Source organism: Litoribacter populi (genome assembly GCF_007483685.1).
GTDB classification, from domain to species: domain Bacteria; phylum Bacteroidota; class Bacteroidia; order Cytophagales; family Cyclobacteriaceae; genus Litoribacter; species Litoribacter populi.
In genome coordinates this window covers 2,911,886-2,968,675 of sequence record NZ_VMKN01000001.1, presented here as the reverse complement: position 1 = coordinate 2,968,675, position 56,790 = coordinate 2,911,886, and the positions used below count along the sequence as shown (strand labels likewise).

At 40.7% G+C, this 56,790-nt stretch carries 58 protein-coding genes and 2 tRNA genes (2 of these 60 only partly in view); 17 read left to right on the top strand and 43 right to left on the bottom strand.

What is annotated here, in order from left to right; genetic code table 11:
• Both FPL27_RS12855 and FPL27_RS12850 read left to right on the top strand, forming a co-directional pair.
• Positions 1-654, top strand: partial view of a PhzF family phenazine biosynthesis protein gene (locus FPL27_RS12855; RefSeq protein WP_143961474.1) — the 3' portion only. It extends 138 nt beyond the left edge of the window; the window shows 654 of its 792 coding nt (coding positions 139-792); its start codon lies off the left edge, out of view; it ends in the stop codon at positions 652-654.
• 68 nt (positions 655-722) lie between these two features.
• Positions 723-1,844: a glycosyltransferase family protein gene (locus FPL27_RS12850; RefSeq protein ID WP_143961473.1), complete on the top strand. Its 1,122-nt coding sequence runs from the start codon at positions 723-725 to the stop codon at positions 1,842-1,844.
• Between the two features lies 1 nt (position 1,845).
• Here the strand turns inward: FPL27_RS12850 and FPL27_RS19825 are convergent, their stop codons facing one another.
• Entirely contained in the window at positions 1,846-2,019 is a 174-nt protein-coding gene (locus FPL27_RS19825) for a hypothetical protein (RefSeq protein WP_185974372.1), read from the bottom strand.
• A 5-nt stretch (positions 2,020-2,024) separates the two neighbouring features.
• The gene (locus FPL27_RS12845; RefSeq protein WP_143961472.1) at positions 2,025-3,077 is read right to left on the bottom strand and encodes a saccharopine dehydrogenase family protein; all 1,053 of its coding nucleotides are present in this window, start codon (positions 3,075-3,077) and stop codon (positions 2,025-2,027) included.
• A gap of 177 nt (positions 3,078-3,254) precedes the next feature.
• Here FPL27_RS12845 and FPL27_RS12840 point away from each other — a divergent pair, with 177 nt between their 5' ends.
• From FPL27_RS12840 to FPL27_RS12830, 3 genes are all read left to right on the top strand, one after another.
• Positions 3,255-3,815 (top strand): LemA family protein, encoded by a 561-nt coding sequence (locus tag FPL27_RS12840; RefSeq protein ID WP_143961471.1) that lies wholly within the window; start codon positions 3,255-3,257, stop codon positions 3,813-3,815.
• A 4-nt stretch (positions 3,816-3,819) separates the two neighbouring features.
• A complete protein-coding gene (locus tag FPL27_RS12835) occupies positions 3,820-4,773 on the top strand; it encodes a M48 family metallopeptidase (protein ID WP_143961470.1) in 954 nt (317 codons plus the stop codon).
• 177 nt (positions 4,774-4,950) lie between these two features.
• Positions 4,951-5,349 carry a hypothetical protein gene (locus FPL27_RS12830; protein WP_143961469.1) on the top strand — a complete coding sequence of 133 codons (399 nt, stop codon included), beginning with the start codon at positions 4,951-4,953 and terminating at the stop codon, positions 5,347-5,349.
• A 175-nt stretch (positions 5,350-5,524) separates the two neighbouring features.
• On the opposite strand, the gene FPL27_RS12825 is transcribed toward FPL27_RS12830, so the two are convergent.
• On the bottom strand, positions 5,525-6,160 hold the full coding sequence (locus FPL27_RS12825) for a peroxiredoxin (RefSeq protein ID WP_143961468.1): 636 nt from the start codon (positions 6,158-6,160) through the stop codon (positions 5,525-5,527).
• A 356-nt stretch (positions 6,161-6,516) separates the two neighbouring features.
• Here FPL27_RS12825 and FPL27_RS12820 point away from each other — a divergent pair, with 356 nt between their 5' ends.
• The gene (locus FPL27_RS12820) at positions 6,517-7,173 is read left to right on the top strand and encodes a DUF6266 family protein (RefSeq protein WP_143961467.1); all 657 of its coding nucleotides are present in this window, start codon (positions 6,517-6,519) and stop codon (positions 7,171-7,173) included.
• Between the two features lie 70 nt (positions 7,174-7,243).
• Here the strand turns inward: FPL27_RS12820 and gap are convergent, their stop codons facing one another.
• Positions 7,244-8,242 (bottom strand): type I glyceraldehyde-3-phosphate dehydrogenase, encoded by a 999-nt coding sequence (gap, locus tag FPL27_RS12815; RefSeq protein ID WP_143961466.1) that lies wholly within the window; start codon positions 8,240-8,242, stop codon positions 7,244-7,246.
• 205 nt (positions 8,243-8,447) lie between these two features.
• Between gap and FPL27_RS12810 the strand changes: the two genes are divergently transcribed.
• Both FPL27_RS12810 and FPL27_RS12805 read left to right on the top strand, forming a co-directional pair.
• Positions 8,448-8,519: transfer RNA gene (locus FPL27_RS12810), tRNA-Glu, on the top strand.
• A gap of 26 nt (positions 8,520-8,545) precedes the next feature.
• Positions 8,546-8,617: transfer RNA gene (locus FPL27_RS12805), tRNA-Glu, on the top strand.
• A 224-nt stretch (positions 8,618-8,841) separates the two neighbouring features.
• On the opposite strand, the gene FPL27_RS12800 is transcribed toward FPL27_RS12805, so the two are convergent.
• From FPL27_RS12800 to pdeM, 11 genes are all read right to left on the bottom strand, one after another.
• A complete protein-coding gene (locus FPL27_RS12800) occupies positions 8,842-9,510 on the bottom strand; it encodes a TIGR02117 family protein (protein WP_143961465.1) in 669 nt (222 codons plus the stop codon).
• Between the two features lie 128 nt (positions 9,511-9,638).
• Entirely contained in the window at positions 9,639-11,096 is a 1,458-nt protein-coding gene (locus FPL27_RS12795; RefSeq protein WP_143961464.1) for a hypothetical protein, read from the bottom strand.
• 8 nt (positions 11,097-11,104) lie between these two features.
• Positions 11,105-13,990 carry a TonB-dependent receptor gene (locus tag FPL27_RS12790; RefSeq protein WP_143961463.1) on the bottom strand — a complete coding sequence of 962 codons (2,886 nt, stop codon included), beginning with the start codon at positions 13,988-13,990 and terminating at the stop codon, positions 11,105-11,107.
• A 223-nt stretch (positions 13,991-14,213) separates the two neighbouring features.
• Positions 14,214-14,555: a gliding motility protein GldC gene (gldC, locus tag FPL27_RS12785; RefSeq protein WP_143961462.1), complete on the bottom strand. Its 342-nt coding sequence runs from the start codon at positions 14,553-14,555 to the stop codon at positions 14,214-14,216.
• 109 nt (positions 14,556-14,664) lie between these two features.
• Complete coding sequence (locus FPL27_RS12780) at positions 14,665-15,327, bottom strand: 3-oxoacid CoA-transferase subunit B (RefSeq protein WP_143961461.1); 663 nt, start codon at positions 15,325-15,327, stop codon at positions 14,665-14,667.
• Between the two features lie 24 nt (positions 15,328-15,351).
• Positions 15,352-16,047: a CoA transferase subunit A gene (locus tag FPL27_RS12775; protein ID WP_143961460.1), complete on the bottom strand. Its 696-nt coding sequence runs from the start codon at positions 16,045-16,047 to the stop codon at positions 15,352-15,354.
• 6 nt (positions 16,048-16,053) lie between these two features.
• Positions 16,054-16,998, bottom strand: coding sequence for a bifunctional riboflavin kinase/FAD synthetase (locus FPL27_RS12770; RefSeq protein ID WP_143961459.1), 945 nt, complete (start codon positions 16,996-16,998; stop codon positions 16,054-16,056).
• On the bottom strand, positions 16,995-17,672 hold the full coding sequence (truB, locus tag FPL27_RS12765) for a tRNA pseudouridine(55) synthase TruB (RefSeq protein WP_143961458.1): 678 nt from the start codon (positions 17,670-17,672) through the stop codon (positions 16,995-16,997). Before truB ends, FPL27_RS12770 begins: the two co-directional genes overlap by 4 nt.
• Before the next feature lie 44 nt (positions 17,673-17,716).
• Positions 17,717-17,926, bottom strand: a complete 210-nt coding sequence (locus FPL27_RS12760) for a DUF3098 domain-containing protein (protein ID WP_143961457.1) — start codon at positions 17,924-17,926, stop codon at positions 17,717-17,719.
• Positions 17,927-17,929: 3 nt separating this feature from the next.
• Positions 17,930-18,805, bottom strand: coding sequence for a cell division protein FtsX (locus tag FPL27_RS12755; protein ID WP_143961456.1), 876 nt, complete (start codon positions 18,803-18,805; stop codon positions 17,930-17,932).
• A gap of 59 nt (positions 18,806-18,864) precedes the next feature.
• Complete coding sequence (pdeM, locus tag FPL27_RS12750) at positions 18,865-19,542, bottom strand: ligase-associated DNA damage response endonuclease PdeM (RefSeq protein WP_143961455.1); 678 nt, start codon at positions 19,540-19,542, stop codon at positions 18,865-18,867.
• 346 nt (positions 19,543-19,888) lie between these two features.
• Here pdeM and FPL27_RS12745 point away from each other — a divergent pair, with 346 nt between their 5' ends.
• Positions 19,889-20,236, top strand: a complete 348-nt coding sequence (locus tag FPL27_RS12745) for a hypothetical protein (protein WP_143961454.1) — start codon at positions 19,889-19,891, stop codon at positions 20,234-20,236.
• Between the two features lie 13 nt (positions 20,237-20,249).
• On the top strand, positions 20,250-20,564 hold the full coding sequence (locus FPL27_RS12740; protein ID WP_143961453.1) for a hypothetical protein: 315 nt from the start codon (positions 20,250-20,252) through the stop codon (positions 20,562-20,564).
• A 4-nt stretch (positions 20,565-20,568) separates the two neighbouring features.
• Here FPL27_RS12740 and FPL27_RS12735 read toward each other — a convergent pair whose 3' ends face one another.
• On the bottom strand, positions 20,569-21,513 hold the full coding sequence (locus tag FPL27_RS12735; protein ID WP_143961452.1) for an aldo/keto reductase: 945 nt from the start codon (positions 21,511-21,513) through the stop codon (positions 20,569-20,571).
• Positions 21,514-22,169: 656 nt separating this feature from the next.
• Between FPL27_RS12735 and FPL27_RS12730 the strand changes: the two genes are divergently transcribed.
• Complete coding sequence (locus FPL27_RS12730) at positions 22,170-22,589, top strand: LytR/AlgR family response regulator transcription factor (protein ID WP_143961451.1); 420 nt, start codon at positions 22,170-22,172, stop codon at positions 22,587-22,589.
• A gap of 20 nt (positions 22,590-22,609) precedes the next feature.
• Here the strand turns inward: FPL27_RS12730 and FPL27_RS12725 are convergent, their stop codons facing one another.
• Positions 22,610-23,824 (bottom strand): S-adenosylmethionine:tRNA ribosyltransferase-isomerase, encoded by a 1,215-nt coding sequence (locus tag FPL27_RS12725; RefSeq protein WP_143961450.1) that lies wholly within the window; start codon positions 23,822-23,824, stop codon positions 22,610-22,612.
• Positions 23,825-24,027: 203 nt separating this feature from the next.
• Here FPL27_RS12725 and FPL27_RS12720 point away from each other — a divergent pair, with 203 nt between their 5' ends.
• Positions 24,028-25,098: an o-succinylbenzoate synthase gene (locus FPL27_RS12720; protein WP_143961449.1), complete on the top strand. Its 1,071-nt coding sequence runs from the start codon at positions 24,028-24,030 to the stop codon at positions 25,096-25,098.
• A 66-nt stretch (positions 25,099-25,164) separates the two neighbouring features.
• Here FPL27_RS12720 and FPL27_RS12715 read toward each other — a convergent pair whose 3' ends face one another.
• The 10 genes from FPL27_RS12715 to FPL27_RS12670 form a co-directional block, all read right to left on the bottom strand.
• Complete coding sequence (locus FPL27_RS12715) at positions 25,165-25,356, bottom strand: cold-shock protein (protein ID WP_143961448.1); 192 nt, start codon at positions 25,354-25,356, stop codon at positions 25,165-25,167.
• Positions 25,357-25,460: 104 nt separating this feature from the next.
• The gene (gene asnA / locus FPL27_RS12710; protein WP_143961447.1) at positions 25,461-26,495 is read right to left on the bottom strand and encodes an aspartate--ammonia ligase; all 1,035 of its coding nucleotides are present in this window, start codon (positions 26,493-26,495) and stop codon (positions 25,461-25,463) included.
• 183 nt (positions 26,496-26,678) lie between these two features.
• Positions 26,679-27,779 (bottom strand): lactonase family protein, encoded by a 1,101-nt coding sequence (locus FPL27_RS12705; protein ID WP_143961446.1) that lies wholly within the window; start codon positions 27,777-27,779, stop codon positions 26,679-26,681.
• A gap of 66 nt (positions 27,780-27,845) precedes the next feature.
• On the bottom strand, positions 27,846-28,229 hold the full coding sequence (mnhG, locus tag FPL27_RS12700; protein WP_143961445.1) for a monovalent cation/H(+) antiporter subunit G: 384 nt from the start codon (positions 28,227-28,229) through the stop codon (positions 27,846-27,848).
• Positions 28,222-28,497: a cation:proton antiporter gene (locus tag FPL27_RS12695; protein ID WP_143961444.1), complete on the bottom strand. Its 276-nt coding sequence runs from the start codon at positions 28,495-28,497 to the stop codon at positions 28,222-28,224. Before FPL27_RS12695 ends, mnhG begins: the two co-directional genes overlap by 8 nt.
• Positions 28,494-28,973, bottom strand: coding sequence for a Na+/H+ antiporter subunit E (locus tag FPL27_RS12690; protein ID WP_185974371.1), 480 nt, complete (start codon positions 28,971-28,973; stop codon positions 28,494-28,496). Before FPL27_RS12690 ends, FPL27_RS12695 begins: the two co-directional genes overlap by 4 nt.
• On the bottom strand, positions 28,970-30,496 hold the full coding sequence (locus FPL27_RS12685) for a proton-conducting transporter transmembrane domain-containing protein (protein ID WP_143961443.1): 1,527 nt from the start codon (positions 30,494-30,496) through the stop codon (positions 28,970-28,972). Before FPL27_RS12685 ends, FPL27_RS12690 begins: the two co-directional genes overlap by 4 nt.
• Complete coding sequence (locus FPL27_RS12680) at positions 30,493-30,846, bottom strand: Na+/H+ antiporter subunit C (protein WP_143961442.1); 354 nt, start codon at positions 30,844-30,846, stop codon at positions 30,493-30,495. Before FPL27_RS12680 ends, FPL27_RS12685 begins: the two co-directional genes overlap by 4 nt.
• Complete coding sequence (locus FPL27_RS12675) at positions 30,847-31,257, bottom strand: Na+/H+ antiporter subunit B (protein ID WP_143961441.1); 411 nt, start codon at positions 31,255-31,257, stop codon at positions 30,847-30,849.
• A gap of 2 nt (positions 31,258-31,259) precedes the next feature.
• The gene (locus FPL27_RS12670) at positions 31,260-33,566 is read right to left on the bottom strand and encodes a putative monovalent cation/H+ antiporter subunit A (protein ID WP_143961440.1); all 2,307 of its coding nucleotides are present in this window, start codon (positions 33,564-33,566) and stop codon (positions 31,260-31,262) included.
• Positions 33,567-33,886: 320 nt separating this feature from the next.
• On the opposite strand from FPL27_RS12670, the gene FPL27_RS12665 reads away from it, so the two are divergent.
• Positions 33,887-36,397 carry a phosphoenolpyruvate carboxylase gene (locus FPL27_RS12665; RefSeq protein ID WP_143961439.1) on the top strand — a complete coding sequence of 837 codons (2,511 nt, stop codon included), beginning with the start codon at positions 33,887-33,889 and terminating at the stop codon, positions 36,395-36,397.
• A 146-nt stretch (positions 36,398-36,543) separates the two neighbouring features.
• Here FPL27_RS12665 and FPL27_RS12660 read toward each other — a convergent pair whose 3' ends face one another.
• Together FPL27_RS12660 and FPL27_RS12655 are read right to left on the bottom strand one after the other, a co-directional pair.
• Positions 36,544-37,089: a ferritin gene (locus tag FPL27_RS12660; protein ID WP_143961438.1), complete on the bottom strand. Its 546-nt coding sequence runs from the start codon at positions 37,087-37,089 to the stop codon at positions 36,544-36,546.
• A gap of 156 nt (positions 37,090-37,245) precedes the next feature.
• Positions 37,246-39,105, bottom strand: a complete 1,860-nt coding sequence (locus tag FPL27_RS12655) for a CocE/NonD family hydrolase (RefSeq protein WP_143961437.1) — start codon at positions 39,103-39,105, stop codon at positions 37,246-37,248.
• A 102-nt stretch (positions 39,106-39,207) separates the two neighbouring features.
• On the opposite strand from FPL27_RS12655, the gene kdsB reads away from it, so the two are divergent.
• Complete coding sequence (kdsB, locus tag FPL27_RS12650) at positions 39,208-39,942, top strand: 3-deoxy-manno-octulosonate cytidylyltransferase (protein ID WP_143961436.1); 735 nt, start codon at positions 39,208-39,210, stop codon at positions 39,940-39,942.
• On the opposite strand, the gene FPL27_RS12645 is transcribed toward kdsB, so the two are convergent.
• The 3 genes from FPL27_RS12645 to FPL27_RS12635 all read right to left on the bottom strand — a co-directional run bounded on the left by FPL27_RS12645 (position 39,939) and on the right by FPL27_RS12635 (position 41,632).
• Positions 39,939-40,286, bottom strand: coding sequence for a hypothetical protein (locus FPL27_RS12645; RefSeq protein ID WP_143961435.1), 348 nt, complete (start codon positions 40,284-40,286; stop codon positions 39,939-39,941). The genes kdsB and FPL27_RS12645 overlap by 4 nt on opposite strands.
• A gap of 144 nt (positions 40,287-40,430) precedes the next feature.
• Positions 40,431-40,925, bottom strand: coding sequence for a hypothetical protein (locus FPL27_RS12640; RefSeq protein WP_143961434.1), 495 nt, complete (start codon positions 40,923-40,925; stop codon positions 40,431-40,433).
• Positions 40,922-41,632 (bottom strand): RsmE family RNA methyltransferase, encoded by a 711-nt coding sequence (locus tag FPL27_RS12635; protein ID WP_143961433.1) that lies wholly within the window; start codon positions 41,630-41,632, stop codon positions 40,922-40,924. Before FPL27_RS12635 ends, FPL27_RS12640 begins: the two co-directional genes overlap by 4 nt.
• Positions 41,633-41,927: 295 nt before the next feature.
• Between FPL27_RS12635 and FPL27_RS12630 the strand changes: the two genes are divergently transcribed.
• The gene (locus tag FPL27_RS12630) at positions 41,928-43,169 is read left to right on the top strand and encodes a S8 family serine peptidase (RefSeq protein WP_143961432.1); all 1,242 of its coding nucleotides are present in this window, start codon (positions 41,928-41,930) and stop codon (positions 43,167-43,169) included.
• Positions 43,170-43,251: 82 nt separating this feature from the next.
• Here FPL27_RS12630 and FPL27_RS12625 read toward each other — a convergent pair whose 3' ends face one another.
• The 11 genes from FPL27_RS12625 to FPL27_RS12575 all read right to left on the bottom strand — a co-directional run bounded on the left by FPL27_RS12625 (position 43,252) and on the right by FPL27_RS12575 (position 53,879).
• A complete protein-coding gene (locus FPL27_RS12625) occupies positions 43,252-44,964 on the bottom strand; it encodes a DEAD/DEAH box helicase (RefSeq protein ID WP_143962159.1) in 1,713 nt (570 codons plus the stop codon).
• A 231-nt stretch (positions 44,965-45,195) separates the two neighbouring features.
• Positions 45,196-45,456 carry an acyl-CoA-binding protein gene (locus FPL27_RS12620; RefSeq protein WP_143961431.1) on the bottom strand — a complete coding sequence of 87 codons (261 nt, stop codon included), beginning with the start codon at positions 45,454-45,456 and terminating at the stop codon, positions 45,196-45,198.
• Positions 45,457-45,598: 142 nt separating this feature from the next.
• On the bottom strand, positions 45,599-46,885 hold the full coding sequence (locus tag FPL27_RS12615) for a citrate synthase (RefSeq protein WP_143961430.1): 1,287 nt from the start codon (positions 46,883-46,885) through the stop codon (positions 45,599-45,601).
• A 299-nt stretch (positions 46,886-47,184) separates the two neighbouring features.
• Entirely contained in the window at positions 47,185-47,601 is a 417-nt protein-coding gene (locus FPL27_RS12610) for a BrxA/BrxB family bacilliredoxin (protein ID WP_143961429.1), read from the bottom strand.
• A gap of 14 nt (positions 47,602-47,615) precedes the next feature.
• Entirely contained in the window at positions 47,616-47,957 is a 342-nt protein-coding gene (locus tag FPL27_RS12605) for a DUF59 domain-containing protein (RefSeq protein ID WP_143961428.1), read from the bottom strand.
• Complete coding sequence (locus FPL27_RS12600) at positions 47,954-48,388, bottom strand: SufE family protein (protein WP_143961427.1); 435 nt, start codon at positions 48,386-48,388, stop codon at positions 47,954-47,956. The genes FPL27_RS12605 and FPL27_RS12600 overlap by 4 nt, the downstream gene beginning before the upstream one ends.
• Entirely contained in the window at positions 48,385-49,608 is a 1,224-nt protein-coding gene (locus FPL27_RS12595; protein WP_143961426.1) for a SufS family cysteine desulfurase, read from the bottom strand. Before FPL27_RS12595 ends, FPL27_RS12600 begins: the two co-directional genes overlap by 4 nt.
• A gap of 11 nt (positions 49,609-49,619) precedes the next feature.
• Positions 49,620-50,873, bottom strand: a complete 1,254-nt coding sequence (gene sufD, locus FPL27_RS12590) for a Fe-S cluster assembly protein SufD (protein WP_143961425.1) — start codon at positions 50,871-50,873, stop codon at positions 49,620-49,622.
• Positions 50,874-50,902: 29 nt separating this feature from the next.
• Positions 50,903-51,664: a Fe-S cluster assembly ATPase SufC gene (sufC, locus tag FPL27_RS12585; protein WP_143961424.1), complete on the bottom strand. Its 762-nt coding sequence runs from the start codon at positions 51,662-51,664 to the stop codon at positions 50,903-50,905.
• Between the two features lie 23 nt (positions 51,665-51,687).
• Positions 51,688-53,133, bottom strand: coding sequence for a Fe-S cluster assembly protein SufB (gene sufB / locus FPL27_RS12580; RefSeq protein WP_143961423.1), 1,446 nt, complete (start codon positions 53,131-53,133; stop codon positions 51,688-51,690).
• A 266-nt stretch (positions 53,134-53,399) separates the two neighbouring features.
• The gene (locus FPL27_RS12575) at positions 53,400-53,879 is read right to left on the bottom strand and encodes an Lrp/AsnC ligand binding domain-containing protein (protein WP_143961422.1); all 480 of its coding nucleotides are present in this window, start codon (positions 53,877-53,879) and stop codon (positions 53,400-53,402) included.
• Positions 53,880-54,286: 407 nt separating this feature from the next.
• On the opposite strand from FPL27_RS12575, the gene FPL27_RS12570 reads away from it, so the two are divergent.
• Positions 54,287-54,910, top strand: coding sequence for a toxin-antitoxin system YwqK family antitoxin (locus FPL27_RS12570; protein WP_143961421.1), 624 nt, complete (start codon positions 54,287-54,289; stop codon positions 54,908-54,910).
• A 520-nt stretch (positions 54,911-55,430) separates the two neighbouring features.
• A protein-coding gene (locus tag FPL27_RS12565) for a S9 family peptidase (protein ID WP_143961420.1) crosses the window boundary here: on the top strand, positions 55,431-56,790 show its beginning. 1,457 nt of this gene lie beyond the right edge of the window; 1,360 of the gene's 2,817 nt are visible here — the first part of the coding sequence; its start codon is at positions 55,431-55,433; the stop codon falls past the right edge of the window.

The following is a 56,790-nucleotide window of genomic DNA, read 5'->3' as shown; positions in this document are numbered from 1 at the left end:
ACAGCTTTTATGCAACAGACCGGAGAAAATACCTTTAATCTGAGATGGTTTACCCCAACTACAGAGGTGGACTTATGCGGGCACGCAACACTTGCCTCAGCATTTATGCTATATGAGGAAGGGGTCGTGGCATCTAATGCTGAGTTATTATTTGACACTCGAAGTGGTGAGCTCAAAGTAACCAAATCGGTAGATGAGATTGTCATGGATTTTCCATTGATCGATACACAGGCTCAGGGACACCCATTTTTTGAAAAAGAGTTTTGTGGTAAACCGGTAATTGGAGCTGCAAAGATGAAAGGGAACTGGATCATTGAGTTGGATGGTTATGATGAGATTGAAAACCTGACTCCGGATTTTGTCCAAATTGCCGAGCATAGTGAGGAGGGGATTATTGTCACCTCCAAAGGGAATGATACGCATGATATCTATTCCCGCTATTTTGCACCAAACATTGGTGTGATGGAGGATCCGGTTACTGGATTTGCACATTGTGCCCTAATGGACTACTGGCATAAGAAAACAGGAAAGACAGCTCTAAAAGCCTATCAAGCCAGTCAGCGGGAAGGGGAAATGCGACTGGAACTGCATGGAGACCGTGTGAAAATCTTTGGTAAAGCCATTAAGATTTTTGAGGGGTTTATGGAGGTTTAAAAAAAAGGCGGAAGACGGAAGACCGAAGACCGGAGACCGGAGACGGAAGACCGGAGACGGAAGAAAAAATGAAGAAAATACTTGTAGCAACCAACCATCTCAATTCAATTGGTGGTTCGGAGATGTACACATATTACCTCATAAAGGCACTAAAGAAGGATATTTCTCTTGAAGTGGAGTATTTTACTTTCCAAAAAGGAGAGGTGTCAGAAAGGATTGAAACGGAGCTAGGGGTGCATTTCAAAACAGGTTCTCACTATGACCTTATTCTTGCCAGCCATAATACTACGGTAGCTTATCTCTATGGACAGGGCCCAATTGTCCAGGTGTCTCATGGAACAGTTCCTCCTTTAGAGCAGCCGATTCCATTAGCGTCTGCACATATAGCTGTTTCGGATGAGATTGCCCACCATTTAAAAAGTTTAGGTTATGATTCCAAAGTGATTTTAAACGGTGTGGATTTAGAAGTTTTCGATTCAAATCTCCCTGTTAATAATACCGTTGAAACCATACTTTCACTTTGTCAGAGCGATGAAGCTAATAATTTGATAGGAGAGGTATGTAGGGAAAAGGATATAGAATTCCTTCATCATAACAAATATTCAAATCCCAATTTTGATATTTCAGAAGAGATCAATAATGCAGACATGGTCATAGGGGTGGGGAGGTCTGCATATGATGCTATGGCCTGTGGTAGGCCGGTAATTCTTTTTGACAATAGAAGCTACAATGGCAATAAAGGGGATGGTTACCTCAAACCTTCTGATTTTTTAAACTTTGCCAAATACAATTGTTCAGGGAGATACAAAAATAAACCTCTGAACAAGGCACTTTTAGCACAGGAAATAGAAAAGTATGACCCTAAAGATGGTTTGGAGTTAAGAAAAATTGCTGAAAAGCACTTAGCAATCGACATTAACGCTAGTAATATTCTTGAATTCGGATTCCAGATTCAAGAGGGAAATAATTATGCCGGAACCCTGGGAAGAATGGTAAATTACCTGCAGAATAAAAAACATTTCAATAAGCTGAAGAAAGATTTACGGCACCTATATAAGGAAAGACTAATAAAGGGTGAAAAAATGGAGACCCTTGAGTCGGAAATATCATCACAGAAATTTCCCTTTCAAGTAAAGTTAGCCCTGCAATTTTTTATCAGAAAGCAGAATAGGAAAATGAAAAGGGAATAGATTACCTATTCCTTTTTCTATAATATCTAAATATAACCACCATAAATATTGGCAATAAGACTACTGGCCAATAAGTGAGGAAAAGATCAGTGAGATCCTGATCAGCAGTTTGATCTTGAGCAAATGTAAACATTGGCAACATTGCCAAAAGGGGAGACAATAGAGTTTTTTTCATAGCATTTATTTATCTAGCCACTCTACCCCCTCTATTTCAAATATCAGCTCCGGTCCAAAGAGTTGTGCTGGTGTAAAATACCCATAAGTTTCCTTCATTTCCAAAACTTTTTCGGAAATATGTACGGCCAGTTTGGCGGTTAAAAGGTAGGTTTCAGGCGTCTTGAACCTCAGCTCTACGGCATCTTCCATTCTGTGATTGGTGGCTTTGCCATACACTAAGGCGATTCCTTTTTTGTTTTGCTCTGGGGTAGGGCCGCTGTAGTTTTCGTCTACATATTCCTTAATCATGCCTTTTACCCAGGAATTCTGCAAAATTGGATTGATGAGCAGTTGTGCTTTAAGCAAGTTGTATGTGGTTTTGGATACGGCCGTGTAGACCTCAATATTGTCGATGCCCGTAGAAGTATAGGCTGTAGAGATATCTCCCCAAGGAATGGTCATCGCCCAATTTTTCTTCATTCCAAAATGAATTTCCTTTCCTTCGTGGCCAAGGGGTACGTTTTCAATTTTTCCCTCCTTCCGGACAGCTCCGCCTTTGCCTAGACTTTCTACCATTGTGGCCATTGTACCATGCGACATGGCTCCTCCCAAGCCCATAAAAGCCAACTCCAAGTGCGTTGCTTCTGGTAATTTGTCCTTTAGGAAATTGGCCATGCAGTCTGTGGGTACCACATCAAAACCTACTCCTGGCATGACTATGATTTCATTGTCTTTAGCTTGCAGATCAAATTCCTTGGCCATTTCAAATACCTCAATCTCACCGGTGATATCCAAATAATGGGTTTGGGTAAGAAGGCAGGCTTCGATAAGGTGTTTGGCTGTATGAATGAAGGGTCCGGCACAGTTTAGCAATACTTTTACTCCACTGATGGCGTCTACTATTTTTGGGACATTGTCTAGGGAGAATACCTTGTATTCCAAATCGTAGGTGGCAGCAAGTGACTTGACCTTACTTTCCGTGCGTCCCGCAATGATGGGTTTCAGTCCTTTCAATACGGCTTGCTCCACTACTAATTTTCCTGTATATCCCGTTGCTCCGTAAATAAGAATTGACATAGGTTGTTGGTTAGCGTTATTTTAAAAATAAGGATTTTCAGGTAGAATGGAAAGAGAAGTTTGAGATAAAAAGTATTGAGGCTAGAAAACTACAAAACAGATTTGGATGCTTGCTGGGTATGTGACTTGTATAAAATTGGCTATATTGTAGTAGTTTTTACACTTTAACTTTAGAATATGAGCACAACTGTAATTTTGATCATCGTAGCCGTAGTGGTGGTGATCTTTGTAGTTTCACTTTATAACCGCTTGGTGTCTTACCGACACAACAGAGAAAATGCTTTTGCCGACATTGATGTGCAGCTCAAGCAGCGTCACGATCTTATACCTCAATTAGTAAGCAGTGTGAAAGGGTATATGGAACATGAGGCAGGTGTCCTGACTAGGGTGACCGAGGCCCGTGCCAAGGCTATGGGTGCCTCCAGTATTGAGGGGAAAATAGAAGCTGAGCAAGAATTAACTTCTGCCTTGCAAGGATTAAGGGTCCAAGTGGAGGCCTATCCAGACCTTAAAGCCAATACCAATTTCCTTCAGCTTCAAAATGAGATTTCTGATGTTGAAAACAAACTTGCCGCCTCCAGAAGATATTTCAACTCGGCCACAAGAGAATACAACATTGCTGTAGAAAGCTTCCCATCCAATATCATCGCAGGTATGTTTGGCTTCCATAAAGAGCCTATGTTTGACATAGGAGAGGACAGGCAACGAATGGATCAGGCACCGGAGATTAAATTCTGATTATATGGCTGAAAAGTTTGTAGGTATCCAAACCCAGATTTGGAGAAACAACATCAAGTCCACCTTTTTGCTGTTGGGTTTTCCGCTGTTGGTGTTGGCAGCGGTTTACGCATTCTATTATTTCGTCCTTGTGGATGAGTATGGCAATAGGGACATGAGTTTTATTAATGATTCATTTGTAACCACCATTCCCGGAGTTTTGATTGCCGTGGGTATTTGGTTTGGGATTGCCTTCCTGATGCATAATCGCATGATCAGTAAGGCAGCTGGATCCAGGCCCCTTACCCGAAAAGAGAATATGAGGGTATATAATCTGACAGAAAACCTCTGCATTAGTAAAGGGATGAAAATGCCGAAAATCAACATCATTGAAGACCAGGCGTTAAACGCATTTGCGAGTGGGATTAATGAGAATACCTACACGGTAACCCTGACGAGGGGGATTATGGAAAAGTTGAATGACGAGGAGTTGGAAGGCGTAATTGCTCATGAATTGATGCACATAAGAAACCGTGACGTGAGGTTGTTGATTGTGTCAATCATATTTGTAGGAATTTTCTCCTTTGTCGCCCAGATACTATATCGTAATATGATATACGGAAGTATGATGGGTAGGAGAAGGGATAAAAACCAAAACAACGCCATGATTATTGCTATGGTTATAGCTTTTGTGGCATTCCTGTTGTCTATGGTATTCCGCTTTGCGATTTCGAGAAAGAGAGAGTACATGGCAGACAGTGGTGCAGCCGAAATGACCAAAAATCCAAGAGCCCTAGCTTCTGCATTGAGAAAAATATCCGGAAATTACCAAGTGAAAACAGTGAAAAGCGACGATGTCGCTGAGCTTTTCATCGAAAACCGCCCCGACAAATCATCTGGGATAATGGCGGCTATTACTGGCCTATTTGCCACGCACCCCCCGATTGAAAAACGGATTAAGTTTTTGGAGCAGTTTTAAAAGGTGTACTAAGTAAAAAGTATTAAACCTTCCAGGTCTCGTGATATTTTCATAGACCTGGAAGGTTTTTTTATACCCATAAAACTATGCTGATTTTCAAGGTGTTATATATAAAATATCTTGAGGGGGATGAAAGCGTGGGTTATTTATTTACTTTGCATTTTTGTTATTTGTGAAATGACATATGGGCAGCAAACTGATGTCAGGCAAGAGCTGAATTCTAAAAACCTTGTCTATATTGAGCAGATAGCAAATCACAGGATATCAGATTCTGCCCGGGATAATTTTGACCTGATTACAGTGGGAGACGATAATAAAGCAAAACCTGATAGTGTCCCAATTCAGCAATTTGTAATGGCTAATTTAAGAGGTGTAGAGTGGCAAATTGCCCCTGGGGTCTTGCTCCAACGGATTGGAGACATTAATTTTATTAACTTTATCCAAAGGGGTGATTTTACCCCATTCATTTTTAGCCCTTCACGTTCAGGTAATGTTGTGAACGCCTATATTTTTAACTACCCAAGCCCTATACACCTTCCAGGTCGGCGATTTGTTCCGAGACCTGGAAGGTTTTAACAAGTTCATCAACCAATTTAGCGAAGTTGGGTACATTCCATCGAATTTTACCTTGGTTTAGGATTATCTTCCGGTAACTCCACAACTGATCTGCGACTGAAGTGATGAGTTGGGTATGGAACCTAACCCTCTAACCCTCACGCAACTCGAAGCGTCAGGAATTAACCCTCTAAACCTAAAGATTGGGCTGAGGAGTAGTTCTCAAATATGGCTTGATTCTTTTATGCCCTTTTGGGAATTTATCAGGTATATCAGCATCTGCGATTGCCGGTGCGATCACCACATCTTCCCCGTGTTTCCAGTTTGCGGGAGTTGCTACTGAGTAGTTGGCAGTTAACTGGAGAGAATCAATTACCCGAATCAATTCATCAAAATTCCTCCCTGTACTGGCAGGATAGGTGATCATCAACTTGATTTTTTTATCAGGTCCAATAACAAATACAGATCTAACTGTCGCATTTTCATTCGAATTGGGATGGATCATGTCATAAAGTTCGGAAACCTTTCGGTCCTCATCGGCGATTATGGGAAAGTTAACATCCGTGTTCTGGGTTTCGTTGATGTCCTTCACCCATTCCTTATGGCTTTCGAGCCCATCTACACTTAAGGCTATGACTTTTGTGTTTCTCTTCTCAAAATCCTTCTTGAGCTTAGCAGTAGTACCCAGTTCCGTGGTGCAAACTGGTGTGAAATCAGCAGGATGGCTGAATAGCACACCCCAATTATTGCCCAAATATTCATGAAAATTGATCTTTCCTTCTGTGCTATCCGCGGTGAAGTCTGGGGCTTGGTCTCCAAGTTTTAGTGACATAGTAGTAGGTGGTTGAATTGATAGATTTGATGTTTTGTACAGAACCTCAAAAGAATCAAAAGGTTACAAAATTTTTAAAAGTCATTTGGATAATTATCTCTAAAAGTATAGGGAAGCAATCTTTGGGCATAAAGCTGATATCCTTGGCGATAGGCTTCGTAAATAATTAAACCATTCTAAAAATATAAACCAGTCTTTAACCAGTCTAAAACCAGTGTTCAACCAGTGTAGAATTAGTCTGTGACTGATTAAATATTGGTTAATTATATGTTGGTATAAGCTTAAAGTATGGCTTAATATTTGCTATTGATTTAATTATGTATTATTTTCTTTTAATTTTAACCTAACTATAAAACATGGCAAAAGTAGACATTACTTCAGGTGCTCTAAGTGGGCTATTGGGGAATATGGTATTAGTAAAAATTGGAGATAGGTATTATGCGCGAAAACGGCCAAGAAAAAGAACAAAGGCTGAAAAAAAACGCGTCAGTGAACCTAAAAAACAAACTTATAGCCGGATGAAACAATCCCAGGGATTTTTAAAAATCCTGACGCGGCCCATCGCATTCGGGTATCAAGAGCATATAGATGGGGCTAGGAGGCCGTTTCACGCTTGCCTTTCGCATACTCAAAGCAATGCGTTTAGCCACAATGGCTCTGAGTACGTATTGGATCCCTCTTTATTCAAAATTAGTCTTGGATCCCTTTTGCCTCCGCAAGGTGTCACGGTGGAAAGGACTTCAGAAGGGCTGCAGTTTAGTTGGGAGGACAACTCTTGGATTTCTAGTGCTAAGCCATTTGACCAGGCCTTCTTACTACTATACAATCCTGAAGATATGAGGGTGAAATGGGAGGTTGCTGGGGGCTATAGAAAGGATAAGGGGTATCTATGGCCGCAGCAAAATAATATGGACACATGGAGTGGGCATGTCTACCTGGCATTTAGCCAAGTAAGTGCTTGGGACAAGACTTCAACTGTGCTATCAGATTCTTTGTATTTAGGCTGGGTGTAAAAGTCGTAATGGAGTAAAAAAGGCTGTCTCTAATTCGAAACAGCCTTTATATTTATAAGTCTTTGGAAAATTACATTCTAGCCAACTTCTCAATCAGATCAGCTGTTCTGTTTGAATATCCTGCTTCGTTGTCGTACCAGCCTACTATTTTGACCAAGGTACCATTAGCGGAGGTCAGGTCAGCATCAAATATGCAGGAATGTGGATTGCCTACGATATCAATCGAAACGATGGGGTCTTCTGTGTATTCCAAAATACCCTTCATTGGTCCATCTGCGGCTTTTTTCATAGCTGCATTGATTTCCTCTTTTGTGGTTTCTTTTTTGAGGAGAACCGTCAGGTCAGTAAGAGATCCGTCTGGCACAGGTACCCTCATGGCTACACCGTCAAGTTTGCCTTTCAGTTCAGGAAGTACCAATCCCACAGCTTTTGCTGCTCCGGTGGTAGTTGGGATGATGGAGTAAGCTGCAGCTCTGGCCCTTCTCAAATCTTTATGCGGTGCATCCTGTAGGTTTTGGTCAGAGGTGTAGGCATGCACAGTAGAGATGTATCCTTTTTCGATCCCAAATGTATCGTTCAATATTTTAGCCATAGGAGCCAGGCAATTGGTAGTGCAAGAAGCGTTTGAAACAATTTTCTCATCGCCCTTGAGTATTTCCTCGTTTACCCCCAAAACTATGGTAGGGATGTTGCCTTTAGCAGGGGCGGAGATGACCACACGCTTTGCTCCCGCTTGCAAATGCCCTCCAGCTCCCTCTTCGTCTACAAATCTTCCCGTAGATTCTAATACCACGTCAATATCTAGCTTTCCCCAAGGAAGATTTTTTGGCTCTCTTTCAGCATAAATATCTATTTTTTTGCCATTGACGAGGATGCCGCCATCGGTGTTTTCCACAGTGCCGGCAAATCGGCCGTGAACAGAATCGTATTTAAGCAAATGGGCTAAGGTAGCCGGGTCAGTCAAATCATTGATAGCTACTACTTCTACATTTTCTTTGTTGAGCAAAGCCTTAAAAGTGAGTCTCCCAATACGGCCAAAGCCGTTAATTGCAACTTTTACCTTCGTCATTTCTGTTTATTTGTCTTATTGAGTTGATAAAAACTTCTGCGAATTTACTAAAGATGGGGCGTATTCACTAGTATAAAATATTTGGAGCTAGCAATCAGTGAATTAAAGGAAAAGTACAATTATTTTTTAGGCAGGTTTTGGATTATGAAAAGAACCCTCTATATTTGCATCACCATTCGGAAATGACAAGAAAACAATTCAAAATGGTCCGTTCGTCTAGGGGTTAGGACGCATCCCTTTCACGGATGAAACACGGGTTCGATTCCCGTACGGACTACTCAATTTTCTTGTCATTCCAAATATGGTCCGTTCGTCTAGGGGTTAGGACGCATCCCTTTCACGGATGAAACACGGGTTCGATTCCCGTACGGACTACGACAAAATGATGTTCATACATCATCGTTCAGATTGCCAAAAGCATGATGAATTTTTGTTTTATGGTTGTTAGTGGTTAAAGTGAGTGAAAAATCCCAATCTTTTAGGTTGGGATTTTCATATTTTAGACGTTTTGCTAACCTAACGCAAAGCCCTTGCCAAAGGAATAATTCGATATTACTATATTTTTATATTTCCCTATTCATTATTCCTCTATTTCCTTTTCACTCTAAATAATAGAAGACCCCCCAATCCATAGGTGTCCAAAGTGAATTTCTTAACCCGATTTTTTTCAATCCCCGATTTGTCCAATTGTTACAGGTCCATAAAGCGTGGTATTTGCCTTTAGCCCTATAAAATTGGTCGTAATCGTGGTAACCCTTATGGTCAATCAAAATTGCCTTCCCTTCCTTTAGCTCAAAGGTCTCTAGAATATAATCCACCAACTCTAGATACATCTGCTCCGATACTAATATGCTGCTTGCGTTGTCGCCGACCCGAGGTTTTCCATACATATAATCCACATGCATGGCTGAGGTGCTGGGGATAAAAAGTGCCTTAACAAGAGTAGGAGCCGTTAGGTCTGACATGGTAGGCGTGTTGAGATAAAAGTTTTTTTCACCCCAACCTATAGAAAGGTAAGGTGTCTCAAAATCTCCGAAATGTTTTCCATCCAAAACTTCCTTCCAGTCGTGAGCAGAGTGGGTGGTAGGGAGTACAAAGTCTGCATGCAAGCCATTTGTATGGACAAAAATCTCAACTTCCTTCGGAAAGCTTTCTTTTTCTGGCCCCACAGGAATGATCATGCCCAAAAATGCGAACAGAAAGTAAAAGGCTCCCAATCCGATTATGACAAGCGCTGGGATCAATAATATTCGAAGTATACTTTTCATGTTTTGAAAGAAACCGAAGATAGGGGTGGAAGTTATTACAACTCAAATAATAATTTATGAAAGTTTGTTGAATAAAAAAAATCCCGACCTGAGGCCGGGATTTGGTTGTAAGCGTGGTTTGGTGGGTATTACCTTGGGAGGTCATTGCCTACAAAGTTGTTAGGATTGACCCTTCTGATGTTGGCTCCCCACTTGGTGTTGATAGCGTCAATGAAGGTGTTGGCCACAAATGCATGTGCTCTGGCATTGGGGTGAACCCCATCCACTGACAGTCCTCCGTTTGGCGGAATGATGGATGCGTTAAGTCCGACACCACCTGCTGACACTTGTCCTGCCGCTGCACGGTCAAGAAGGTCCTTGATGTCAGCAAGAACTAACCTGTCAGAATTGCCTTCAACAGCAGCATTGATATAACCATTAAAGGTATTGATCTTGGTTGTGATTTCTTCCTGCTCGGATGGGAGTAATACAAATCGGTCTTCAACCGGATGGCTGATACCTCTGATTCCGCCATTGACTGGCTGACCTAAAGCCTGTGCCAGTGGAAGGGTAGCCCTGTCACCTGCGTTGCTTTGGCGGATAGAGGGAAGACCCAATGCACTCAAATCCGTAAGGGTTTCGTCCTCCATTACAAACCCGTTTTGACCTGCAGAAAAAGCAACGGTCCGCAATTCCCTTTCCTCTTCTGTTATCATTCCTGCTGCTTCTATCTGCTGAAGACCGCCATTGTAAAGAAGGTAACCCTCATTTGCCTGAGCAGCCTGTTCTGCAGTCATTGGGAGTGCGTTCCAAGGCACCAGTTGGAAATATGGGAGCACATTCAAGCTAGGAATATTAGCAACTGCACCTTTTGCTTCTGGGTTGGAAGCAAGCATAGCATCCAGGGCTGCAGAGAGTCTGGCTTGGAAGTCATCATTTGAAGTCAGAATAGAAGGGTTTGAAGCCCCTCCTGTAGCATAGCCAAGCACGTCATTATTTCCTAGCCAAAAGGTAAAGAAAGTACCGCCATTTTGCATAGCAGCGGCTGCATCCCCGACTACGGTGGACTGACCCGGAGCTAATGCGAATCGAGCGTACATCGGGTTGTATGCTGGGTTTTCGGTGCTTTCAGGACCTCCTGTAAGTGGAGTTAATGCTGTGCCCAAAGTGATTCCGGGAACACCAAAGTTATTTAAAGCAGTTTTGTCTCCTGTGTATGGAGCGGGGAAATCTCCAGCCCCGATTGGTGCCGGGCCAGTGGCGCCAGTTTCAGGATTCACGGTCAAAATAAGACGTCCCACGGCGGTGCCACCTGGTCCCATGGTATAAAAACCGTTTTCACTATTAATGCTTGGGACGTTAAAGTCACCACCACCTACTTCTCTCAGCTGTTCTGCTAAGATTACTGCGAAGGAATTTTCTTGTCCTCGGTTGTACAGGGCACCATCCATGTAGCCTGCTGTAAGGGAATTGCCTATGCTGACCATTTTAGTGAAATCAGCCGACCCGGCTGTGGGTTCATGCACCTCCGTTTCCGGAAATTCATAATTACAAGCCGAAAGCGCACCAATAGATAGTAGAAATATATATTGCTTAAGATTCTTCATAGGGCAGATTAATTTAAGAGTTCATCAAAGGTGATGGAAACATAGTAGATAGCTCCAATGGTCGGTCCACCAAAGTTTTGGATATATCTGTTGTTGAATATATTGGATCCGCCTAGCTTGACAATTGATTTCAAGTTAGGAACTTTGTAGCTCACTTGAGCGTCAAAGTTGTGGATCTCAGGAACATCGCCCTGGGCAAATGTCGACTCCCAACGGAAGCCGGTCTGGTAGCGGTAGGTTACATTGAAACCAAGATTCTTGTACACTTTTCTGTTCCCAAACGAAATGTTGGTTTTGTGTTCAGGAGTGTTGAAGTCATTCAGGAAACCTGCTCCAAGGTCAGTGATCAGTCGGTTGAAGTTATAATTACCGCTCAAAGTATAGTTGCTCGGTAAGTTATAAGTTAAGCCTAATGCTGCACCGTGAGCCCTTACTTCCCTATCCACAATATTGGTGTAAGTCTGGAAAGTGTTTTCCTGACCAGGAACAGTAATTGGAGTCAATAGGGTAGGAGCGTTCACTGCATTGATTGCGCCTTCATCCGTGTTAGGCAGTGCGCCTGGGAATACCTGTCCCGGTGCTCTTCTTACAGATGTTTGGGTGATGAAGTCATTGTAAATATTGTAGTAGTAAGCAAAATCCACCATTAATCTATTAGAGGCCAAGAGGCTCTTGTATCCCACTTCGAAAGATTGAACCTGCTCAGGTCTTAGGTCAGGAAGAGACTCAATCTGTACTAATTGTCCGGTTGCTTCTGGGGAAATCGGACTTGCCCCAGCACCTACTGCGGCTGCATAGTTATTTACAGACTCAATCGTGTAGGCATTCTCAAATACATTGTACTTGTCTCTGTAAAACGGCAATCCACCGATTAGCCTAGCTGAAACCACGTTCAGATCAATGTGCTGAGCCTGAGTTGTTGGCATTCTGAAGCCAGTCTGGTAGGAAAGTCTGACATTACTGTTGCCCTGTGTCCACACACCTGAGATTCTTGGGCTAAATTGACCATCAAAATTCTCGTTTTTGTCATATCGAATGGATCCGGTCAATTTTAACCTGTCGTCAAGTACTCTCTTGGAAGCCTGAGCAAAAGCACCATACTCTTCAATTGTAATATCATTTCCTTCCGTATCCGCAAAAATGGTCCCGTTTGATCGAAGGTCATAAACTCTAAAAGATGCGCCCACTTGAAGATCCATGAAGTCTATCTCATTTTTAAAATCATACTGGCCTTCCGCCATATACATTCTAGACTGGTCATTAAATAAGGATCCTTGTGGAATCACATTGGTTCGGATATCGGATTTGGCATTTTCAAAATCTGTAGTGCCAGGCATAAATCTTCCTTGGTCTGCTTGCCCTCTTGCAAACTGGTGCGCGGCGGCTTGCTGTTGAGGAGATCCCATCGCACCTGGTGCTACTTGTTGTTGAGCAAGGGCTCCCATATAATTCAAGGTATATTCACCAAACCAATCCGAATTGTTTTTCCATCGATCATTGATGGCAACGCCAGTCAGGTCAGCTATGTACGAATCACCTGAGTTTTCGATGGTAGTATAACCTCTCACAAAGAAGTTGTCTCCTTTCAGTTCCAGTTTGTGTTGGCTGATTTCAAAGTTATTCAGTGAATATCTTTGTGCGCCAGTATAAACTGACGTACCAGCACCATAATTAAAGGTATAGGAAAGTTCGGCTCTGTCGGTCACTCTATAGTGCAAAGCAGCATTCAACTTATAGTTTTCTGCTCCATAGTCCACCAAATGTCTCTCGTCATAACCTGTTCTGGATACCACCTGATCAGGAATACTGCTCAAATAACCACCAAGACCCATTCCTTGGGCCGCTTGTTGCACTCCAGCCACATTTCTTAAAAGTCCGATGTTATTAGAAACCTCGTCTCCAAACACATGGACTGCATTGGCTCCGGGGTTGAAAGGAAGGTCGCCTTGAGCGGCTCTGTTAAGGTCGGTTCTGTCCGTACCATACCAGTCCTCAGCTCTCATAAATGAACCATTTACTTTGAAGGCAAACTTGTTGTTGAATGCATGGGCATATCTAATAGAGCCCTGATACATTGGTTGTGCACTTTGAGGCTCTCCTGGACGGCCATTGATGTGGTTTACACCTTGCTGATAAAACGCACTCAAACCCTGATATTCAAATGGGTTTTTACTGTTTACCAAAAGGATACCGTTAAAGGCGTTTGGTCCATAAAGGGCGGAGGAAGCGCCTGGAATAAATTCCACGCTCTCCACATCCAATTCAGACGGGCCGTTGAGGTTGCCGATAGGGAAGTTCAAAGCCGGAGCTTGGGTGTCCATTCCATCGGTCAATTGAACAAATCTGGTGTTTCCGGTAGAGTTGAAGCCACGGGCGTTGATGATTTGGAAGTTGATGGAAGAAGTGGTCACATCCACACCTTTCAGGTTTGCGATTCCTTTATAATAGTTGTCGGCTGGTGTTTCTCGAATAGCTAGGATATCCATCTTTTCGATAGTCACAGGAGACTGAAGGATGCTTTCCTCAACTCTAGAGGCTGAAACTACCACTTCCTGACCTAACATGGTCTGCTCCATTAAGCTTATTTTTAGGTTACTTACGTTAGACTCGTTGATAGTTAACTCTTGAGAGGCAAACCCCACCATGGAAAAAACCAAGGTCATAGGAGGTTCCTGGTTTACTCTTAAACTGAACCGACCATTGTTGTCGGTGATGGTTCCGATTACTTTGCCTTTCACAACGATATTAACACCGATTAAGGTTTCGCCGGTTTCGGCATCTGTCACTGTACCGGATATATTGGTCTGTTGGGCCAATACAGTGAAAGGAGCCAAGGAAACTATGGCGAACAGTAGGAACACTGAGAGCCACATTTTGCTGGTAAAAATTTTCATACGCATTAGGAGGTTTATTGCTTTTTCTAACCAATTTCGGTTTAATGTTTTTAAACCGTACCTAAATATATATGAAAATATTAAATACTATCAATAGGTATTTAACTTATTTTTTTAATTTTTTGGAAACTATAATCAGTGAAAAAACAACTTTAGGAGGGGGTAGGTACAAAAAAAGAGCAGGTTATCTACAACCTGCTCTTTTTATAGCCTAATTTATGCGTTATTGCTGCTTTTTGTTTTCTTCGTTGACATGTTCTACTAAGCGGTCACAAAGAGCTTTCATTTCCTCTGACATATATTCATCCCCGGTACTGGAAAGAATAGTTTGTGACATACCACCTAGAATATCAATGTAGAACCTCTTCATTTCCACCACGGACAAATCCTGCGTCCATAGATCAATCCTCAGGGTGTTATTGTTCAAATTATCCCAAACATTCAAACTGATGCTTTTGGTAGTTTCCATTCCGTCAACTTCTTTATCAGAAGCATCCCACTCGATTGATTTAGGAAGATTTTTTTCGTCTAATGTAACTTTAAATTTTATCTCTGAAGTTTTCATAGTTTTCCACTTGCGGTTAGTCAAATGCTAAATTACTAAAGAAAAGAAACTTTTCCTTATACAGAGACTTTTCCTTTTAAAAATATAATTCGGGTAAGAGGTCTGAAAATTAGCTACCAAATGACATTTCAGGTATTTCGCCCTCTATAACCAACCTTCCTTCTGTTTTTTTCTTGATTTCCTCCACAGAGACACCAGGAGCACGTTCTAGCAGTTTAAAGCCTCCCTCTGGCAAAACCTCCAACACGGCCAGATCTGAAACAATCTTGTTGACGCATTTAATCCCAGTTATTGGCAAAGAACATTCTTTCAATAGTTTAGATTTTCCATCGCGGCTGCAATGCTGCATGGCTACAATGATGTTTTTGGCGGATGCCACCAAATCCATTGCACCACCCATACCTTTGACCATCTTGCCTGGAATTTTCCAGTTGGCAATGTCACCGTTTTCGGAAACTTCCATTGCACCGAGAATGGTCAGATGCACATGGCCTCCTCTGATCATGCCAAAAGATTCAGCCGAACTAAAAAGGGACGAGCCCTTTACCATTGTAATGGTTTGCTTGCCAGCATTGATAAGGTCGGCGTCCACATTCTCCTCAGTAGGGAAGGGGCCAATACCTAATAGTCCGTTTTCGGACTGAAGCACCACTTCCAGTTCGTCTGGAATGTAATTAGCCACCAAGGTGGGGATACCAATGCCTAAATTTATATACTGCCCGTTTTTCACCTCTTTGGCAATTCGCTGGGCTATTTGATCCTTATTTAACATTTTTGGGTAGGGTTAAAAGTGAATTTATTTGCGGACGGTTTTCTGTTCGATGCGCTTTTCGTAATCTTTTCCTTGGAAAATCCGCTGCACATAAATACCTGGGGTATGGATGGTATTTGGGTCAAGTTCACCCGCTGGTACCAATTCTTCTACCTCGGCAATGGTAATTTTACCGGCAGCAGCCATCATGGGATTGAAGTTCCTGGCAGTGCCTTTGAAAATCAGGTTCCCGGCTGTATCACCTTTCCAGGCTTTGATAATGGAAAAATCGGCCTTCAGGCATCTTTCCATGAGGTAAAGCTTTCCGTCAAATTCTCTGATTTCCTTGCCATCAGCTACTTCGGTACCCACTCCCGCAGGTGTGAAAAATGCAGGAATCCCCGCTCCACCAGCTCTGACTCTTTCTGCCAGTGTCCCCTGAGGAATAAGTTCCACCTCAAGTTCTCCACTCAAAAGCTGCCTTTCAAACTCGGCATTTTCGCCTACATAGCTGGAAATCATTTTTTTGACCATCCTTTTTTTGAGCATGAGTCCAATACCAAAATCATCCACGCCTGCATTGTTGGAGATGCAGGTCAGTTCTGAAATATCCTTTTTCAAAAGAGCCGTGATGCAGTTTTCCGGAATTCCGGAAAGACCAAATCCTCCCAACATCAAAACGGAATTACTTGTAATGTCGCGGATGGCCTCATCAGCATCCTTTACAGTTTTATTGATCATACTGTTTTATTTATTTGGGTTTAAGTGCCTAAAAATGTTCTCGGCAGACATTTTATCTTCGATAAGTTGTGCCTTAAGTGCTTCTAAATTGGGGAATTTTTTCTCAGGTCTCAAATAATGGACGAAGTTTATCGTGATCCGCTCATCATAAAGGTTGTCAGAAAAGTTAAACAAATGGACCTCGACTGTTTTGGATTGTCCATTCACAGTGGGGCGGTTACCGATGTTGAGCATGCCCTCATACTGCTGTTCCCCCACTATTGCATTCACCGCATAGACTCCGTCGCTGGGGATTAGCTTGTAATCATTGGGAATATGGATATTAGCTGTCGGGAAACCGATAGATCTACCTATCTGTTGGCCTTTGATGACAATTCCATTGAGCTCATAGGGGCGGCCTAAATATTCATTAGCAGTTTCGATCCTGCCTTCTTCCAATGCTTTACGGATTTTGGTGCTGGATATGCCTACCTGGTCAATGTCCTCCCGGGAAATTTCCTCCAACTCAAAGCCATATTTAACGATGTTTTCTTTTAGATGCTCAAATCCTCCCTCGCGGTTTTTGCCAAACCTGTGGTCATAGCCGATTACCAGCTTTTTGGTTTTGAGCTTTTCGATTAGAATCTTTTGTATAAACTCCTCAGAGGTTAGTTGCGAGAAAGCTTTGGTAAATGGTATGGTGACCAGGTAGTCAAGACCAAATTCCCTCAGTTGTTTGGACTTCTCTTCAAATGTTGAAAGAAGTCTGAGGTTGTGTTCGTTTGGATAGAGGACCAGTCGAGGGTGAGGCCAAAAAGTGATCAGCACGGTTTCTCCGTCGGCCTGGTTAGCAATTTCCCTTATCCTGGAAAGAATTTTTTGATGGCCTAAATGTACTCCGTCAAAAGTGCCGCTGGTTACTACGGCATTTTTGATCTCAGGAAGATTTTCCAGGCCTTCATATATTTTCATTCTCTCTCTTTTTTTATTTTGTCAACAAGTTCGAGTACGTTCTCGGCCTGTTCGATTCTAAACTCACCGATTCTGGTGCGGATCAGCTTGGACATGTAAGCGCCCACTTGGAGTTTTTCGCCCAAGTCTCTAGCCAGACTTCTTATATAAGTGCCTTTGGAGCAAACAATTCTAAAATCAATTTCGGGTAATTCAAACCGTGTGATTTCAAATTCAGAAACCGTTACGGGGCGAGGATCCATCTGGACAGTTTGACCTTTTCGGGCCGATTCATACACGCGCTTGCCATCTACTTTAATAGCAGAGTGCATAGGCGGAATCTGTAAGATATCACCTGTTAATTCTGCTACAGCCTCATTAACCTGCAGCAAAGTCAAATGGGAGGGGTCTGCGACTTCCACAACCTCCCTTTCCAAATCAAAGGATTCCGTGGTGCCACCAAGGACAAAAGTGCCTGTGTATTCTTTTTCCTGTGCCTGATAAGAGTCGATGCTCTTGGTTTTTTTTCCTGCACATACAATTAGCAGACCAGTCGCCAAGGGGTCCAAAGTGCCTGCATGACCCACTTTTTTGATTTTTAAAGCATTTCTGACTTTCTTGACTACGTCAAAGGAGGTCCATTCATACGGTTTGTCGATGAGGTAAACAGCTTCAAACGGTTTTTCTTCCTGCATTATGTTTTTTTCAAATGGCAATCACAATTTACCCTTATGGGTGATTATTGCTTTTTAGGTTTGTAGAATATGGCGTAAAACTCGAACAGGAAGCCAAAAAGGGCGATAACTGGTCCCAGGGTTAACCCCATGAACCCAAAACCATGAGGCTCGCCATCGAGTCCCATGATCACAAAGCCGATTACGATGATGGCAATGCCTATCAGCATCAATTGATAATTCTTTTTCTCGAAGGGGAAATGGTTTTGACTCATGATTTAATATAATTCGTCCAATGTCATGTTTAAATATTTGTTTACCGCTCTAAGGGTGCTCAAAACGGAAAGCAGCGCCCCTGCTAAGATTAGTGCGCCAAAAAGGATAAGCAGTAGTTCGTAATTCTGAAGGACGCCGAAGCCGTCAACATTTGCTTTAGCGTACTCAATTAGACCTAACAAAAGCGCAGAAGCGAAAATTCCTGCCAAAGCTCCAAAGAAGAAGGCTCTACCAAGGAAAGGTTTTCTTATAAACCCTCTTGTAGCTCCCACCAGCTGCATGCTTCTAATCAGGAATCGCTGGCTGAAAAGGGCCAAGCGGATGGTATTGTTGATCAGCATGATTACGGTGAACACCAATATAAGAATAAAGGCCCCCATCACCATACTTACTTTCATTAGGTTTTGGTTAATGGACTCCACTAGGTCGTTCATGTAGGTGACTTCAAAAACCCCATTTAGACTATGGATATCCTCTACTATTTCCTCGATCTGCTCGGAGGTTTGGTATTCTTCGGCAATAGCCAAAGTATAGCTATCCCTCAAAGGATTGTCATCCAAAAATTTGCTAAAGTCTTCTCCGGTGTCAGCTAAGAAAGATTCCGCAGCCTCATCCCTGGAGGTGAAGTGTATTCTTTTTTGATCGTCTTTGCTTAATATGTAAGGTTGGGATTCCAACCAGGTGCCGATTTTTTTCTTTTCCTCCTCGGAAATGTTTTTATTCAAGAAAACCTGTAACTCTATATTTTCTCGGATAATGGAGGTAAGTGTTTTGGCTTGGATTACGATTACGCCAAAAAGTCCAACTATGAAAAGGGAGAGGGTGATGCTGAACAGCACTCCAAAAAATTTAAAGCTCCCAACTTTTTTTTTCTTCATAGAGGTAAATTAAATGTATGTCTACCCAAAATTAATCAGGTATATGGATTAAACCAACCTTATGGGTTTAAATTGAAAAGAATCACTTTGGTATTGGTAACTAAATAGAGTCGGTCGGATGCTTTTGTCTGTACTATGGCCAAACCTGTAAATTTTCCAAAGGCGGGAAGGATAAGCTGACAAGGGCGGTAAAGGAAGCAAGGAACCTTGATTTTTCGAGCGCCTGTTCCACCTGCGGAGAAACCTGGATGAATGTGTCCACAAAGATTAATCTTACCCTCAACAGTTTCTACCAAGGGCTCATGACTTAAAATCAAGTGTTCTAATTCCAATGGTTGATTGATCACTTTGATGGTTGAGCTTTGGTAGATTTTCATTGGTAGGATGTCATGGTTGCCTTTTATCAGGACAAACTCGATATCCTCAAACCCTTCTAAAAATTCTTCCAAACGGATCCATTGTGCATTTATAGCACTATGAAAAAGGTCACCCAAAAAGTAAAAATGCGTGGGCCTATAAGTGTGGATTAATCGCTCGATGATTTTGTAATCTTCTAAGTGTACTGCTTCAGGTACAGCAATCCCAGCTTTTCGAAAATGTCCCGCTTTTCCGAAATGTGTATCCGCAATAAAAATGCTATTAGTCTCAGGGCAATAGGCTGCTTTTTCCTTGAGAAGAAAAAGTGGGGAGCCTATTGAAGTGGTGATAAAAGGGGATTGTGCTTTCAATTCTTGCATGCAATATTGATAACGGCTTTACAAAATTAAAATTGGGTTACCGTTCCGGAGAAATTGGAAATTATTTTTGAAAAATAGCTGAAAAATACCCCGATCGGGGTATTGTGCTGAGAGGGATAACATTGGTAAATTTGTATTCAACCACTCTTGATTTTTCACACTGAAATAGTTTGACATTTAATGTCTATGCTATAAAACTAATTGGATCATTTTATTTCTTTGTCAAGATTTTTAATTTAAATACTTTATGCCACAACTTCAAACAATAAGTAAATGTGAACATGAAACTCATTGGGCCAATCTGAAGAGGTCCGATGTGGAGATTCTTTTTAAATACATTCCCCTTATGGAAGCGGAATTTCAACGAGGTGAGAAGGAGTTGGGAAAACCATTGTCTACTAGTGCAGCTGCGCAATATTATGATTTCACGGATCTTAAATGGGCATTATACAAAGACATGGCCTTTTTGGGTTTGGTAACGGCAGGTGAGTTTGATCAAGCTAATTTAGGGAAATACGTTTCAGAGTTAGAGCAAGAAAAAAATCCTGATCCTATAGCATGTTTCCGTCTATTAGCTACAACGGTACAGGGTAATAATTATCCCAGTGGGTTTTTTGAATATTTGATCAAACTTAAATATGTGCTACAAATTCTTCAAGGTTTGAAAAGATCTTTTCAGGCAGAATTGAAATAGTAAAAAGATAGATATGTGGATAGCATCAGCAAACGGTTTTGTGTTAATCGAAACTGCGGAAGAAGGGAAAGGCAATATAATGATTAAAGCTTTCTGTAAGGAGGATTTTGTAGGAATGGTGGACCAAAAGCGGATTTCGGCTGGAAAAGATCCTTGTGGTTATTTTTTTGCTAAAATAGCCAAGCAAGAGCTTGCTGATATTCTGGTCAAGCTTGTGAAAAGTGTGGATTACGAAAATTTTGAGGATGCCATCTCAAGTCATCCTATCCAAGTAAGGAAAAAAGATGTCTATGTGCGCTTTTTAAAAGATGTAGGGGCATTATATTAATAATTTAAGGCAAGGACTCTGCTCGTGCTGTAATATATAATTGGTACCAATCCTCTCTGTTCAATTGAACATTGGCGGCTTCTGCACACCTTTTAATTCGTTCAGGCTTGGTAGTGCCAATGACAGGTTTGATCGGGTAGGGTAGTCGCAAGATCCACGCGATTAATATGGCTGCTGGGTTGGTGTCGTATTTTTCAGATAGCTTTTTTAGAAGTCTTTTTACAGCATTCACATCCTCGACTTCGTTTTTATTTAAATATAAGCCATTGTCCAATGCTCCCCATGCTTGGATTTCTATATTGTGGATTTTTGAGAAAGGAAGGAAGTCGCCCACACCGTTTTGGGTATATTTGGTAATATTATAAATCATACCTTCTTCTATTAAGGCAGAATGTTTTAGGCTAAACTGGATTTGATTAGCTGAGATGGGCATATCGCAATAGTATTGAAGTAATTGGATCTGTGAAGCTGACATATTGCTTACCCCAAACCTTTTCACGATTCCTTCTGATTTAAGATAGTCGAAAGTTTCGGCAATTTCTTCCACATCCATGAGTGGGTCCGGCCTGTGGATTAAAAAGGTGTCCAAATAATCTGTCTTGAGGTTTTTGAGACTTTTTTCAATTTGCCTTATGAAGTATTCTTTTGAAGAATTATAGGTGTTAATACCGTCTGATCCCAATGATATTCCCGCTTTAGTCTGAATCTTTATTAACTCCCGCAATCCTGGATTATCTTTCAGTATCTCACCAAAAGCCATCTCTGCTTTCCCGATATTGTAGATGTCCGCATGGTCAAATGAAGTGATTCCACAATCCAGAGCTGCGTGAATGGCTTGCCGTGCTTCTTCTATATTTTCCTTTTGTAATGGTGAATCGTCCCAGTTTCCTCCTAGGCCCATGCACCCGTAAATTATATGATGGGTTTTATTCAAATCAGTCTCTAACATGAAGTTGCTTAATGAGTCATTAAAATAGTGAATTAATACCGACTTACTGATATTAAATGGATGTTTTTTGTAAAAATATGAGGAATAGTGATTATTTGAATATTAATAGGGATTTCTTTTATTTTTCTATTCTAATTGTGTAAAAGCCGAATTAAGTATAAATTTAAGTGGAAAAAATTTATTTAATTAATATATTATCATTATTCTACAATGGTGGCCCAATTTTGCCCCCTATGATTGCTGGAATAAGGGTTTTGGGACTTCTATTTCAAATAAATGCGATATCTTATTGATAATCAGAGGAGATAATTTAATAAATACTTTGCCTTATTTGAATATTTTTGTTTAGCTTCATGTTTAAATAATTAAACAAGTTTAAGCGATAATAATGTTCTCACTGATATTTGATGTTGTTGGATTACAAATTTATTCAGTTTGTGTGCTATAATTTAATAAATGCGTAATTCCTATGGCTACAGTAGATTTTCTTGTTAAATTTGTTCGAAACATGTATTTTGAACAAAGTCTTGATTGTCTTTTGTGGCCCTCTCCGAAAGGAGGGTAGAATGATTAAATATCTGAATTCTAGAACAATTAGCCTTTAAATTGTTTGAATTGATGTTAGAGGAGGGAATTAAGGCAATTAAAGTTAAAATATGAAAGAGCTGGTGAAAGATTACCAAAAAAATGGCAATGGAAATTCTAGCGGAAACGGAGCGTTTAATAGCAACGAGAACCTGTTAATCAAAAACGCTTTATTTGTCAGAGATAAGGGAAGCCTTGCGAAAGTGAAATTTTCAGATATTCTTTGGCTAAAAGGCGATGGGAATTACACTACGTTAGTAACGCGTAGTAAAGTTTTTTCCTTGAGAAACATTCTTAAAGAATTTGAAGCCGTATTACCGGATGAAGATTTTATCAGGATTCACAAATCCTATATTGTCAGGGTGGATGAGATCAATACGATTTCTCCTAAAGAAGTCACGATTGTTGACGAAAAAGTGCCTGTTGGCAGAACATATTATCAAAAATTGATAAATGGAATAAATAAACTTGGCTCAGGAGGCCAAGAATAAGCATAAAAAAAACCGCTTACTCAGCGGTTTTTTTTATGCCATAGTAGACTACTATCCCCATAACTTAAGAATCTGTATTGATTTTTTAATGCAGCGTCATAGATTTCTCTCCACTTTCCTCGAGTGAAGGCTGCCACCAATAATATCAAAGTACTTGCAGGTTGGTGGAAATTGGTTACCAACCCATTGCAAACTTGAAAATTATAACCAGGTAGGATGAAAATCTCAGTACTGCCCACTATTTCCATGAGATTGGAATTTTCCATATGATTCAAAATAGCGTTAAAACTATCCTTTCGGTTTGGTAGCGTGGCATGTTGATATGGGTAAAGCTTAGGGATGAAAAAGTCTGTATGCCCGTTTAAGATTTTTACCCCATACCAGTATAGACTCTCTAAAGTTCTCATGCTTGTGGTGCCTACCGCAATGATATTTTTATACTCACCCAACAAATTAATGATAGTTTCTTTGCTGATGATTAGCTGTTCGCTGTGCATCGGGTGATTGTTTACCTGTTCTTCTTTGATAGGTTGAAATGTTCCGGCACTAACATGCAAAGTCAGGAACTCCTGGGAGATATTTCGCTGCTTTAGCTGTACGAGGATTTCTGGTGTGAAGTGCAGTCCTGCCGTAGGAGCGGCTACCGCACCTTCTTTTTTACTATAAACGGTCTGATATCGCGGTTTGTCCTCATCGGTTGCTTTCCGGTTTAGGTAGGGAGGCAAGGGTACTTCGCCGGTGGCTTCCACAACAGAAACAAAAGGATGGTTGCTGCTCCAGTTGAAAGTTACCTTTCTCTTCTCTCGGTCGCTAAGGCAGGCTTCAATGAGTACATCTTCCTCTCCAATTTTAATATTACCCCGAAGAATCTCGTCATCTTTCCATTTCTTTAGGTTGCCAATCATGGTCTCCCAAACGACTTCTCCCCGGGCTTCCATGACTTGGTTGATCTCTACAGAAGGTAGAATAGGTTTTAATAGGAAAATCTCAATTCTTGCTCCTGTGTCCTTTAAAAAAATCAGTCGGGCAGGAATTACTTTGGTATTGTTAAATACAAGTAAGCTGTTTTGTGGAATCAAACTGGATATTTCGCTGAATTGGCGGTGACTAACCTTGTCATCCTCAAAATGCAGCAATTTTGAGGTGTCGCGTTGAGGCAGGGGAAACTTTGCGATTTTCTCATCGGGAAGTTCATAATGGTAATCGGAAAGCCTTACCTTTTCTAAGTCGGACATGAATAAACTTTAATTTTGTAATTTCAGGGCAAATATAGTTATATATGATTATCTACAAAGATGCTAATTGGCAGTTTTCCTTTGATTTGGGGTAGGATGACCGAAGGTTAGTTGACGATGTATACTGGCAAAAAAGTAGATATACAGATAGTTATAAAATAGTGTTCCTAAAGATTTTCAACAAACAAGGATAAAAGTTGCGCATGAAGGTTAATTTTGAATGCATACCCTATACATTGGATTTCAAATTCGAGGCGGGTACCTCCCGAGGTGTTTTAAAAGCCAAAACCAGCTATCTGATTAAAGTAAGCAGTATGTCCATGCCAGGAAAATTAGGTTGGGGGGAAGCGGGGCCTTTGCCCAAACTCAGCCTTGATTACCTCGATGACCTGCAAGAAGTAATAGTTGGTTATTTTGTGAAATTGGAAAAGTTGGATATTCCTGAAAGGCAAAATGATATCCTAGCATTTTTTCAGGAACATATTAGTGATGCCTATCCCAGTGTTAGATTTGCTTTTGAGGTTGCTCTATTGGATCTAATTAATGGAAGTGATTACCTGTTTGCGAGTGAAAGTCAAAATCCTCTGAAGCCCATCAAAATTAACGGGTTGATATGGATGGGCGATAAAGATTTTATGTTGCAGCAGATTGATCAAAAGCTGAAAGAGGGTTATGATTGCATCAAAATGAAAATTGGCGCTATAGATTTTGAGGAGGAGTGTAACTTGTTATCTCATATCCGCAGCAATTTTGGGGCGAATCAAATTACTCTGAGAGTGGATGCCAATGGAGCCTTTCCGGTCAGGGAGGCTATGAAAAAACTCGATACCCTTGCAAAGTTTGACCTTCACAGTATAGAACAGCCCATTAGGCAGGGTAACTGGAAGGAAATGTCAGTTCTATGTCAAAACTCACCTGTGAAAATTGCGCTTGATGAGGAGTTGATTGGTGTGTCTGGATTTAGAAGGTATGAGCTTCTCGAATCCATTCATCCTCATTTTATCATACTCAAACCCACTTTAGTTGGGGGGATTAAGGATACCCAGGAATGGATTAAGTTGGCAGAAGAGCAGGGGATAGGTTGGTGGATGACCTCAGCGCTTGAATCCAATATTGGGCTCAATGCTATTTTTCAACTTACGCATCAGTATCAGCCCACTTTGCCTCAGGGGTTAGGAACAGGGCAGTTGTATCACAATAATATTGCATCACCGTTAACGATATCTGAGGGATATTTGAGCTATGATGTAAGGGGAAACTGGGGATTTCCCTGAGTAAAAGGCATAAAAAAAGCTGCTTAATTTAATTAAGCAGCTTTTTAGCACTTTCAATGTTATATGTTATGCCAACTTTACATTTACAGCATTAAGTCCTTTTCTTCCTTCTTTCAGGTCGAAAGTTACATCGTCATCTTCTCTAACTTCGTCTACTAATCCAGAGATGTGAACGAAGTATTCTTTAGAAGATTCATCGTCAATGATAAAACCGAATCCTTTAGACTCGTTAAAAAATTTTACTTTTCCTGTGTTCATAATTATGTTATTGTATTTTATAATGCTTCAAAGGTAAGTAATGTTTCTTAATAATCATCAAGTAATGAAAAAAAATATTTTTAATTTCCAATTATGACGAGTTTTTACATGAGAAATATCCCTGATTTCTGACATTTTTCAACCTCCTCGGTTGGCCAAATACCTGTTTGAACTTCTCCTATGTGGGTTTTTCGCAATAAAAACATGCAAAGTCTCGATTGGCCTATACCACCGCCAATACTTTCGGGAAGTTTTCCTTCAAGCAAAGTTTTATGAAACAAGAGCTCTTTTCTGTCTTCACTTCCAGTTATTTGCAATTGATGGTCTAACGCTTTTGCGTCAACTCGGATGCCCATCGAGGAGATTTCGAAGGCTTGCTGCAGGATAGGGTTCCACACGACGATGTCTCCGTTCAACCCTTTTTTTCCAGTTTCGGTCTCTGTTGTCCAGTCATCATAGTCAGGAGCTCTACCATCATGTGGTTCGCCGTTTTTAAGTTTTCCTCCTATTCCTATGAGGAACACAGCGCCAAATTTTTTGGCAACTTCATTTTCCCTTTCTTTTGGAGATAGGTCAGGGTACGTGGTCAATAGCTCTTCACTGTGAATAAAGGTTATGTCTTCGGGAAGAAAAGGAGTTATTTCTTTATACTGATCGAAGACCACAATCTCTGTATGTTTTATAGCTTGGTAAATCTTGCTGACCGTTTCTTTCAGATAGTCAATGGTTCTATCGGTAGGAGCGATATGTTTTTCCCAGTCCCACTGATCCACATATAGAGAGTGGATGGGAGAATAGTCCTCATCAGGTCTCAGTGCTTTCATGTCGGTAATGATACCTTTCCCAGTACCAATTTCTAACGCAGCTAATTGCCACCTTTTCCATTTTGCCAAGGAGTGTACAACCACCGCTTTTTTCTCAGATTGGTTTTTAATAGGGAATCCCACTGGTCTTTCGATGCCATTCAAATCATCATTTATACCTGTTCCATCCACTATCGCCAAAGGGGAGCTAATCTTGACAAGATTAAGATTCCGGCGTAGGGATTTTAAAAAAGTTTCTTTTACCAATTCAATGGCTTCCTCTGTGTCTAGTCTACCTAGTAGACTTTTGTACTGGGTTAATTCTAATGTCTCCATTGTGTTAAATTTAATGAATGGGTTAAAAATATATTTAATATGTAACAAAGATACATGTTTGTTGATTAAATCATAATTAAATGCTAATATTTTTGAAAATAATAACTTGGTATAGGTAAAAAAATAAAGAGACGGCAATTTATGCGGTCTCTTATTGATTATTTTGCAATGGAATTCATAGTCTTAAGGGATTGGGAATAGGTATACAGGCATGGGAATGGAAATGGAAAGCTCGGAGGAAGAAAGCTTTCCCGAGTCTTTATCTCTTTCAAAAATAATAACCTCATTAGTATCCTGATTGGCCACTAGGACTTGATTTTCGTCTGGGTTTAAATTGAAGTTTCGAGGATTTTTACCTTTTACATCCAAGATCTGCAAAACATCTAATTTCCCATCACTCTGTATACTAAAAACTGTTACCTGATTGGCATCACCTCGATTACTTACATAAAGGAATGAATTGTCTTTGGTGATACGGATTTCTGCCCCACCTTGCTCTCCATCAAAGTTTTCATCCGTCAATGGGTAAGTTTCAATATGCTGGTAGGAGTTGGAAGCCTTTTCATAAAGTCCAACCTCACCGGTGAGTTCGTGGACAAGGTACATCCTATCTCCAGATGTGTTGAACACTAAGTGCCGAGGACCGGAGCCAGGGGCAATGTCAATATCAAAAGCTAGTTGAAGTGGCGTTTCGCTATTTTGGTTGAAGTTATAGACTTTGACTTTATCAATACCTAAGTCTCCCACAAAAACCTGTTTTCCATCGGGATGAAAAACTACAGAATGGACATGGGCTGCTTCCTGTCTTTCCTCATTCACGCTGCTCCCAGAATGTTGGATGGTTTGTACAACATCTAGCAATTCACCATTTTCAGCAATAGGGATCACAGCAAGATTTCCTCCCTCGTAATTTCCTACCATTAAAAATTTTTCAGAAGGATCTAGAGAAATATAACAAGGAGAAGCCCCTTTGGAACTTATCGAATTGATTTTTACCAATTCCTGCTTTTCAGTGTCAAGTTTGAAAGAGGTGACCTTACCATCCTCATCTTCCTGAACGGCGAATACATATTTTCCTTCTCTATCTGAAATCACAAATGAAGGATTTTCAATTTCAGAGGCTACAGAAAGGATTTCGGGGGGATTGCTTTTATTAAATTTGACCAGATTTATACCTTGCTGGTCTTTTTCGGTATAGGTACCGACCAATGCCAGAAAGCTATCCTGAGAGATGGCTGAATGTGTCATGAGTATTGCTATGATTAGGGTTAAAAAAGATTTCATGCCCTGATTCAACCAATATTGCAGCCAAAAAAAATAGCAGTGGGTTCACTGCTATTTCAATGCGTATCAAACATTTTTCTTAATTTCCTTAGACTCCTCCTTGGAGGAAAGTATATGTGTTTTGGGGTGATATTTACCCTTCAGGTCATCAAATTCTGAATTTTTCCACATCTTCACTCCAGTAAAATAACTGGCTCTTCCCAGCATATGAGCACCCACTGGAGCCGTCAAAAGCATGAATAAAATAATAGCCAGGACTCTGGAGGTAATGGAAAGGTCATTAAAATAAAAGGCCGCAGCAATCAGTATCAAACCAATCCCCAGCGTGGCTGCCTTTGTGGTAACAGAGATCCTTAAATAAAGATCCGGCATCCTCACAACACCCACGGCGGCAAGGAATATGAAAATGGCTCCTAAGGAGGAGAGGATTACGATTATAACTTCAGTCATTTTTTTCTCTTTTTTCAAGATAATAGGAAAAGGCCACAGTGCCCAAAAAGGCAATCAAGGCCAATATCATCGCAATATCCAAAAAGGTAGGTTGATTGGTGTGGATGCTGTAGATGGCTATGACCCCAATGCCCGAAGTGATGATCAAATCCAAGGCAACCACTCTGTCAGAAAGAGATGGACCCTTGAGGAATCTCACAAAGATGATCAGAATCGAGATCGACAATAGGGGTAATATGATATAATATAGATATTCGTATAGACTCATCGCAAAATTTCTAATAGTTTTCTTTCAAACCCATTCTTTATACTGTGAATAAAAGCTTCCTTATCGCTCACATACATGGCATGAACATACAGCACCTTTTTATCATCCGAAACATCTAAGCTCAACGTACCTGGTGTCAAACTGATCAGATTTGCTAAAAGGGTGATTTCTAGATCCGTCTTTGCATGCAAGGGAATTCTGATTATTCCCGGCTTCATGTAATAACGCGGGGTCATCACATCATATGCTACTTGTAGATTGGCCTTGACCAATTCGTAAATGAAGAAGAAAAAGAAGGCGATAATCTTTGGCCCCCTCGTGAAATATTTATCATCCCTTCGTGAGGTGGAAATCAGCCACAGCAGGACGTAACTCAGCATAAAGCCGAAGACGAATCCCTCTGCCGAAAAGTTGCCAGTCAGTGAAACCCAAATGATGGCCAGTAGAATGTTGCTTAAGAGTTTGGTTTTTATCATGGCTGCAATTCAGTTATTGGTCCCAACACCGCCTCAATATAGGGAGTGGTGTCCATTAGCTGCTTTCCGATAATGGTACTCAATTGAATAATATGGTCAGCACCCAGGCCGATATAAAGTGAAATTAGCGACAAAAATACGATTGGAAACACCATTGCCACTCTCTTTATAGGCTTGAGTTCCCAGAAGTATTTAACGTTAATTTTCTTAGGCAATTTGTCTCCATCTTTCCAAAATACCTCTGACCAGAGTTTGGCCATTACGAAAAGCGTTAGAAAACTGCCCGAAATAATAAAGGCCACCAGCATAAAGTTTCCAATTTCAAAACCGGATTCCACCCAGAAGAGTTTGGCCCAAAAACCTGAAAGTGGTGGTATGCCTACCAAGGAAAATATTGGTATAGCCATAAGTAAGGATAGCTTAGGATACTCTTTATAAAATCCCCCCAAATTTCTCATACTGAAAGTACCCTTGATTTTGAAGATTAGCCCACTGACCATAAACAGGTTGGTCTTGACAATAATGTCATGGATCAAATAGAACACGGTTCCTATCAAAGCTGCTTCTGTAAACATACCCAATCCTGCAATCATATAACCAATATGACCGACAATCAAATAACTGAAGACCTTTCGAATGTTGTTTTGGATTAAAGCTCCAATACAACCGGTCAAAATCGTAAGTCCAGCTACCCAGCTGATTAGGCTAACCATAAATTCATCTGGAACAAATATCAGGGTGAAAACTCGTAATAAGGCGTATACCCCCACCTTGGTAAGGAGTCCACCGAATATAGCGGAAATGGCGGTTGGTGGTGTGTGATAGGAGGCTGGTAACCAAAAATGCAATGGGAAAACTGCCGATTTAATCCCAAAACCAACAAAGAAAAGGATCGCCGTTACATTCACCAATCCACGGTTTTCTAATTTAGCCACCTTGAGTGAAAGGTCAGCCATATTCAAACTGCCCACCAAACCGTAAAGAATAGCAATAGCGGTCAAGAAAATTGCTGAGGCAAGCAAGTTCATCGTCACATATTTGATTGACCCTTCAATTTGAGCCTTTTCACCACCCAATGTGATAAGTACAAATGATGATATGATGATAATTTCAAACCATACATAGAGGTTGAAAATATCCCCAGTCAGAAACGCTCCATTTAGCCCCATGAGAAGGAAATGGAATATTGGGAAATAACCAAAACGTACCCTGGCATTTCGGACGCTGCCAACTGAGAAAATGGAAACTGCAAGTCCAGCAATGGAGGTTAGCAGTACCATTAAGGCACTGAGTGGATCAGCAATGAAGGTAATGCCAAAAGGTGCCTCCCAGCTACCCGCTTGTGTGACATAAATACCGTTTTTTAAAACAATAGTCATAAGCCATACCGAGATACCCAAGGTGACCACGCTCAAGGCTACGCTGATTGCTTTTTGAATGTTTTTCTGTGTCCAAAAAAACATCAAAAGGATTGCTGTAAACAGCTGGAAAATAATAGGTAGTATTATATAAGGGTTGCTCATAAATCTTCGTCAGTTGCATTCATTTCGTCAAGGTCATCTGTTTTGACCACCTTGTAGGCTCGTTTGATCAGGATGATCGCAAAGGCCTGCAAACCAAAGCTGATCACGATGGCTGTAAGGATAAGAGCCTGTGGCACCGGATCAGCATAAATTTCAGATAACACATAGGATGCATCATCAATTATGGGTGGTTTTCCCTTGACTATTCTGCCTAAAAGAAAAATCAATAGATTGGCTCCATTTCCCAAAAGAATGAGGCCTATGATGAGTTTGACCAAGCTACGCCGCAGCATCATATATATGCCCGCTGCATACAGTAGCCCGATGATTATGACCAGTAATAACTCCATTTATATAGTTTCTGAAATTGTAAAAATTATTGTTAAGACTACACCGATGACAACCAGAAACACCCCTATGTCAAAAAACAGCGCAGAACCTACCATGCCTATCACCGGTACGGGGTTTTCAAACCATAGCCCGGTCATCAAGGCTCCACCTGTAAATAGGGGAGTTATGGCAGCAAGTAGGGCTAAAGACAAACCGATCGGCATGAGAAAGCCGGGATGAAACTTGATAATGCCGCGGGTTTTTTCAATGCCGTTGGCAAAAGAGTGGATGACGAAAGCAATGGCCGCAATCAAACCTCCCACAAAACCACCTCCGGGCAAATAGTGGCCTCTGAGCAGAATGAAAATGGCAAACAAAAGTAGCAATGGCAGTAAGTAACTGGATGCCGTTTTAAATATTATAGTTTTCATGCTTATTCTTTTTCGATACTTTTCAGTCTGAGCTTTAATAAACTAAATACTCCAATGGCGGCAATGGAAAGAACAATAATCTCCACCATAGTATCAGCCCCTCTAAAATCCACCAAGATTACGTTTACTACATTTTTACCTTTTGCAAGTGTGTAGGCATTTTCTGCATAGTAAGCCGAAATTTCTCTTTCTAGAGGTTCGTTCAACACTTCTAACGTTAGTAAGCTAATCAACCCTCCAAAAATCAAAGCCAACATGCCGTCACGTACCCTTGAACCGGTATCGGATAGCTTGAGGTATTTTGGCAAATTGTAAAGCACCAATACAAATAGGATCACTGTGAGGGTGTCAATGGAGAATTGCGTCATGGCAAGATCCGGCGCTGAGTAAAAGAGGAATATCAAACAGATACTATAACCTATGATCCCCATGGCAGCTACTGCCACTAATCTAGAGCGGGTAAAAACCGTAAAGACGATTGATACCGCCATAATACCCAGCACAATTACTTCGTAGATAGTGATATCCGTAAGCTGGCCAAAGTTGATGTAAAGATCAAATCCTTGGAATAACTTATAGGCTAAAAGCACTGATAAGAAAGTCAGAATAGAGATAACATAATATCTCAGGTAGCCATTTTGAAGTACATTGGTGATCCCCTTAGCTGTGGATTCAAAGATTCCGGTGAATTTGAGAGCAATACTCATTGGAGAGATAGGTTCAAAACGAGTGGCTTTTGCCAACAGTCCTTCAGAAGGCTTCAAGATAAAATATAACCCAAGCCCTCCACCGATAGTGATGGTACTTAAAAGTAACACCACACTCCATCCATGCCATAGTTGGAGGTGGAAGTCTGGACTTGTGTTAAGAATGGCCGCAGCAACCGGTTTAATCAAGGGGGTGTCAATAATCATGGGCAATATGCCGAAGATTATTCCAAGGCCTGCAAGGATCATCGGCGGCACATACATCAATGGGCTAGGCAGGTGAAGTTTTTCATATTTCTGTGGCAACTTCCCCACAAATGGTTTTATACCGGCCAAAAATCCTGCAAACAGAAGGCAGATGTTAGTTATGACTGCAGCTGCGGTGAGTACAATTGCCCAGTTTCCATAATGTAAGGTGGCTTCGTAGATCAGGTCTTTTCCAAGGAAACCGAAAGAGGGAGGAATGCCTGCATTGGAAATAGCAGCTAATATGGCTGCAATACCCACAGGTAACATTACTTTGTTGAGTCCTGAAAGTTGGCTCACGTCTCGGGTGCCGGTTTCATGGTCGATGATTCCGGTAACCAGGAAGAGAGTGGCCTTATAAAGGGCATGGACCAAAATAAAAACGGATGCGGCCAATAGCGCTTCGTCTGTTCCTAGCCCAATCAGAAAAACCAAAACCCCTAAAGCTGAAATGGTACTGTAGGCCAGAATGCCTTTAAGGTCCAATCGGAAAACTGCATGGATCGCAGCGTAGAGCATGGTAATTCCACCTACAATTATCAAAGTGGTGTTCCAGTATTCATGGTTGCCTAGCACAGGAGTGAATCGGGCGAGAAGGTAAATTCCCGCTTTTACCATAGTAGCTGAGTGTAGATAAGTAGAAACTGGCGTGGGAGCCTTCATAGCACCTGGAAGCCAGAAATGGAAGGGGAACTGGGCGGATTTTGTAAAAGCACCCATGAATACCATTACCAAAATCAACACAAAATAGGGGTGATTGTGAATCAGATCTGTTTGCTCCATCAATTCCACTATACTGTAACTTCCAGTTACAAAGCCGAGCATAATCATGCCTGCGAGCAGGAAAAGCCCTCCGAAACCGGTGATACCCAAAGCAAGCAACGATGATTTTCGAGAAGATTCGTTGTCGTTGTTAAAGCCAATCAAGAAAAAGGAGCTGATAGATGTCAATTCCCAGAAAATGAACAGGGTAATAATATTATCTGAAAGCACCAATCCTAGCATGGAGGACATAAACATGGCTAGATAGCCATAAAACCTATCCAAGTATATATGGCCTTTCAGATAGGAACTCGTATAGATAAATACTAAAGAGCCGATGCCGGTGATCAAAAGGGTAAAGAGTAAGGACAAGCCATCTAAATGGAAGTCAAAGTTTATCCCTAATTGGGGTACCCAATTATAATTAAAGTGGTAAGACTCCCCATTGGCTATTCCAGGAATAAAACTGAGAAAATATACAAACAATATAACCGGCAGAGCCGAAAGGAGAATGGATAACTTCCCCTTTAAAAGTTTACCTACCAAAGGCAAACATGCTGCTAATAGAAATCCTGATAAAACAGAAAGGAGCATATAAATGTTTTCTAATTCTATTTAAAATTGATTAGGTAATAAGTTGAAAATCAAAATGGTAAAGGCCTAAACCGCATGCTGTATTCGTCTCTGACCTATCTTAGTTTCTTTGCAAAATACAAAAATAATATGAGATGCAGGATCGGGGTTTTGATAATCGGTGCATTCCAATTTAACCGCCTTTTGGTAAAACTCTGAAAATGAGACGGTTGTTTTTGAGTGAAGGAAACCCGATTTTTTATTTGAGGGTACTTATTAAAAATAATTCAGAAAAAGGAGGTTTTTATTTAACTTCATCTAATCACTAACCTATTAAACAAATGAAATCAACTTATGAAATTGAGGTAGGTAAACGCTTTACCATCTACAATAGTCTTTTCTTGGATTTGCCGTTTGATGACATCTATCGGACGGGGACTCTTCTTCCCATATTAGGTTCATCCTGTGAAAAGGGGTTAGAGAAAGGCTTAAGTCCGAAAGAGATTATTGAAAAGTTTTTTGAAGAAATGCTTCAGTCCCAAAGCCCAAAGGAAAGGCATAATGTGCTTTTTCAACTGATTCAATACGTGGAAAGGCAAGTTGTGCTGTTCGATTCAATTGAGGATGCGGCATTTGATAAAATCAATGAAGTACACGGCAAGGGAAGCATGAAAGCACTTGTCGCCAGAGCTGAGGCGGATGGGAACAAGCAAAAACTTATCGAGAAACTCAAAACCTTCTCCATTAGGATTACGCTGACTGCCCACCCAACCCAGTTTTATCCGGGAAATGTGCTTGCTATCATCACAGACCTTGAGGAGGCCATTGAAACCAATGATTTGGCACATATTAACCTCTATTTGCAGCAACTTGGTAAAACGGCTTTTATTAATAAAAGCAAACCAACCCCAGAAGAAGAAGCTTCAAGTTTGCTCTGGTATCTGGAAAATGTGTTCTATTTCAGCATCCCCGACATCGTATTTAGAATTTTGAGGCAACTCGATCTATCTGTTCATGATTGGGATAATCCGCAGCTTTTTCAGATTGGGTTTTGGCCAGGAGGGGACAGGGATGGTAATCCATTTGTTAACCATGAGGTTACCAAAACTGTAGCTTCCCGACTTCAACGCTGGATATTAAAAAGTTACTATAGGGATATTCGCAAGCTTCGGAGAAGGTTGAGTTTTAAAAAGGTTGAACCAATCATATCAAAAATAGAAAGTGATATTTATCAGTCTCTTTTTGCTGATCCAGAAAACCCTATTCAGAAGGAGGAAATTTTGTCACAGCTTTACGAAGCTCGCGAAGCAATCATAAAGTATCATAAAGGGTTGTTTTTGGATCTGCTCGATGAGTATATTTTAAAGGTAAAGATCTTCGGATTCCATTTCGCCAGTATGGATATGCGGCAAGATAGTAGAAAACACGATGGTCTTTGGAAGGAGATTTTGCAAACGCAAGAGCAGCCTACTCTTGAAGGTTTGTTTGAAACGAAGAGTTTGCCGGAAAAATATCAGGATGATTTTCATCAGGAAATGGTGGAGAGTTTTAAAACCATCCCTAGGATTCAACAGCAAAACGGGGAAGAGGGCTGTCATCGATATATCATCTCCAATTGCCAGTCGCAACTGCATATTATGGAGGTATACCGGTTGGCTCAGCTGACTTTTCCGGATGGAGATAATCTGCCACTGGACATTGTCCCTTTGTTTGAAACTATTGATGATCTCGCAAATGCGCCTGGCATTATGAGAAATCTGTACCAGGATCAGCGGTACTCCAGACACCTCCAAAACAGAAACAAAAAACAAACCATCATGTTAGGTTTCTCTGACGGTACTAAAGATGGTGGTTACATCCGAGCCAATTGGTCCATATTGCGAGCAAAAGAAGAGTTGACGAAAGTATCGAGGGAGTTTGGCATAGCGGTAGTGTTTTTTGACGGCAGGGGAGGACCTCCTGCTAGAGGTGGGGGGAATATGCATAATTTCTATGCTTCTCTCGGTACTGAGGTTGAAAATGAGGAAATCCAGGTAACTATCCAAGGCCAGACAATCAGCGCAAATTATGGGAAAGAGATAACCTGTACTTACAATTTGGAGCAGCTACTTAGCGCCGGGTTAGAAAATCACCTCTATCCAACACCGGAAAAACAGCTTACTGATGAGCAGCGGGAGATTTTGGAGCAAATGGCTTCATACAGTTATGAGGCCTACAAGGATTTTAAAAGTCATCCAAAGTTTGTCCCTTATTTGGAGCATATCACTCCGCTGAAGTATTTTGGGGAGGCCAACATCGGTTCAAGACCAGTAAAACGAAATAAAGATGAGGGAATGTCTTTTGATGACCTGAGAGCAATTCCATTTGTTGGAGCTTGGGCCCAGATGAAGCAGAACATTCCTGGGTTTTATGGAATTGGCAATGCCGTTTCCAAAATGGATGAGGAAGGTAAATTGGACCAGGTGAAGAAGCTTTTCAAGGACTCCCTGTTTTTCAGGACTCTTTTGGGCAATAGTATGCAATCCATGGCCAAGTCAAATTACGAAGTGACAAGGTATCTGGGGGATGATAAGGATTATGGGCAGTTTTGGGAGAAAATGCACTCAGAATATCAAGAATCGCTAAAGTGGATTTTGGAAGTAAGTGAGATGAAGTCGCTATTGGAGCAAACCCCGGTGATTAAAAGCTCTATTGAGATAAGGGAAAGAATTGTATTGCCTTTGATTACCATTCAGCAATATGCCATTCAAAAACTTCTAGAAAATCCCGAAATAGAGGAGCCAGAAGTTTATCAGCGCTTAATACTAAGATCAATGTTTGGGATCATAAATGCGGCAAGAAATGCTGCGTAATGATTGCTAGAAAAATAAAAAGGGCGCCAATTACGGCAGCCCTTTTTAAATTAATATATCCGCTTTTTGTCAGTTTTTCGGTCATCGGTCTTCCGGCTCCTTAAACAAGGAATTAATGGTTACTTGCATCATTGCGGATAATCATATTAATTACCTCCTTCACTAGTGAGGGTATGAAGTTTTCCAAGTTCTTGGTCAATTGTCCAAAGTCCAACTCCAGCTTCTCCGATAATATCGAAGATTTCAAGAGCTCTTCTGGCCAAAGTTTCCTCTTCTCTTTGCTCGGTGACATACCACTGCATAAAGCTGAAAGTAGCGAAATCCTTTACCTCAAAGCAGTGATCCACAATCTTGTTGATGGATTTTGTTACCTGAATCTCATGCTCCAAGATCAGTTCAAAAACCTCTCTAAGGGAGTTGAAGTGATGTTGGATGCTGTCGATCGCCGGCTGAATGGCATGTCCACCTGCTTCGTTGACATAATGGAAAAGCTTAAGCATATGCTGCCTTTCTTCTTCAGAATGGGCGTAAAGATGCTTTGCCGAATTGGCGTAACCCATCATGTCGCACCAGGAAGCCATTGATAAATAATATGCAGAAGACTTGCCTTCCATCTCAATCTGCTTGTTGATATGCTTTTCTGTATCGTGAAGTAGCGAACGCTTTAAAGTGACTATTTCTTTGCCTTTCATATTCTATAATTGTTTAGTATTCCATAATGTAATAACAAAACTAATCAAAAATTACGCTTAAAGGTTCATTCTGTACTAATTTGGAATTGGTATAATTAAAAATCTTAGAATATTATTCTGCTGATTTAATTTATACTTAATTTAAATAAAGAATCTTTACCTTATAACCTGCACTTGGATATGAGAAGGGTGACTCTCAGAGAAATAGACCGTATGGTCTGCCTTAATGAAATCGCTCTCCTCAGCCTTGAAAATGTTGTCTACGTACTTTTGTGGGTTTCGGTCGATCAAGGGAAACCAAGTACTTTGAACCTGGAACTGAATCTTGTGGCCCTTTTTGAAGGTATGCAAAACATCTTGTAGCTGAAATTTCACCTCGGTGATTTCATCAGGAGTAAAAGGACTGGGCTCGGAAAAGCTCTCCCTATACCTGCCTCTTATCACATCGGAGCGCACCATTTGGTGATAGTTGCCCATTTGCATGCCATCCTGCACATGATCATGATTTGGCGTGTCGGCTGGATAAACATCTACTAACTTGACCACCCAATCAGCATCAGTACCAGTGATGGATACCTTCAAGTTGGCAAAAATCTCTCCGGCCATAGTGATGTCCTCTTCTAATACTTCAGTCTCAAATACCAATACATCAGGTCTACGAGCCGCAAATCGCTGGTCATCGGCCATGTATTTTCTCGGAGTAAAGTTGAGTTTGATATCCTCGCTGTAAGGAACCGGTTTGTTAGGGTCAGAAGAAAAAGTTTCCTTCCCCTCACCACTTGGCTGATCTCGGCTGGTTTTTTGGTTGTCGTGGAAATAATAAGAAACCGTTTCCGCTTCATTTGGAGGCCAGGTGTTAAAGGTAAACCATTCCTTTTTACCTGTATCAAACATATAGGCTTCTGGTAGATCGGTTTTGCCATCAGCTTCACCTTTCAGGAAGTGATGGAAAAATTTAGACTCAATATTTTCCTGATACCACGTCGAGATCGAGTCTCCAAAATAGACATTGGAAACCTTTTGCACGCCTCGCTCCCTTGACCAGTCACCATGGGACCATGGGCCCATCACAATCGTGTTATAGTTATCGTTATGCTTTTCGATGGTCTTGTATATTTCCAATGGGCCATAAAGGTCTTCAGCATCAAACCATCCGCCAACAACCATTACAGCAGGTCTGATATCCTCTTTTAAATGGGGGATGATGGATCTTTTCTGCCAAAACTCATTGTAATCAGGGTTTTCTTTCAATTGAGTCCAGAAGAAATTGTCTTCCTTATAATATTTGTCAGCATTTTTCAGAGGCCCCATGTCCATGAAAAACTGGTAGCCATCCTTTGTACCGGGATCTACCATTTCGTACCAAGCCGTCTCTGTCGGACCGTCATGTTGGTAGCCAAAAACGGTGGTAGCTAACCAATAGCTCAGAAAATATGCACCATTGTGGTGAAAATCATCAAAATAAAAATCACCAATTGGAGCCTGCGGAGATACTGCTTTCAATGCCTCGTGGGCAAAAGGCAATGATGCGGCTGAATAAAAACCTGGGTAGCTGATGCCCCACTGTCCAAATCTCCCATTGTTATTTTCAATATTTTCAAGCAACCACTCGATTGTATCAAAGGTGTCAGTGCTTTCATCGATTTCCGTCATTTCATCCTTGCGGTAGGGTATGGTGGGCCGCATGTTGTCGTAGTCACCTTCCGACATCCATCTTCCTCTTACATCCTGATAGACGAAAATATACCCCTCACGCATCATTTTCTCTGAAGGTCCCACTGCAGGTTTAAACTTTTCCTCCCCATAAGGGCCCGCACTATAAGGCGTTCTTTGCATCACCACTGGGTAATCATGGCTTTTATCTTTCGGAGTGTAGATTACGGTATGGAGTTTTACCCCATCCCGCATGGGGATCTGAAATTCCTTTTTCTCGTAATTTTCTTGAACATAGGATTGTCCAAAGGTTAGCTGCTGTATAAAAAGCAGTATCAATAGGGTACAAGTAAGTTTTTTCATCGTGAATTTTCTTTTCCAAAAACAATATACCAAAAACCGTAAAAATTTACCAAAGAATATGACAGGGAGTGATATTTGAGGATAATTCACTAAAATTGTCCTATGAAAAAAATCGCACTTATACCTGCCCGATATGCCGCCACCCGATTTCCAGCCAAGCTTACCGCGGATCTTTGCGGCAAGCCGGTGATTGTCAGGACCTATTTGAGCACTTTGGAGTCTGAGGTTTTTGATGAGGTGGTAGTAGTGACTGATCATCGGGAGATTGAAAGCTTAATCCAAGAAGTAGGAGGGATAGTGTTTTTTAGCGAAACAGAGCATCAAAGCGGTTCCGATAGGATTGCGGAAGCTGCGAAAGAGTTAAATGGTGATGTTTTCGTCAATGTTCAAGGGGATGAGCCTTTTCAGGATGCACATTCATTATCAGAATTGGTAAAGGTATTTGAGGATAGTCAGGTCCAAGTGGCTTCGTTGATGACCACCATACAAGATGATGCTCAATTCAATGATCCAAATGCTGTCAAGGTGGTGGTGGATCAACAATGGGATTCACTTTACTTCAGTCGCTCCCCAATTCCATATTTTAGGAACGAAAAAATTCAACGGAATGTGTTCAGGCACATTGGAGTCTATGCCTACAGGAAAGAGTCTCTGCTTACTTTCACCCAATTGTCTAAGTCTTACCTAGAGGAAGCTGAAATGTTGGAGCAATTGAGGTTGCTAGAGGCGGGTATCAAAATAAGAATGGTCTTCACCGAACATGAGACCATTGCGATAGATACCCCTTCGGATCTGGAAAGAGCAATCGAGTTTTTTAAGTCAGGCAAAGGAGCTTAATCCTCCCTTACCTGAATGTTTTTTTCATACCAGTCAGCCCCGAAATAGCCTCCGCAATACATCAGCAGATAAACTGGCAGAAGGTAGATCATGTTTGCATATTCCTGCCCTACAAAGTAAAAGCAAGTGATAGTTGTGATCACCAAAAGGGGGGTGGTTAATAATTTCAAATACTTGAAGATTCCTGCACCTACAAGAAAAAGAAGTACGGGATAGGTCATCTTGAGAAAAAACGTTTCGTATCCATGAATATAGATAGGATCAAAGCTACCTGCAATTTTAAAAGAAAAGACTATAATGAAAGTCCAGACAGCTAGGAAAAGGGAAATTTTGAAAACTCGCATAAGTACTACTTCCTTACGTAAATAATAACAGGTGCAAATTTCTACAATTAACCAACACCAGACAATACCGCGATCGGGGTATTTTTCACTTGACGCAAATAGCTATCCAATTGTCCCGAGTTGGTAAAATCTTTTCTTATTCTATTAAAATCTCACAGGAGAAGTCCTTACCTGAGGCTCTTTGATGACAATAAAGGATTCATTTTCCTTTGCATGACATGAATTGCAACCCGTAGTAAATGTTCTAAACCCTTCCAGAAACTCATTTTTATCTTCTTGCAAAATTAAATCCTCCAGCAAAGCGATTTCATTGTCGATAAAATGTTGGGAGTTTTCAGCTCTTGCAGGTCTTCTTCTCATACCATCTTCCAATGTTTCAAGCAGATGCTCAAGTTGATGATCGGCATAATCCCAGTTTTCATCCTGTCCGGCCCAATATAGCTCACTATAACGATAAGCCACCTCGACCATCGTCCTGCTAAAACCACCCATTTGGTTGGCCAATTCTTCAAATTTTGCGTTCTGGTCACCTTTCAACCAACCATCAGTACCCACCGCTCGGGTGTCCTGATTAGATTCACACGAAGTAAAAGATAGTGCTGCAATGCCGGCTATCGCAATCAATTTTAATAGTTTCATGATATATCGTTTAACAGGTTTAAAGTATGAATCGCTACGAGACCAGCAGTTTCAGTTCGTAAGCGGCTAGATCCGAGTGAACAGGGTTTAAATCCCGCATCTAGGGCAGCCTTGATTTCTTCAGGGCTAAAGTCACCTTCAGGTCCAACCAAAATTAGGTAATTTTTTTTAGGGTTAGCCAATTCAAAGAGATGATTGGGTATACTTTCATCCACATATGCTATGAATTTCTCAAAAGATTCATAATGAGTATCAGTGATGATGTCCCCAAATTCCTGTCCGGTGGTTATTTCGGTTAGTACTGATTTTAAACTTTGCTTCATGGCTGACACGGCTTTTTTTTCCAGTCGGTCTGATTTTAAAAAATTCCTTTCTGAATTGTCAGATTTCATCAGGATCATTTTATCCAGACCAACCTCTACTGCCTTTTCGGTCATCCACTCCATCCGATCAGCATTTTTGGTAGGGGCTATGCCCAAATGAATTTGATATGGTTTTTCAGGCTCCACTTTCTCCTCTAAAATTTTTAAAGTGGCGCTCTTTTGCGAAATGGATTGGATTGTGCAAAGAGCAATCTTGCCTTTGCCATCTGTAAAATGAATTTTATCTCCCGTCTTCTTTCTAAGAACCTTAATTAAATGCTTTGATTCCTCGCCCGACAATTGGAAGGTGTTAGATAGAAGTTCTGGGTGGTAAAAAAGCTGCATAATTTTCATTTTTAAGAATTTCAAAAATAGTCAAATTTACCTGATATTTCTTTATTCTCAATTATTTAAGGATTATTTCAATAAAAACTTGTAAAAATTTTTAAGAATACAAAATAACTTATTCTAATTATTAAATTCTATTTTTCATATTTGAAATACTTGGGTTATCATTTTTTAATTTCCATAGATAATATTGATTTTGAATAAGAATGAAATTCCCGTTATTGGTAGAATGTTTTTGCGCAAATACATATTGTAATATTTTGTTTTACACACCCTTATTCAAATGAAATTTATGATCAATTTTAGATTAAAGGCAGTTGCAGCTTTTGCAATAGCAGGGATGATTTTTACCTCATGCCAAAATGAAAACATGGAGGATTTTGCCACTGAGGCAAAGATAGATGATACCATGATTCCAGATCAATACATAGTGGTATTGAAAGAAACCGGACTCAAAACTATCCAAAACTGGGGCGCCAGGCAAGATGAGGACAGAAATGCCCGATTAAAAAGCTATGACGAAATGCAGGAAGCCTTGAGAAAGGAAGTATTGGAAGGCTTTAGATTGAAGGCTGAGCAAGTGGACCATGTTTATGGTTCAGCTTTAGCAGGATTTTCGGCTCGCCTTAGTCCTGATGAGTTAGCTAACCTTGAAAAAGATGACAGAGTTGATTTTATCGAACAGGATCAAATGTATTATCTTGAAGATTTCAAGGTACCTAATATGTTTGTGAACAGTATTCTATTACAATCCGGTGGCAGTTCTCAGACTACTCCATGGGGGATCACAGAGATTGGTGGGGCTGTAAATGCATCTGGTTTAAATAGATGGGCATTTGTGATCGACAGTGGTATTCAGTTGAACCACCCTGATCTGAATGTTAATACCCAGTATGCAAGATCATTCGTACCTGGTTATTCTTCAGCTACGGACCAAAACGGACATGGTACTCATGTGGCAGGTACAATAGCAGCCATCCACAACACCATTGGTGTGATAGGAGTGGCAGCAGGAGCCACCGTGGTGCCGATAAGAGTATTTGGACCTACTGGAGGTTCTGCAAATTCCACAATTATTTCAGGAATTGATTACACCCGTCAGGTAGCTTTGGCCAGTGATGTGGCTAATTTGAGTCTTGGCGGCCCAGCATCAACTGCTTTGGATAATGCCGTACGCAATCTTGCAGCCAAAGGTGTTTATTGTGCCATCGCTGCCGGAAATGAAAGCCAAAATGCGAATAACGTTTCCCCAGCAAGGGTAACGGGTACTAATATGTACACCATTTCAGCTTATGATATCAACGGAAGATTTGCCTCTTTCTCTAATTTTGGCAATCCTCCAATTGTGGTTTCTGCCCCGGGAGTGAACGTATACTCGACCTGGATCGGTAGTGGCTACCGCTCAATTAATGGGACTTCAATGGCTACCCCACATGTGGCAGGGATTCTCTTAGCAAACAATGGCACGGTTAGATGGTCCGGATATGTGACCAATGATCCAGACGGAAATCCGGATAGAAAAGCCAGAAGATAATAAAAAGTGAAACAGTTATTAATAGAAAAAGCGCCATCAACTTGATGGCGCCTTTCTTTTAACATTAACCTTTATAAACTAATCAACCTTTTGAAAGCTCAATATTTACGGGTTTACCTTTAATGGTGTTAGAATTCATGACGTCAATGACGTGCTTGGCATCCTTAGTAGGAACGTCCACGAAAGAGAAGTTGTCGAAAATATCGATTCCACCAATGCTTCTGCCTGGTACTCCGGTCTCGCCGGCAATAGCACCTACAATGTCATTCGGTCTGATTCTGTCTTTTTTACCAAGGTTAAGGAACAATCTGGCCATGTTGGCGTCTCTTGGTCCTTTTTCCTTAGAACGACGTGCACCTGCACCTCTTTCAGTTCTTTCACTGCGTACTCCACGTCTTGCGCCTCTGTCACCACGGTCACCTCTATCGCCTCTGTCTCTATCTCTGGATGGTCTGCTTAGATCCAACTCAAAGTTGAATTCTGCAACTTCTTTCAAGGCACCGCCAAGTTGAAGTTTCATCAAACCAATTGTAATCTGCTCAAGGCTTAAGCCTTCAGTCAACATCTGGCCGATAGTAGCTTCGAAAAACTGGGTATCTTCCTCGATGGAAAGTTGTCTATAAACATCTTTCACTAATTGGTCTTTTTTCAATTCAACCAACTCGTCAGCTGAAGGGGGAGTCATTTTCTGGATAGATGTTTTGATGAATTTTTCAAGATCTCTCAATCTAAAACCATCTTTTCTTCCAGTTATAAAGTTAATGGCAGTACCGGACTTACCCGCTCTACCAGTTCTTCCGATTCTGTGAACGTAATTCTCCTCGTCCAATGGAAGATCGTAGTTAAATACTGCCTCCACATTGTCTACATCTATACCTCTTGCAGCCACATCAGTAGCTACCAAGACAGTACAATGTCCTTTTCGGAACTTGTTCATCACTTTGGTACGCTGTGCTTGGGAAAGATCTCCATGAAGAGCCTCTGCTTGGATGCCTCTAGCAATCAAACCTTCAGTCACCTCATCTGTAGCTCTTTTAGTGTTACAGAATACTACGCTCAATGTATATTGGTTGATGTTCATCAACCTGGTCATCAACTCCATCTTCAATGAAGGCTTAACTTCGTAGTAATGTTGCGCGATGTTCTCAACAGTCAATTCTTTTCTTAATACCTTTACGATCTCAGGGTTATGCTGATATTTTCTAGTAAGGTCTAAGATAGGCTTGGCCATTGTTGCAGAAAAGAATACAGTCTGTCTTTCTTCCGGCATTGAGCTCAATATAGTCTCAATGTCATCTCTAAAGCCCATATCCAACATTTCATCTGCCTCATCCAAAATGATGATACCCACATTGTCAAGGTTCAAAGTCCTTCTGTTCATGTGATCCATGATACGTCCTGGAGTACCTACAACAATCTGTACACCCTTTTTAAGGCTTCTGATTTGTCTGTCAATTTGCTCGCCTCCATAAATACAAGTACTGGAGACACCTTTTTTGTGCTTTGCTAATTTTACAATTTCACCTTCTACCTGTACGGCAAGTTCCCTTGTTGGACAAAGGATCAACGCCTGAGGTTTGTTCAAAGATGGATCAACTTGATCAATAATCGGAATCCCAAAAGCTGCAGTCTTACCTGTCCCAGTTTGGGCCTGGCCGATTACATCTTTGCCTTCTAGCAAGAAAGGGATTGATTGTGCTTGAATTGTGGACGGATGGGTATAGCCCATATCTTCCACTGCCCTTAAGATTTCGGCTGAAATCCCAAGGTCTGAGAATAATAATTCTTTTTCCATGATTTTTTCCTTACTTCTCTTTGCCATGATTTCCAGAAGTATCCCATACACAGCGACAGACAGTAAGGAAACCCACGGCTTAGAAAAATGATTAATTTTAATTCGGGTGCAAAGGTAGGAGAAATAATTTGAATTACCAAGCTGGGATGAAAGATTGGTAAAATTTTGATGTTAAAAAGTGTAAAATTATAGGGGAATATTTTGAGAGGCGGCTTTATTTCCGCCTCCCATTTATAGATGATTTTGTGAAAGGGATTTCACCAAGGCAATATACTTCTGCTCGGCCTCCTCCTTTGATGTGCCTTTAAGCTTTTCCCAAGCATTATACTTTGCGGCTGCCTTAAAGTCAAAGCCTCCAGGCCTTTCGGTGGTGTTGTCACCTTCTGTGGCTTGCTTATACAGCCCGTATAGCTTCAGTAAGTCTTCGTTATCCGGTTTGCTGCTGAATCTTTTGGTTAAGGCTACTGCCTCTTCTAAATTGTTGATCTCCATGGTAAACTTGATTGTGTTGTTTCGGTTTCCAAAACTAATCTAAAATGTGAGAAAAATTTCTAGATAGCCGGATAATTTTTGTTAAAGCAAAAAAAAAAGACCACCATTTATGGCAGCCTTTTAAGCAAAATAAAAACGGGTCTTATCTTTTGTTGATGGAAACGTAATCTCTTTCGTTAGCACCAGTATAAATCTGTCTTGGTCTGCCGATAGGTTCGTTGTTTTCTCTCATTTCCTTCCACTGAGCAATCCAGCCTGGAAGTCTACCAAGAGCGAACATAACGGTAAACATATCTGTAGGGATGCCTAGCGCTCTGTAGATGATACCAGAGTAGAAGTCAACATTTGGATATAGTTTTCTGTCTACGAAGTACTGGTCATTCAAGGCAGCCTCTTCAAGCTCCTTAGCAATGTCCAATACAGGATCGTTTACACCTAGCTTAGCCAATACGTCATCTGCAGCTTTCTTGATGATTTTAGCTCTAGGATCAAAGTTTTTGTAAACTCTGTGACCAAAGCCCATCAATCTAAATGGATCATTCTTGTCTTTAGCTTTGTCCAAAAACTTCTTAGTATCTCCACCGTCAGCTTTAATAGCCTCTAGCATTTCGATTACAGACTGGTTGGCACCACCGTGCAATGGTCCCCAAAGGGCATTGATACCAGCTGAAATGGATGCGTATAGGCTAGCGTGAGAAGAGCCAACGATTCTAACAGTTGACGTAGAGCAGTTTTGCTCGTGATCAGCATGAAGGATCAACAATTGGTCTAGTGCTTTTGCAACCACTGGATCCACATCGTAATTCTCCGCTGGTAGGGCAAACATCATTTTCAAGAAGTTGGAGCAATAGTCCAAGCTGTTGTCAGGATAGTTTACTGGATGGCCTACCTCATTTTTATATGCCCAAGCGGCAAACGTTGGCATTTTAGCCAAAAGTCTGACAATGCTTAGGTTTACTTCTTCAGTAGATCTGTTTGGATCTAGGGAATTAGGGTAAAATGCTGTAAGGGAACAGATCATAGATGAAAGTACCCCCATTGGGTGTGCATTGGAAGGGAAACCATCCAAAATCTTCTTGATGTCCTCGTGTACAAGGGTATGAGTAGTAACTTCTCTGCTGAATTTATCGTATTCTGATTGGTTAGGAAGTTCTCCATAGATAAGTAGGTAAGCTACTTCTAAGAAGGTCGACTTTTCGGCCAAATCTTCTATTCTATAGCCTCTGTATCTAAGGATACCTTGCTCACCATCCAAAAATGTGATGGCACTTTTTGTTGATCCTGTGTTTTTGTACCCTGGGTCTATTGTGATCAGCCCAGATTCACCTCTCAACTTGGCAATATTTACTGCCTTCTCATTTTCAGTACCTTCGACTACAGGAAGCGAATAATCTTTTCCATCAAAGGATAACTTAGCAAATTCAGACATAAAGTTTGTATTTTATATGTAGTTAAATTCTAAAGAATAATTCAAAATTCTGGCATTAAGTTAATAAAATTGGGCATAAAATACACGATAAATTATTTCTACAGGTGCATTTTGTGATGAAAGCCGTGATTTTTTATTGCTTACTTTTACCTAATTACCTTTTTCTCTTTAAACGTTTTGGTGAGGCCTGCATCTTTATGTGAAGGAACTCAACCAATCCAAAACAAAATTCTGCTTCAAAGGTTTTTTAATGCCTATAGGTATTTAGCAAAAAAAAGCCCAAGCGGGCTTCTTTTTTCTTAGCAATAATGCTCAAATACCTCCACCAAGTGGTCCCCAATGATCTGGGCGTTGCGGCCTTCAATATGATGTCTTTCTAAGAAGTGAACTAATTCACCGTCCTTGAAAAGTGCCATAGCAGGCGAAGAAGGAGGGTATGGAAGAGTGTATTCTCTTACCTTTTGCACAGCCTCGGTGTCGTTGCCGGCAAATACCGTTGCCAAAGTGCTTGGTTTTTTAGACGACTTCTGCAATGCGCTTTTTACACCCGGTCTGGCCGCTCCCGCAGCACAACCGCACACAGAGTTGATTACGATAAAGGTCGTGCCTTTATGGCTTTTTAAGTGATTGTCCACATCATCGGCAGTTCTGAATTCCTGAAAACCAACGTCAGTCAATTCAGATCTCATTGGTGCTACTAATTCTTCTGGATACATTTTATTATCTATTTTTATAAAAAACCTAATTCTAATTTTGCTGCCTCGGACATCATGTCCTGAGAGTAGGGGGGATCAAAGGTGAGTTCTACCTCTACATTGTTCACTCCTTGGATTTGCTGAATTTTTGATTTGACCTCCGAAGGAATAAATTCGGCAGCGGGACAGTTGGGAGAAGTCAAGGTCATCAATACATATACATTGTTGACCGGATAGGCACTGATTTCATAAATCAAACCCAACTCATAAACGTCCACTGGGATTTCTGGGTCATATACCAACTTGATGGCTTCGACTACTTTTTCCTTTAATTCAGGAATTTCCAGCTGGGTTTTGTTTTCTGCTTCTTGGCTCATATAGCGTTCATCTTAGACTGGTAAGCTATTGCGTAAAATTTCATCTGTTTAATCATGGCTGCCAGACCGTTTGACCTTTGGGAGCCTATGATACCTCCCATGCCAATCTTTTCGATAAAGTAAAGGTCTGAATTGATGATTTCTTTGGGTGTCCTATCTGACATTACCCGAATTAAGAGGCTGATGAGTCCTTTAGTTATATCGGTATTGCTGTCAGCGTGGAATACCACCTTATCATCTTCTGTAGTAGTTATCAACCAAACCTTGGATTGGCACCCCTTGATGATATTATCATCGGTTTTTTCCTCCTCAGGAAAATCACCAAGCTGGTTGCCCAACTCCATTATATAAAATATGGTAGATTCTCTATCATCACCTAGAATCGCAAATTCTTCAATGATCTCGTCCTGTACCTTATTGATATCTGTCATTTGTTCTTTAGTTTGGCAATCTTGCTCACACTTTCATAGAGCCTGTCCACTTCTTCTAATGTGTTGTAAACAGAGAAGGAAGCTCTAACAGTTCCCTCGATTTGGAATCTCTCCATCAAGGGCTGAGTGCAGTGGTGCCCTGTCCTAACGGCAATTCCGCCAGCATCCAGCATCATGCCCACATCAAAAGGGTGCATGCCCTTAATCAGGAAAGAAAGTACACTTACTTTGTTTTCGGCGGTTCCATAAGGAATAAAGCCTTTAATGGAGGTAAGCTTCTCGGTGGCGTAGGAGAGGAGCTCATTTTCGTGATCTACAATCTGCTTTTTGCCAATGGAGTTTACAAATTCCAACGCCTTTTCAAAAGCGATTACATCACCGATATTCGGAGTGCCAGCCTCAAATTTGAAAGGGATATCATTAAAAGTGGTTTTTGCGAAAGTCACTTCTTTGATCATTTCACCACCGCCTTGATAAGGGGGCATTGCTTCCAATACTTCTCTTTTCCCATACAGCACCCCTAGTCCAGTCGGTCCGTAGATTTTATGAGCTGAAAATGCAAAGAAGTCACAATCCAATTTTTGAACATCAATTGTCAAATGCGAAGAAGATTGTGCCCCATCAAGTAGGACTTTCGCCCCGACGCTATGCGCTTTCTCGATGATTTCTTCAACAGGGTTGATAGTTCCTAATGCATTGCTGACATGAACGATGGAAACTAGTTTGGTTTTAGAAGAAAGGAGCTTTTCAAATTCATGAAAGATGATTTCTCCTTTATCGTTAATTGGAATTACTCTAAGTTTGGCACCGGCGGCTTCGCAAAGCAATTGCCAGGGTACTATATTAGAGTGATGCTCTAGGGTAGAGATAATAATTTCATCCCCTTCTTTCACAAATTTTCTCCCAAAGGATGAGGCCACCAGGTTGATAGCTTCAGTCGTTCCCTTCGTGAAAATTACTTCCTCAACTTCCTTGGCACCTATAAACTCTTGGATAAGCTTCCGAGTATTTTCATACTTTTTGGTTGCTCGATCCGCAAGGGTATGGGCTCCCCGGTGAATATTGGAGTTATCTGTTTTATAATAATAGTCAAGCGCCTCAATCACAGAAAGCGGTTTCTGGGTCGTGGCAGCATTGTCTAAATACACCAAAGGCTTCCCATTTACCTCTTGATGAAGTATCGGAAAAGCAGCCCTGATGTCTTGAATATTTATGCTCATAAATTAGCCTCTTAGAAGTTTGTACCTAACTTTTTCTGAACTAAGTCAATACAATACTCTTTGAAAGCTTCAATTTTGACATGCTCGATTACATCACCAGCAAAAGCATACAATAGCAATGCTTTACCTTGATCTTTGTCGATTCCTCTAGCTTGTAGATAAAACAAGGCTTCTTCGTCAAGTTGACCTGTAGTACAACCGTGAGAACACTTCACATCATCAGCCCAAATCTCAAGCTGAGGTTTGGTGTTAATGGTTGCCTCATCGGAAAGAAGGATGTTATTGTTTTGTTGGAAAGCATTAGTTTTTTGGGCGTCCTCACGCACAAAAATCTTACCGTTGAAAACTCCTCTGGACTTGTCTGTTAGAACACCTTTATAAAGTTCATTGGACTCACAATGAGGTTTGGTATGGTCTACATTTGTGTGATTATCCACATGGGTTTTGCCCCCTAGGAGATATAGGCCATACATATTACCTTCACAACCGGTGTCCAGTAGATTCAAGGTCACATTGTTTCGGATCATATCGCCTTCCAGCGATAGTAAAAACGAAGTGAATGTTGAGTCTCTATGGATATCAGTCAACAGATTGTTCACTTCTAAGGCCTCGCTGTTCTGAATTTGTACTCTATAATAATGTATGTGAGAATTTGCCGCCGTTCTGATTTCCACACTTCCGTTTAGGAAATAGGTTTCTTCATCCTGGCTAACCGCCTGGTCGATAAAAACAGCTTCAGTATTTTCAGCACAATCAATCCAGATTTTTGGAGTAATAAGCTGGCCCTCATTAGCTTTTACTAGATTGAGTATTAAAACAGGTTTGTCGAGTACTTTGTTTTTAGGAATTTGGATATAAATGCCATTTTCAAAACTTGCATTGTTCAATGCCAAATAACTGTCTCCATAAAGATCCTTTATAGTAAAAGGACTTTCCCCAGAACCGATTGTAGACACGCTATATCCTTCTCCAATACGGCTAAGCTCGCTTGAGAATTGCCCGTTGTTGAAAACCAACACGTCTGCATCCAAATTTTTGATGATGGCATTGGTAACATCCTCTTCGGTTAGATAGAAAGGCTTTGCCTGCTGAAAGGCCTGGATCTTATTTTCGATCCGTTTGGTGATATTTGTAAATTTATATTCTTCGTGCTTATTGGTCGGAAAACCATTGTCACGAATAATCTGCACAGCCTCGCTGTTACCATTCGGTTGAACCGAAGATAGAAGGCTGTCAATAATATTATCCTTTGTGATTGTAGTCATTGTGTAATTGTCTGGTTGGTTAATTTGGATTAGACAGTAGCTTTGTCCGCTTCCTCTTTGATCCAATCATATCCTTTTTCCTCAAGCTCCAAAGCCAATTCCTTGGTGCCTGATTTTACGATTTTTCCATTGTATAATACATGGACAAAATCGGGAATGATATAATCCAGCAATCTTTGATAGTGGGTTACCACGATAGTGGCTTTGTCATCAGATTTCAATTGGTTGACACCGTTAGAAACAATTCTCAATGCATCAATATCAAGCCCTGAATCCGTTTCATCCAAAATGGATAGGGTAGGCTCTAGCATGGCCATTTGGAAGATTTCATTTCTTTTCTTTTCTCCCCCGGAAAAACCTTCATTCAATGACCTGCTGAGTAGCTTTTGATCTATCTCTACCAGTTTCATTTTTTCCTTAATTAACGTAAGGAATTTTACGGCATCCAAAGGATCTTGGCCTCTATATTCCCTCACCTGATTTACAGCTGTTCTTAGGAAATTGGTAGAGGATACACCTGGAATTTCCACCGGGTACTGGAATGCCAAAAATACACCTTCTCTGGCTCGGTCCTCTGGACTTAAGTCCAAAAGATCTTTGCTTTTAAAAGTCACTTCGCCTTGAGTTACTTCATATTCTTCTCTCCCAGCCAACACGGATGCTAAGGTTGATTTGCCGGACCCATTTGGTCCCATGATCGCATGGACTTCACCGGCTTTAACTTCAAGATTTATACCTTTAAGGATAGGAGTTCCTTCAATTGATGCGTGTAAGTTTTTTATAGATAGCATAATAGTAATTCAATTTTTAGATTTTATCCGACACTTCCTTCTAGAGTAAGGGCAAGGAGTTTTTGTGCCTCCACGGCAAACTCCATCGGAAGTTGGTTGAGTACCTCCTTGGCATAACCGTTTACGATTAATGCTACGGCATCCTCAGTGGCAATACCCCTTTGGTTGCAATAAAACAGTTGATCTTCTCCGATTTTGGAAGTGGTGGCCTCATGTTCCACTTTGGCAGTGGAGTTTTGGATATCTATATAGGGGAAAGTGTGGGCTCCACATTTTGACCCCATTAATAAGGAATCACATTGGGAGAAGTTACGGGCGTTGTGCGCGCGTTTCATCACTTGCACCTGTCCACGGTAGGAATTCTGTGAATGGCCAGCAGAGATCCCTTTGGATACTATTCTGGATTTGGTGTTTTTCCCGATGTGGATCATTTTGGTCCCCGTATCGGCTTGCTGATAATTGTTGGTTACTGCAACGGAGTAAAACTCGCCGATAGAATTGTCACCTTTTAATATACAGCTGGGGTATTTCCAGGTAACAGCCGAACCGGTTTCCACCTGTGTCCACGATATCTTGGAATTGTCTCCGGCGCAAATACCTCTCTTAGTTACAAAGTTGTAAATTCCACCTTTACCATTCTTGTCACCTGGATACCAGTTTTGAACGGTGGAGTATTTTACCTCGGCATCTTTAGCAGCATAAATTTCCACTACCGCTGCGTGAAGTTGGTTTTCGTCACGCTGAGGAGCAGTACAACCTTCCAAGTATGAACAGTATGATCCCTCGTCCGCAACAATTAGTGTTCTTTCAAATTGCCCCGTATTGGCAGCGTTGATCCGGAAATAGGTGGATAGTTCCATTGGGCATCTCACGCCCTTAGGTATATAGCAAAATGATCCATCGGAGAAGACCGCAGAGTTCAGAGCTGCATAATAATTATCAGTCATCGGAACCACTGATCCCAAATACTTTTTGATTAGCTCGGGATGACTATGGACTGCCTCACTGAATGAGCAAAAAACGATACCGAGTTTTCCTAGGGTCTCCTTAAAAGTGGTACCAACGGAAACGGAGTCAAGAACCGCATCAACTGCAATCCCTTGAAGTCTTTTTTGCTCATTGAGTGAAATGCCAAGTCTCTCGTAAATCTGAAGAAGCTCTGGATCAACCTCGTCAAGGTTTTTGGCTTTCTTTGACTGCTTCGGTGCAGAATAATATCTTAGTTTCTGAAGGTCAATGTTAGGATAATGAACATTTGCCCACTCAGGTTCGGTCATTTTCTCCCATGCTCTGAACGCTTTTAACCTCCAGTCCAATAACCATTGTGGCTCATCTTTTTTGGCGGAAATCCATCGGATAATATCCTCATTCAGGCCAATAGGGGCCTCATCAGCCTCATAGTTGACTGACCAGCCATGTTCATATTCTTTTGAAGTAAATTCTTCTAAAATCTGATTGTCTTTGCTCATAAAGTCGAGTTATTTAGACTAATTACATTTTGTAGCGCAAAGATACAACATTAATCCAATTTTTTATGTTCAATGACGATCGTAATTATTGGGTTTGAGTGTAGATTTTATCTATAAGATACTGATTTTTAGGTGTCTTTGAATCTATTACGAGTTTGATTCCAAATTTCAAAATCTATGAATATCAATAGGTTTGATTAGAAAAACACTAAATAATTTTTCCTTAGATTTAATCTAAATAGTGTTATAAGCCGTGCTGTAATCTTTTAGCCTTTTTGGGTATTGTCAAAAAGCTGAATAGGACGGTTAATGCTCTCCTCTAACACAATCAAAGTTTCTGTCCTATCAATTCCATCTACTTTTTGAATCTTGTTAAGTACATCCCTAAGGTGATTTGTGTCTTTACAGATGATCTTAGCGAATATACTATAATTACCAGTAGTATAATAGGCGTTAATTACTTCCGGAATGGCTTTGAGTTTAATGATCACATTGTCATAAAGAGAGCTTTTTTCCAGATAAATACCTAAAAATGCGGAAATGTCATAACCCAGTTTGGAGAAATCAATATTTAAGGTGGCACTTTTCACCACCCCCATTTCCTCAAGTTTCCTCATACGCACATGTACGGTGCCCGAGGAAACAAAAACTTTTTTAGCGATTTCCGTGTAGGGAGTTTTGGCATCCTCATTCAACAGGGAAATAATTTTTAAATCTACATTGTCAATATCTAAAATTTTGTCCATTTGAAAATGTTTAAATTAAGGTTTGTGCAATAAACAGGTATGTAAATTATAAAATTGTTAAAAAATTCCAAAATTTAAATTTGGGAATGAGATTTGTTTTTATAATAGTTAATTCTGCTACTATGGTACGGTGCAGATTTTAAATTTGGGTTTAGGTGAAAATAAACTAATTAATGATTGAAATATTGGTAATTTATTTCATAATTTGTATTGACATTTGAGCGTAAAACTTTTGATTCTCGAAAGTTATATTTGGGTTTATATTCGGAAAAAGTCCTACTGGTAGTAGGACTTTTTTTTGTGCTCTAGGAAGTTTGGAATGATTTTTTCTACAAATTAATCAATTTTAAATGCAAATATTTGCTTTTGAAATTAATTTTTGTGAATTTTGAATTATTAACTTTCAAATGATGAGAACATTTATTTTTACACTGCTTTGTTTTTTATGCGTTTCAGCCACTATGGCTCAGGGTGCACTTTTCAGTACCTATGCTCTTTCAGCCGAATTGCTTTCTCCAAAAACTACTGTTGCTGATTATGAAAAGGATGAATTTTTAAGTTATTCCTATTATGAATCAGGGGAATTGAAAGCCATCAAACCTATAGTGGATGGTAAATTTGAAGGTGAGCTAATATCTTTTTATCCAGACGGCACCTTGAGAAGAAGAGAATTTTTTGAGAATGGAAAATCTGTAGGAGGAGTTTGCTTTGATATGGATGGAAAGATTCTGCCTTATGAGCCATTCATGAAGTTTGCCGAATTGAGAGGCCAGCAAGATGCGGCTGAATTTGTGGACGGTTACTCTTCATTTATATTCAGAACTAAGAAAAGCGCCCTGCTCGAAGAAGTAAAGGTTATCCTTAATATTAACCAGCATGGCAAACTTGTAGGGTATAAGTTTGAAGGAGAGGCCGATAAGGGAACCAAGGAGCGGGTAGATTATGTACTGAGACAAATGCCTGATTGGCATCCAGCCATTGTAGAGAGTGTGTATGTACCGATGGATTTTGAGTTAACAATAAAAAAATAATTAAGTGTTTTGTGATGATAAAGTTTAAAGCTTGGTCAATAGGTCAAGCTTTTTTTTATTTTCTTCCTATTTGGTGATGCCGTGCTAATAAGCTAAAGAAGCACTTTCTGGGCGTATAGTCTTATCCTCCAAGTAAATTGAAGTCATATACTTTATTTACTTAAGTTGTCGGGGACTTATTCCTTTAATCTGATCTATAGGTATTATCTAGCTATTTCATACGTTTTTACTTAGGTTCCTCTTGGTCTGTACCCCTACTGGGACCGAAGAGGGTTCAAAGTGGATACCAAGTGGGTCCCTAGTGGGGAGCCTTTACCCATGCTTTACCCTTAATTATATCAGGTATCACAATAAAAGAATTCCTGACTGGGGTACCGTTATTAGCCAGCCTGGGTATGCTTGATTCTTAAATATTTAAACCATTATGGTAGCCTATATCTAATTATTGTTCCATTGATCACAATCCTGTGTAATCTTGACGTTAATTCAATTAAATTCCGATTAAAAATAAATCAACAGTATGCTGAATAAGAAGATACTTGCAGCAGGATTGCTTATGACAATGTCATTTGCTCTTTCTGCCCAAGAAAAAAGGCCCCTGACGCATGATGATTATGATGCGTGGGAATCGGTCTCCTCTGAGAAGGTCTCCAAAAATGGAAAATGGGTTGCTTATGAAATCAACCCACAAGATGGGGACGGAAGAGTAGAGGTGGCCGCTCATCAAAATCCAAGTGAAAAACACGTCATCCATAGGGGTAAAAACTTTGTTTTTTCTAACAATGGAGATTACCTAATGGGATTAATAAAGCCGCAGAAGGATTCCGTGAGAATGTTAAAGCTCAAGGATACCGCTAAAGATAAGTTACCTAAAGATTCGCTTTTTATTTTTTCTCTCGGTAATGGGGAAGTGGAGAAGCTTGCTAAGATTAAATCCTTCAAGACACCAAAAGACAATGGCAACTGGCTTGCAGTCCATTTTGAAAAAGAAACCAAAAACCAAGATAAAACCGACTCCACAGAAGTAAAGGAGAAGGCTAAAAAGACCGACGGCACCAAGTTGTTAGTAAGAAGTTTTGACGGGGAAAAGAAGTGGACGCTCGATAGAGTCAAAGATTATGGCTTCTCTGATGAAGGTAATTTCTTGTTTTTCACCATGGCAACTGAAGATACCCTAAAAAATGAGGGAGCTTATATTTTAAATCTTAAGAATGGTGAAACCTCTCAAGTGGATGAGGGAAAAACCAGTTACATTGGGATGGTTATTGACGGTCAGGAGAAGAATTTTGCCTTCATGGCTACAGAGGATTCTCTTAAGACCAAGAAGCCTTATTATGACCTTTACCTTTATGACATCAGTAAAAATTCCCTAAACAAGGTGGCAGGTAAAGGTACCCAAGGCATACTTGAAGAGGATATGGTTAGTAAAAATGGTGACCTAGTATTTTCGAAAGATGGTAATAGGTTATATTTCGGAACTGCTCCTGATTATATCACCTATGATTATGAAGAAGATACCACAATTCTTAAAGAAGAGCGGGTTTCTCTCGATATTTGGGGCTGGCAGGATGACGAAATTCAACCGATGCAGTTGAAGCAAAAGGATAGAAAAAACAAAAAAACCTATTTGGCTACTTATGACATGAAGTCAGGCAATATAACCCAAGTAGCGGATCAGAAAGTTGAAACCTTAAACAGGGATAAACATAACAGGCATAAGATAGCCATAGGGACAGATGACAAGCCTTACCGCCGTAATTACAGCTGGGATATCCAGATTGGCAGAGATGTGTATGTCGTAAACCTGGAAACGGGTGAGAAAACTTTGGTGGAGAAAAACCTAAAAGGATATCCATCATTGTCCCCTGAAGCGAAATATG

Bases quoted from the DNA above. Each gene is read 5' to 3' on its own strand.
- FPL27_RS12850 (WP_143961473.1), top strand. From the start codon at position 723: ATGAAGAAAATACTTGTAGCAACCAACCATCTCAATTCAATTGGTGGT.
- FPL27_RS19825 (WP_185974372.1), bottom strand. From the start codon at position 2,019: ATGAAAAAAACTCTATTGTCTCCCCTTTTGGCAATGTTGCCAATGTTT.
- FPL27_RS12845 (WP_143961472.1), bottom strand. From the start codon at position 3,077: ATGTCAATTCTTATTTACGGAGCAACGGGATATACAGGAAAATTAGTA.
- FPL27_RS12840 (WP_143961471.1), top strand. From the start codon at position 3,255: ATGAGCACAACTGTAATTTTGATCATCGTAGCCGTAGTGGTGGTGATC.
- FPL27_RS12835 (WP_143961470.1), top strand. From the start codon at position 3,820: ATGGCTGAAAAGTTTGTAGGTATCCAAACCCAGATTTGGAGAAACAAC.
- FPL27_RS12830 (WP_143961469.1), top strand. From the start codon at position 4,951: ATGACATATGGGCAGCAAACTGATGTCAGGCAAGAGCTGAATTCTAAA.
- FPL27_RS12825 (WP_143961468.1), bottom strand. From the start codon at position 6,160: ATGTCACTAAAACTTGGAGACCAAGCCCCAGACTTCACCGCGGATAGC.
- FPL27_RS12820 (WP_143961467.1), top strand. From the start codon at position 6,517: ATGGCAAAAGTAGACATTACTTCAGGTGCTCTAAGTGGGCTATTGGGG.
- gap (WP_143961466.1), bottom strand. From the start codon at position 8,242: ATGACGAAGGTAAAAGTTGCAATTAACGGCTTTGGCCGTATTGGGAGA.
- FPL27_RS12800 (WP_143961465.1), bottom strand. From the start codon at position 9,510: ATGAAAAGTATACTTCGAATATTATTGATCCCAGCGCTTGTCATAATC.
- FPL27_RS12795 (WP_143961464.1), bottom strand. From the start codon at position 11,096: ATGAAGAATCTTAAGCAATATATATTTCTACTATCTATTGGTGCGCTT.
- FPL27_RS12790 (WP_143961463.1), bottom strand. From the start codon at position 13,990: ATGAAAATTTTTACCAGCAAAATGTGGCTCTCAGTGTTCCTACTGTTC.
- gldC (WP_143961462.1), bottom strand. From the start codon at position 14,555: ATGAAAACTTCAGAGATAAAATTTAAAGTTACATTAGACGAAAAAAAT.
- FPL27_RS12780 (WP_143961461.1), bottom strand. From the start codon at position 15,327: ATGTTAAATAAGGATCAAATAGCCCAGCGAATTGCCAAAGAGGTGAAA.
- FPL27_RS12775 (WP_143961460.1), bottom strand. From the start codon at position 16,047: ATGATCAATAAAACTGTAAAGGATGCTGATGAGGCCATCCGCGACATT.
- FPL27_RS12770 (WP_143961459.1), bottom strand. From the start codon at position 16,998: ATGAAAATATATGAAGGCCTGGAAAATCTTCCTGAGATCAAAAATGCC.
- truB (WP_143961458.1), bottom strand. From the start codon at position 17,672: ATGCAGGAAGAAAAACCGTTTGAAGCTGTTTACCTCATCGACAAACCG.
- FPL27_RS12760 (WP_143961457.1), bottom strand. From the start codon at position 17,926: ATGAGTCAAAACCATTTCCCCTTCGAGAAAAAGAATTATCAATTGATG.
- FPL27_RS12755 (WP_143961456.1), bottom strand. From the start codon at position 18,805: ATGAAGAAAAAAAAAGTTGGGAGCTTTAAATTTTTTGGAGTGCTGTTC.
- pdeM (WP_143961455.1), bottom strand. From the start codon at position 19,542: ATGCAAGAATTGAAAGCACAATCCCCTTTTATCACCACTTCAATAGGC.
- FPL27_RS12745 (WP_143961454.1), top strand. From the start codon at position 19,889: ATGGAAGCGGAATTTCAACGAGGTGAGAAGGAGTTGGGAAAACCATTG.
- FPL27_RS12740 (WP_143961453.1), top strand. From the start codon at position 20,250: ATGTGGATAGCATCAGCAAACGGTTTTGTGTTAATCGAAACTGCGGAA.
- FPL27_RS12735 (WP_143961452.1), bottom strand. From the start codon at position 21,513: ATGTTAGAGACTGATTTGAATAAAACCCATCATATAATTTACGGGTGC.
- FPL27_RS12730 (WP_143961451.1), top strand. From the start codon at position 22,170: ATGAAAGAGCTGGTGAAAGATTACCAAAAAAATGGCAATGGAAATTCT.
- FPL27_RS12725 (WP_143961450.1), bottom strand. From the start codon at position 23,824: ATGTCCGACTTAGAAAAGGTAAGGCTTTCCGATTACCATTATGAACTT.
- FPL27_RS12720 (WP_143961449.1), top strand. From the start codon at position 24,028: ATGAAGGTTAATTTTGAATGCATACCCTATACATTGGATTTCAAATTC.
- FPL27_RS12715 (WP_143961448.1), bottom strand. From the start codon at position 25,356: ATGAACACAGGAAAAGTAAAATTTTTTAACGAGTCTAAAGGATTCGGT.
- asnA (WP_143961447.1), bottom strand. From the start codon at position 26,495: ATGGAGACATTAGAATTAACCCAGTACAAAAGTCTACTAGGTAGACTA.
- FPL27_RS12705 (WP_143961446.1), bottom strand. From the start codon at position 27,779: ATGAAATCTTTTTTAACCCTAATCATAGCAATACTCATGACACATTCA.
- mnhG (WP_143961445.1), bottom strand. From the start codon at position 28,229: ATGACTGAAGTTATAATCGTAATCCTCTCCTCCTTAGGAGCCATTTTC.
- FPL27_RS12695 (WP_143961444.1), bottom strand. From the start codon at position 28,497: ATGAGTCTATACGAATATCTATATTATATCATATTACCCCTATTGTCG.
- FPL27_RS12690 (WP_185974371.1), bottom strand. From the start codon at position 28,973: ATGATAAAAACCAAACTCTTAAGCAACATTCTACTGGCCATCATTTGG.
- FPL27_RS12685 (WP_143961443.1), bottom strand. From the start codon at position 30,496: ATGAGCAACCCTTATATAATACTACCTATTATTTTCCAGCTGTTTACA.
- FPL27_RS12680 (WP_143961442.1), bottom strand. From the start codon at position 30,846: ATGGAGTTATTACTGGTCATAATCATCGGGCTACTGTATGCAGCGGGC.
- FPL27_RS12675 (WP_143961441.1), bottom strand. From the start codon at position 31,257: ATGAAAACTATAATATTTAAAACGGCATCCAGTTACTTACTGCCATTG.
- FPL27_RS12670 (WP_143961440.1), bottom strand. From the start codon at position 33,566: ATGCTCCTTTCTGTTTTATCAGGATTTCTATTAGCAGCATGTTTGCCT.
- FPL27_RS12665 (WP_143961439.1), top strand. From the start codon at position 33,887: ATGAAATCAACTTATGAAATTGAGGTAGGTAAACGCTTTACCATCTAC.
- FPL27_RS12660 (WP_143961438.1), bottom strand. From the start codon at position 37,089: ATGAAAGGCAAAGAAATAGTCACTTTAAAGCGTTCGCTACTTCACGAT.
- FPL27_RS12655 (WP_143961437.1), bottom strand. From the start codon at position 39,105: ATGAAAAAACTTACTTGTACCCTATTGATACTGCTTTTTATACAGCAG.
- kdsB (WP_143961436.1), top strand. From the start codon at position 39,208: ATGAAAAAAATCGCACTTATACCTGCCCGATATGCCGCCACCCGATTT.
- FPL27_RS12645 (WP_143961435.1), bottom strand. From the start codon at position 40,286: ATGCGAGTTTTCAAAATTTCCCTTTTCCTAGCTGTCTGGACTTTCATT.
- FPL27_RS12640 (WP_143961434.1), bottom strand. From the start codon at position 40,925: ATGAAACTATTAAAATTGATTGCGATAGCCGGCATTGCAGCACTATCT.
- FPL27_RS12635 (WP_143961433.1), bottom strand. From the start codon at position 41,632: ATGCAGCTTTTTTACCACCCAGAACTTCTATCTAACACCTTCCAATTG.
- FPL27_RS12630 (WP_143961432.1), top strand. From the start codon at position 41,928: ATGATCAATTTTAGATTAAAGGCAGTTGCAGCTTTTGCAATAGCAGGG.
- FPL27_RS12625 (WP_143962159.1), bottom strand. From the start codon at position 44,964: ATGGAAAAAGAATTATTATTCTCAGACCTTGGGATTTCAGCCGAAATC.
- FPL27_RS12620 (WP_143961431.1), bottom strand. From the start codon at position 45,456: ATGGAGATCAACAATTTAGAAGAGGCAGTAGCCTTAACCAAAAGATTC.
- FPL27_RS12615 (WP_143961430.1), bottom strand. From the start codon at position 46,885: ATGTCTGAATTTGCTAAGTTATCCTTTGATGGAAAAGATTATTCGCTT.
- FPL27_RS12610 (WP_143961429.1), bottom strand. From the start codon at position 47,601: ATGTATCCAGAAGAATTAGTAGCACCAATGAGATCTGAATTGACTGAC.
- FPL27_RS12605 (WP_143961428.1), bottom strand. From the start codon at position 47,957: ATGAGCCAAGAAGCAGAAAACAAAACCCAGCTGGAAATTCCTGAATTA.
- FPL27_RS12600 (WP_143961427.1), bottom strand. From the start codon at position 48,388: ATGACAGATATCAATAAGGTACAGGACGAGATCATTGAAGAATTTGCG.
- FPL27_RS12595 (WP_143961426.1), bottom strand. From the start codon at position 49,608: ATGAGCATAAATATTCAAGACATCAGGGCTGCTTTTCCGATACTTCAT.
- sufD (WP_143961425.1), bottom strand. From the start codon at position 50,873: ATGACTACAATCACAAAGGATAATATTATTGACAGCCTTCTATCTTCG.
- sufC (WP_143961424.1), bottom strand. From the start codon at position 51,664: ATGCTATCTATAAAAAACTTACACGCATCAATTGAAGGAACTCCTATC.
- sufB (WP_143961423.1), bottom strand. From the start codon at position 53,133: ATGAGCAAAGACAATCAGATTTTAGAAGAATTTACTTCAAAAGAATAT.
- FPL27_RS12575 (WP_143961422.1), bottom strand. From the start codon at position 53,879: ATGGACAAAATTTTAGATATTGACAATGTAGATTTAAAAATTATTTCC.
- FPL27_RS12570 (WP_143961421.1), top strand. From the start codon at position 54,287: ATGATGAGAACATTTATTTTTACACTGCTTTGTTTTTTATGCGTTTCA.